39 protein-coding genes and 4 pseudogenes (2 of these 43 cut by a window edge) are annotated in these 57,671 nt (G+C 37.9%); 25 read left to right on the forward strand and 18 right to left on the reverse strand.

Annotated elements, in window-relative coordinates; translation table 11 throughout:
* The 4 genes and pseudogenes from pckA to IPO27_18845 all read left to right on the forward strand — a co-directional run.
* A protein-coding gene (gene pckA / locus IPO27_18830; GenBank protein MBK8848478.1) for a phosphoenolpyruvate carboxykinase (ATP) crosses the window boundary here: on the forward strand, positions 1–1,212 show its 3' portion. The gene continues 405 nt to the left of window position 1, outside the view; 1,212 of the gene's 1,617 nt are visible here — the last part of the coding sequence; its start codon lies beyond the left edge, outside the window; the stop codon is at positions 1,210–1,212.
* A gap of 442 nt (positions 1,213–1,654) precedes the next feature.
* Positions 1,655–2,932 carry a serine--tRNA ligase gene (gene serS, locus IPO27_18835; GenBank protein MBK8848479.1) on the forward strand — a complete coding sequence of 426 codons (1,278 nt, stop codon included), beginning with the start codon at positions 1,655–1,657 and terminating at the stop codon, positions 2,930–2,932.
* 15 nt (positions 2,933–2,947) lie between these two features.
* Positions 2,948–3,688 carry an ABC transporter permease gene (locus IPO27_18840; protein ID MBK8848480.1) on the forward strand — a complete coding sequence of 247 codons (741 nt, stop codon included), beginning with the start codon at positions 2,948–2,950 and terminating at the stop codon, positions 3,686–3,688.
* Positions 3,685–4,445: pseudogene (locus IPO27_18845) on the forward strand (ATP-binding cassette domain-containing protein). Before IPO27_18840 ends, IPO27_18845 begins: the two are co-directional and overlap by 4 nt.
* Positions 4,446–4,541: 96 nt before the next feature.
* Here the strand turns inward: IPO27_18845 and cysN are convergent.
* From cysN to cysC, 3 genes are all read right to left on the reverse strand, one after another.
* Complete coding sequence (cysN, locus tag IPO27_18850; GenBank protein MBK8848481.1) at positions 4,542–5,783, reverse strand: sulfate adenylyltransferase subunit CysN; 1,242 nt, start codon at positions 5,781–5,783, stop codon at positions 4,542–4,544.
* Positions 5,784–5,866: 83 nt separating this feature from the next.
* On the reverse strand, positions 5,867–6,772 hold the full coding sequence (cysD, locus tag IPO27_18855; protein ID MBK8848482.1) for a sulfate adenylyltransferase subunit CysD: 906 nt from the start codon (positions 6,770–6,772) through the stop codon (positions 5,867–5,869).
* An 18-nt stretch (positions 6,773–6,790) separates the two neighbouring features.
* Entirely contained in the window at positions 6,791–7,387 is a 597-nt protein-coding gene (gene cysC, locus IPO27_18860; protein ID MBK8848483.1) for an adenylyl-sulfate kinase, read from the reverse strand.
* Between the two features lie 305 nt (positions 7,388–7,692).
* Between cysC and IPO27_18865 the strand changes: the two genes are divergently transcribed.
* Positions 7,693–8,751, forward strand: a complete 1,059-nt coding sequence (locus IPO27_18865; GenBank protein MBK8848484.1) for a class I fructose-bisphosphate aldolase — start codon at positions 7,693–7,695, stop codon at positions 8,749–8,751.
* A gap of 74 nt (positions 8,752–8,825) precedes the next feature.
* Here IPO27_18865 and IPO27_18870 read toward each other — a convergent pair whose 3' ends face one another.
* A complete protein-coding gene (locus tag IPO27_18870) occupies positions 8,826–9,188 on the reverse strand; it encodes a CoA-binding protein (protein MBK8848485.1) in 363 nt (120 codons plus the stop codon).
* A gap of 249 nt (positions 9,189–9,437) precedes the next feature.
* On the opposite strand from IPO27_18870, the gene IPO27_18875 reads away from it, so the two are divergent.
* Entirely contained in the window at positions 9,438–14,738 is a 5,301-nt protein-coding gene (locus IPO27_18875) for an immune inhibitor A (GenBank protein MBK8848486.1), read from the forward strand.
* A 214-nt stretch (positions 14,739–14,952) separates the two neighbouring features.
* Entirely contained in the window at positions 14,953–17,067 is a 2,115-nt protein-coding gene (locus IPO27_18880; protein ID MBK8848487.1) for a hypothetical protein, read from the forward strand.
* Positions 17,068–17,095: 28 nt separating this feature from the next.
* On the opposite strand, the pseudogene IPO27_18885 reads toward IPO27_18880, so the two are convergent.
* The 6 genes and pseudogenes from IPO27_18885 to IPO27_18910 form a co-directional block, all read right to left on the reverse strand.
* Positions 17,096–19,773: pseudogene (locus tag IPO27_18885) on the reverse strand (D-alanine--D-alanine ligase).
* A 186-nt stretch (positions 19,774–19,959) separates the two neighbouring features.
* The gene (locus IPO27_18890; protein ID MBK8848488.1) at positions 19,960–20,805 is read right to left on the reverse strand and encodes a phytoene/squalene synthase family protein; all 846 of its coding nucleotides are present in this window, start codon (positions 20,803–20,805) and stop codon (positions 19,960–19,962) included.
* Positions 20,789–23,134 carry a T9SS type A sorting domain-containing protein gene (locus IPO27_18895; GenBank protein ID MBK8848489.1) on the reverse strand — a complete coding sequence of 782 codons (2,346 nt, stop codon included), beginning with the start codon at positions 23,132–23,134 and terminating at the stop codon, positions 20,789–20,791. Before IPO27_18895 ends, IPO27_18890 begins: the two co-directional genes overlap by 17 nt.
* A gap of 655 nt (positions 23,135–23,789) precedes the next feature.
* The gene (locus IPO27_18900; GenBank protein ID MBK8848490.1) at positions 23,790–24,386 is read right to left on the reverse strand and encodes a hypothetical protein; all 597 of its coding nucleotides are present in this window, start codon (positions 24,384–24,386) and stop codon (positions 23,790–23,792) included.
* A 122-nt stretch (positions 24,387–24,508) separates the two neighbouring features.
* Entirely contained in the window at positions 24,509–26,566 is a 2,058-nt protein-coding gene (locus IPO27_18905; GenBank protein MBK8848491.1) for a DNA gyrase/topoisomerase IV subunit A, read from the reverse strand.
* A 123-nt stretch (positions 26,567–26,689) separates the two neighbouring features.
* On the reverse strand, positions 26,690–28,567 hold the full coding sequence (locus tag IPO27_18910) for a type IIA DNA topoisomerase subunit B (protein MBK8848492.1): 1,878 nt from the start codon (positions 28,565–28,567) through the stop codon (positions 26,690–26,692).
* A 140-nt stretch (positions 28,568–28,707) separates the two neighbouring features.
* On the opposite strand from IPO27_18910, the gene IPO27_18915 reads away from it, so the two are divergent.
* The gene (locus tag IPO27_18915; GenBank protein ID MBK8848493.1) at positions 28,708–29,316 is read left to right on the forward strand and encodes a WbqC family protein; all 609 of its coding nucleotides are present in this window, start codon (positions 28,708–28,710) and stop codon (positions 29,314–29,316) included.
* 105 nt (positions 29,317–29,421) lie between these two features.
* Positions 29,422–31,014: a T9SS type A sorting domain-containing protein gene (locus IPO27_18920; GenBank protein ID MBK8848494.1), complete on the forward strand. Its 1,593-nt coding sequence runs from the start codon at positions 29,422–29,424 to the stop codon at positions 31,012–31,014.
* Positions 31,015–31,038: 24 nt separating this feature from the next.
* Here the strand turns inward: IPO27_18920 and IPO27_18925 are convergent, their stop codons facing one another.
* The 4 genes from IPO27_18925 to IPO27_18940 form a co-directional block, all read right to left on the reverse strand.
* Positions 31,039–32,547, reverse strand: a complete 1,509-nt coding sequence (locus IPO27_18925) for a DUF4843 domain-containing protein (GenBank protein ID MBK8848495.1) — start codon at positions 32,545–32,547, stop codon at positions 31,039–31,041.
* Positions 32,547–33,959 carry an MBOAT family protein gene (locus IPO27_18930; GenBank protein ID MBK8848496.1) on the reverse strand — a complete coding sequence of 471 codons (1,413 nt, stop codon included), beginning with the start codon at positions 33,957–33,959 and terminating at the stop codon, positions 32,547–32,549. Before IPO27_18930 ends, IPO27_18925 begins: the two co-directional genes overlap by 1 nt.
* 63 nt (positions 33,960–34,022) lie before the next feature.
* Positions 34,023–35,429, reverse strand: a complete 1,407-nt coding sequence (locus IPO27_18935) for a membrane dipeptidase (protein ID MBK8848497.1) — start codon at positions 35,427–35,429, stop codon at positions 34,023–34,025.
* A 28-nt stretch (positions 35,430–35,457) separates the two neighbouring features.
* Positions 35,458–36,213 carry a peptidoglycan-binding protein gene (locus IPO27_18940; GenBank protein ID MBK8848498.1) on the reverse strand — a complete coding sequence of 252 codons (756 nt, stop codon included), beginning with the start codon at positions 36,211–36,213 and terminating at the stop codon, positions 35,458–35,460.
* A gap of 309 nt (positions 36,214–36,522) precedes the next feature.
* Between IPO27_18940 and IPO27_18945 the strand changes: the two genes are divergently transcribed.
* The 3 genes from IPO27_18945 (at position 36,523) to IPO27_18955 (ending at position 39,521) form a co-directional block, all read left to right on the forward strand.
* Entirely contained in the window at positions 36,523–37,698 is a 1,176-nt protein-coding gene (locus IPO27_18945; protein MBK8848499.1) for a DUF4407 domain-containing protein, read from the forward strand.
* Between the two features lie 189 nt (positions 37,699–37,887).
* A complete protein-coding gene (locus IPO27_18950) occupies positions 37,888–38,478 on the forward strand; it encodes a hypothetical protein (protein ID MBK8848500.1) in 591 nt (196 codons plus the stop codon).
* A gap of 101 nt (positions 38,479–38,579) precedes the next feature.
* Positions 38,580–39,521 (forward strand): NAD-dependent epimerase/dehydratase family protein, encoded by a 942-nt coding sequence (locus IPO27_18955; protein MBK8848501.1) that lies wholly within the window; start codon positions 38,580–38,582, stop codon positions 39,519–39,521.
* A gap of 235 nt (positions 39,522–39,756) precedes the next feature.
* On the opposite strand, the gene IPO27_18960 is transcribed toward IPO27_18955, so the two are convergent.
* Positions 39,757–40,317, reverse strand: a complete 561-nt coding sequence (locus tag IPO27_18960; GenBank protein ID MBK8848502.1) for a hypothetical protein — start codon at positions 40,315–40,317, stop codon at positions 39,757–39,759.
* A 497-nt stretch (positions 40,318–40,814) separates the two neighbouring features.
* Here IPO27_18960 and IPO27_18965 point away from each other — a divergent pair, with 497 nt between their 5' ends.
* Positions 40,815–42,473, forward strand: a complete 1,659-nt coding sequence (locus IPO27_18965; protein MBK8848503.1) for a PQQ-binding-like beta-propeller repeat protein — start codon at positions 40,815–40,817, stop codon at positions 42,471–42,473.
* Positions 42,474–42,656: 183 nt separating this feature from the next.
* On the opposite strand, the gene IPO27_18970 is transcribed toward IPO27_18965, so the two are convergent.
* Positions 42,657–43,022, reverse strand: a complete 366-nt coding sequence (locus IPO27_18970; GenBank protein ID MBK8848504.1) for a hypothetical protein — start codon at positions 43,020–43,022, stop codon at positions 42,657–42,659.
* A gap of 219 nt (positions 43,023–43,241) precedes the next feature.
* On the opposite strand from IPO27_18970, the gene IPO27_18975 reads away from it, so the two are divergent.
* The 7 genes and pseudogenes from IPO27_18975 (at position 43,242) to IPO27_19005 (ending at position 48,223) form a co-directional block, all read left to right on the forward strand.
* Positions 43,242–43,400 (forward strand): hypothetical protein, encoded by a 159-nt coding sequence (locus IPO27_18975; GenBank protein MBK8848505.1) that lies wholly within the window; start codon positions 43,242–43,244, stop codon positions 43,398–43,400.
* A 184-nt stretch (positions 43,401–43,584) separates the two neighbouring features.
* A pseudogene (locus tag IPO27_18980) lies at positions 43,585–44,306 on the forward strand (nitroreductase family protein).
* 228 nt (positions 44,307–44,534) lie between these two features.
* Positions 44,535–45,317, forward strand: a complete 783-nt coding sequence (locus IPO27_18985) for a beta-lactamase family protein (GenBank protein MBK8848506.1) — start codon at positions 44,535–44,537, stop codon at positions 45,315–45,317.
* Between the two features lie 17 nt (positions 45,318–45,334).
* Positions 45,335–45,889: a hypothetical protein gene (locus IPO27_18990; protein ID MBK8848507.1), complete on the forward strand. Its 555-nt coding sequence runs from the start codon at positions 45,335–45,337 to the stop codon at positions 45,887–45,889.
* A 51-nt stretch (positions 45,890–45,940) separates the two neighbouring features.
* Positions 45,941–46,267, forward strand: a complete 327-nt coding sequence (locus IPO27_18995; GenBank protein ID MBK8848508.1) for a PKD domain-containing protein — start codon at positions 45,941–45,943, stop codon at positions 46,265–46,267.
* 121 nt (positions 46,268–46,388) lie between these two features.
* A complete protein-coding gene (locus IPO27_19000; GenBank protein MBK8848509.1) occupies positions 46,389–46,832 on the forward strand; it encodes a hypothetical protein in 444 nt (147 codons plus the stop codon).
* 80 nt (positions 46,833–46,912) lie between these two features.
* Positions 46,913–48,223 (forward strand): serine hydrolase, encoded by a 1,311-nt coding sequence (locus tag IPO27_19005; protein MBK8848510.1) that lies wholly within the window; start codon positions 46,913–46,915, stop codon positions 48,221–48,223.
* Between the two features lie 35 nt (positions 48,224–48,258).
* Here the strand turns inward: IPO27_19005 and IPO27_19010 are convergent, their stop codons facing one another.
* Positions 48,259–51,558: a glycoside hydrolase gene (locus tag IPO27_19010; GenBank protein ID MBK8848511.1), complete on the reverse strand. Its 3,300-nt coding sequence runs from the start codon at positions 51,556–51,558 to the stop codon at positions 48,259–48,261.
* A 183-nt stretch (positions 51,559–51,741) separates the two neighbouring features.
* Between IPO27_19010 and IPO27_19015 the strand changes: the two genes are divergently transcribed.
* The 5 genes and pseudogenes from IPO27_19015 (at position 51,742) to IPO27_19035 (ending at position 56,571) form a co-directional block, all read left to right on the forward strand.
* Positions 51,742–52,086: an MmcQ/YjbR family DNA-binding protein gene (locus IPO27_19015; protein MBK8848512.1), complete on the forward strand. Its 345-nt coding sequence runs from the start codon at positions 51,742–51,744 to the stop codon at positions 52,084–52,086.
* A 163-nt stretch (positions 52,087–52,249) separates the two neighbouring features.
* Positions 52,250–55,093: a hypothetical protein gene (locus tag IPO27_19020; protein MBK8848513.1), complete on the forward strand. Its 2,844-nt coding sequence runs from the start codon at positions 52,250–52,252 to the stop codon at positions 55,091–55,093.
* A gap of 209 nt (positions 55,094–55,302) precedes the next feature.
* Positions 55,303–55,674 (forward strand): VOC family protein, encoded by a 372-nt coding sequence (locus tag IPO27_19025; GenBank protein ID MBK8848514.1) that lies wholly within the window; start codon positions 55,303–55,305, stop codon positions 55,672–55,674.
* A 2-nt stretch (positions 55,675–55,676) separates the two neighbouring features.
* Positions 55,677–56,069: a DUF1801 domain-containing protein gene (locus IPO27_19030; protein MBK8848515.1), complete on the forward strand. Its 393-nt coding sequence runs from the start codon at positions 55,677–55,679 to the stop codon at positions 56,067–56,069.
* A gap of 1 nt (position 56,070) precedes the next feature.
* A pseudogene (locus tag IPO27_19035) lies at positions 56,071–56,571 on the forward strand (DUF2200 domain-containing protein).
* Here IPO27_19035 and IPO27_19040 read toward each other — a convergent pair.
* Positions 56,482–57,671 carry the 3' portion of a helix-hairpin-helix domain-containing protein gene (locus IPO27_19040; GenBank protein MBK8848516.1) on the reverse strand. 808 nt of this gene lie beyond the right edge of the window, so only the last 1,190 of its 1,998 coding nucleotides appear in the window; its start codon lies beyond the right edge, outside the window; it ends in the stop codon at positions 56,482–56,484. The pseudogene IPO27_19035 and the gene IPO27_19040 sit on opposite strands and share 90 nt — an antisense overlap.

The raw sequence follows: 57,671 nt of genomic DNA on the forward strand, positions 1-57,671 counted from the left end.
TTATTTGTAAATAATCTATTCCTAAGACCCACAAGCACTGAACTGCAAAACTTTGTCCCTGAATGGAATATTATTAATGCTCCGGGATTTAAAGCCGATCCAGCAGTTGATGGCACAAGGCAACATAACTTTGCCGTAATCAACTTCACCAAGAAGATGATTCTTATTGGCGGAACAGGCTATACAGGCGAAATAAAAAAAGGAATTTTCACGGTCTTAAATTACATTTTGCCACATCACAAAAATGTACTTAGCATGCACTGTAGTGCAAATATTGGCGCAAATAAAGATACAGCGCTATTTTTTGGCTTAAGCGGTACCGGCAAGACTACATTAAGTGCTGACCCTAATCGTGGATTAATTGGCGATGATGAGCATGGTTGGTCAGACGATTCAGTATTCAACTTTGAAGGAGGCTGCTATGCAAAATGTGTGAACCTAAGTAAAGAAAAAGAGCCCCAGATTTTTAGTGCCATTAAGTTTGGTGCATTACTTGAGAATATTGAATTTATAGAAGGCACAAGCATTGTTGACTATGACAATATCACAAAAACTGAAAATACTCGTGTAGCCTACCCTATTAATTATATCGATAATGCTGTAGAACCAAGTATTGGTAGCTCTCCAACTAATGTGTTCTTTCTTACATGCGATGCTTTTGGTGTATTGCCTCCTATTTCCAGATTAACGGTAGGACAAGCTATGTATCACTTCATTAGTGGTTACACCGCTAAAGTTGCCGGTACCGAAGTTGGCGTAAATGAACCAACAGCAACCTTCTCTGCTTGTTTTGGAAAAGCATTCCTTCCCTTACATCCTGCAAAGTATGCCGAATTATTAGGTAAAAAGCTTGCCAAAGGAGATGTTAATGTATGGCTTGTAAATACAGGCTGGAGCGGAGGCCGTTATGGAGTGGGCTCCCGCATGAAGCTAAGTTATACACGTGCTATGATAACTGCAGCAATGAATGGCGAACTTAAAAAAGTAAAATTTGAAACCTTGCCAGTGTTTGGTTTACAATATCCAACCGAATGTCCAAATGTTCCAGCAGAGATATTAAACCCACGCCAAACCTGGGCTGATAAATCAGCTTATGATAGCAAGGCAACAGAACTAGCCACTTTGTTTTTGAAAAACTTTGAACAATACGCTTCGCTTGCAAGCAAAGAAATAATGGATGCAGCACCAAAACTTGAACTGGTGCAACAATAGGCAAAGATGACCACATACCTGGCGGCTTTTAAAAAAGCCGCCTTTTTTTTTGCAAAAAATAGCCGTAGCTGATTGTAATAATTATGTTAACTAATGGATGCGATTTATTTTTTTCAATCATCATTTTGAACAATGTAGCAATCCGAATGTATAGGGTGATGGTTACAAATATGAATAAAAGGTTACCCAGCGAAAGATTTGTTCCGATGTAACAATGACAACAAAACTCATAGCAAATTTAATATGCATAATTAAGGTTTAGATTAAATGCCTTTTAGATTTTTAATGACGCGAGGGCTATAATTTGAAATTGACAAGCAAAATTCCAACTAATAAATAATACAGTTTGCAAACAGGCTACATAACTTAGGAAGTTTGTTTCTGCCAGGCTTGTAAATGCTTTATCAATATATACCTTTGCACAAAAGGGATAGGATAAGCAATGTTAGTAATACAAAACTTAAGAGAACGCACTGGCGAGTATATTCAGCGATTGCAAAAAAAATATGTAAAAGACGCAGATACGTTGATTGCAAAAATTATTTTGCTTGATGATGAACGCAAAGTGCTGCAAAAAAAAGCAGACGACAGACTTGCGCAACAAAAACAGATGCCTGCAAAAATTGGCGCCCTCATGAAATCGGGAGATCAGGAAGAGATAGCCAAAATTAAAAATGAAGTTGCCTTGTTGAAATCTCAATCGGATGAATTTCTTGCTCAAATGCAGAGTGTTGAAAAAGAAATAGAATCGATATTGGTAACAATACCTAACGCACCTTCGAGTCAGGTTCCTGATGGCCGTACTGCCGAAGAAAACGAAACCATATTTTCAAGCATCTCCATACTACCTGAGCTAGCCCCAAAGGCATTGCCGCACTGGGAGTTGGCAACCAAATATGATCTAATTGATTTTGAAATGGGCAATAAGGTTGCCGGTGCCGGATTCCCTTTTTATAAAGGCAAAGGTGCAAGGCTGCAACGTGCACTTATTAATTTCTTTTTAGATAATGCAACCAATGCAGGATACAGGGAAGTACAACCTCCCATAGTAATTAATTCAGATTCAGGTTTTGGAACCGGTCAATTGCCCGATAAAGAAGGGCAAATGTATCACATAGGCATAGATGACTTATACCTGATACCAACTGCTGAGGTGCCAGTAACTAACATGTATCGAGATGTAATGGTAAAAGCCGATCAACTTCCAATCCAGCTAACTGGCTACACGCCTTGCTTCAGACGCGAAGCCGGTTCTTATGGAAAAGATGTAAGAGGATTAAACAGACTACATCAGTTTGATAAAGTTGAAATTGTGCAAATTGCACATCCTGATAATTCGTACGACACGCTCGAAACCATGAAGGATTATGTAACCGGTTTACTAGTTGCATTGCAATTACCTTTTCGTATACTAAGATTATGTGGTGGCGATATGAGCTTTGCCTCTGCCCTAACTTATGACTTTGAAGTGTATAGTGCTGCACAAAAGCGCTGGTTGGAAGTAAGCAGCGTTAGTAATTTTGAAAGTTTCCAGGCGAACCGAATGAAATGCAGATTTAAGGATACCGATGGCAAAACAAAACTGGTACATACCTTAAACGGAAGCGCACTCGCATTGCCACGCATTGTGGCTGCATTGTTAGAAAACAATCAACTACCTGAGGGCATCAACATCCCCGAAGTACTGCATCCGTATACTGGTTTCAAGGTCATCAACTAAGAAAGTATAAGTAGTATGCATCATATTTTTGAAATTGGCCGTTACTGGATTTTTATGAAAGACTTGATAGGCAAGCCTGAAAAGTTTAGTGTCTATTGGCAACAAATACTTCGTGAACTGGAAAGTATCGGAGTGGATTCGCTACCTATAGTTGCCATCAATTCAATTTTTATGGGTGCAGTAATTACCATTCAAACTTCGTACAATCTGGTAAATCCTATGGTTCCACTATCAGCCATTGGTATAGTAACACGCGATAGTGTGATACTGGAATTTGCGCCCACCGTAATAATGATGGTACTGGCAGGAAAAATAGGATCGAGTATTGCCTCTGAAATAGGCACTATGAGGGTAACTGAGCAAATTGATGCCTTAGAAATAATGGGAATAAATAGTGCTACTTACCTGGTGCTACCCAAATTAATTGCAGGTATGTTTATTCTGCCCTTTGTAGTTTTGATTAGTATGTTTCTTGGAATATTAGGAGGTTGGTTTGCTGGCGATGCCACCGGCACTTGTCCATCTCCCGACTTTTTAAAGGGTTTACAGGATCAATTTCTTATGTTTAATGTGACCTTCGCAATGATTAAAACCCTCACTTTTGCTTATATTATTACCACCGTAAGTTCTTATCATGGATATTATACAAACGGTGGTGCGTTAGAAGTTGGTAAATCATCTACCAAGGCAGTGGTGTACAGCAATATTTTAATTCTGGTTTTCGATTATATACTAACTCAATTATTGCTTACATGATAGAAGTAAAAAATATTTCTAAATCATTCGGGCAAAAACAAATTTTGTTTGACATAAGTTGTGTATTCGAGCCTGGAAAAATAAACCTGATAATTGGCACTAGTGGTTCCGGTAAAACCGTATTGATGAAATCGTTAATAGGCTTGTTTGAACCAGATTCAGGAACTATAATTTACGATAATCGTGACTTTGTAAAGCTTGACAAAGATGGGCGCAAAGATTTACGACAAGACATTGGTATGGTGTTTCAAAGTGGTGCCTTATTCGACTCTTTAACGGTAGAACAAAATGTAATGTTTCCGCTAAACATGCTTACCGAACAATCATTAAGTGAGCGTAGAGACCGCGCCAATTTTGCTTGAAGCGTGTTAATCTTGACAATGCAAATAATTTATTCCCAAGCGAAATTAGTGGAGGCATGAAAAAACGTGTTGCTATTGCTCGAGCCATTGCTACCAATCCTAAGTACCTCTTTTGCGATGAGCCAAACTCCGGCCTCGACCCCTATACTTCGCTGGTAATTGATGCATTGATTCATGAAATTACTAAAGAATACAATATGACCACAGTAATAAATACCCATGATATGAATAGTGTTGCCGAAATGGGTGAGCACATTGTGTTTCTGCACAAAGGAAAAAAATGGTGCGAAGGACCTTTTGCAAAAATCATTCAGGAAAAAAACAAAGAACTCGATGAATTTATATTTGCTAGCCGTGTAATGAAGTCCTTCAGAAAAGAATTTAATATTACCTAATTGCCAACCCTGCAGGCAGTTCAAAATTTAGTAAATAAAAAATCCCTTACATTGCAAAATGCAAGGGACGTATATCATCACCGTAACAAGGAAAGATTAAATAATCATTCCCGCAGCCACCGTGTTATTTGTTGCTTCGTCTATCAAGATGACGCTTCCTGTAAGGCGATTTTTGCGATAGCTATCGTAAAACAAAGGAAGTTGTGTGCGCAGATTGATGCGGCATATATCATTCATCCCTATACTCTTATCATCTTCGTTACGATTGTAGGTGTTTACATCAACACGATAACGCACTTCTTTTATTATGCATTTTGTTTCGCGTGAAGTATGTCTTACTGTGTACTTCCCATTCAGTTGCATCGGAGTTTCGCTAAACCAACACATCATCATTTCAATATCCTGGCCTGAATTAGGAATATTATTTTCACGTACGATCATATCCCCTCTGCTAATGTCTATATCATCCTCAAGTGTTATGCTTACTGATTGTGGGGCAAATCCTTCATCCAATGACTTATCAAACAGATCAATAGACTTGATTGTAGACTTGAAGCCGCTAGGTAGCACTGACACCTTATCACCCTTGCGAAATATTCCGCTGGCAATGCGGCCGGCATAGCCACGGTAATCATGCCACTTATCTTCGCGAGGTCGGATTACGTATTGTACCGGAAAACGACAATCTATATGATTAATATCGCTGCTGATATGGATATGCTCAAGTAAATACATAAGTGTTGGACCTTGGTACCATTTCATTTTTTCAGAGCGGTCAACCACATTATCTCCTTTCAATGCACTTATTGGAATAAAGTTAACATCCTTGACATCTAACTTCGATGCAAGTACTTTATAATCCTCTACAATTTTGTTGAATGCATCCTCATTATAATCTACTAGGTCCATTTTATTAATACATACCACCAAGTGTGAAATATTTAATAAGGAAGCAATAAATGAGTGCCTGTTGGTTTGCTCAATTATGCCATGACGGGCATCCACTAATATAAGCGCCAGGTTAGCAGTAGAAGCCCCTGTTACCATGTTTCGGGTGTATTGTATGTGCCCTGGGGTGTCGGCAATTATAAACTTGCGTTTTGGCGTAGCGAAATATCGGTACGCTACATCAATCGTGATGCCTTGCTCTCGCTCTGCACGCAACCCATCAGTTAATAGCGACAAGTCAACATCAGCATGACCCCTGCGCTTACTGCTTTCTTCAAGTGCTTCTAGTTGATCTTCAAAAATAGATTTTGAATCGTATAGCAGGCGTCCTATCAATGTGCTCTTTCCATCATCAACGCTTCCTGCTGTGGTAAATCGGAGTAGTTCCATTTTAATCTTTTTTATTCTTTAGTATGAAATTTTAATTTATTAATCTTTAAACGTATAAGGTTATAGTAAACAATGACTGAGTTCTAAAAATAACCTGCCTTCTTACGGTCTTCCATTGCTGCTTCGGTACGTTTATCATCGGCACGTGTGCCGCGCTCTGTAGTTCTCGCTACGGTTACTTCAGCAATAATATCATCTATGGTGCTTGCACTAGAATAAACGGCACCTGTGCAAGTCATATCGCCTACGGTACGGTAACGAACTATTCTCTTTTCTGGTTTTTCGCCTTCAATCTGCGGAATGAATGGTGCAGTAGAAAGTACCATTCCATCGCGCTCAAACACTTCGCGCTCATGCGAAAAATAGATACTTGGTATAGGAATATTTTCTTTTTTAATATACATCCAAACATCCATTTCGGTCCAATTACTTATAGGAAACACCCTAAAATGTTCACCTATTGAATGCTTACCATTTAATAACATCCAAAGTTCCGGGCGTTGATTTTTAGGATCCCATTGTCCGAACTCGTCACGATGCGAAAAAATACGCTCCTTGGCACGCGCCTTCTCTTCATCTCTGCGGGCACCTCCCATCAAAGCATTGAACTTGTGCGCTGCAACGGTATCAAGCAAGGTAACCGTTTGCAACGCGTTACGCGATGCCCGAGGTCCTTTTTCTTCCTTTACTTTTCCTTGATTTATTGAATCCTGAACCAATCCAACAATGAGGTTGGCATTGATGAGCTTCATATACATGTCGCGATACTCAATGGCTTCAGGAAAATTGTGCCCCGTATCAACATGCACTAATGGAAAAGGAATAGGAGCCGGATAAAATGCTTTGCGCGCCATCCAACTCATTACAATTGAATCCTTACCACCTGAGAATAATAAGGCTGGTCGCTCAAACTGAGCGGCTGCCTCGCGAATGATGTAAATCGATTCCGATTCTAACTCATTCAATTGATCTAAATTATAATTGACCATTTTTAAAAAAATATATTATTAATTAATTATTGTCTTTATAGCGTCCATTAATTCATCAACACAAGAATCAATTGAACGATTGTGTGTTTTTATTTCTACCTCAGCATTTTCGGGAGCTTCATAAGGTGAACTTATTCCGGTAAAATCTTTTATCTCCCCTGCTCTAGCCTTTTTATATAATCCTTTTACATCGCGCTGCTCACATATTTCGATGGGAGTGTTCACAAAAATTTCGATAAAATCACCAGGTGGTAATAGCTCCCTCACCATTTGCCTGTCATCTTTAAATGGCGACACAAATGCGGTTAGCACAATCAGCCCGGCATCGGTAAAAAGTTTTGACACCTCTCCTATTCTTCTAATGTTCTCCTTTCTACCTTCATCACTAAAATCTAAATTCTTATTTAAGCCAAAACGAATGTTATCGCCATCTAACAAATAGGTCTTATAACCATTAGTATGCAAACGCGACTCCAGCGCATCGGCCAAAGAAGATTTGCCACTGCCGCTTAATCCTGTAAACCATAAAACACATGGCCTTTGCTTTAGTAACTGCAAGCGGTCGGCTTTCGTAATTTTATAATTATGCTGAACAATGTTGGTACTTTGCGCCATATGACTAATTAAAAGAAATGGTTGGTTAACGGCCTTAAATAGAGAGGCAATTATCCGAAAATTTTGCGCGAAGGTAAAATAAATTTATCAACACATTCTACCTAATCGATAGATTTAATAACAATTTGGGTGAAAACTACAATGAGCTGCGAATCGATAAACTTTCGGAAGTGCAGGTATTCTTTTAATGCTATGTATACATCACCTCATTAATATAAAGCATGGCCAATATATACTAAACAACTTAACGACACCATACACGTAAAACTTTTTCTATTTTCGCACCGCAAAAAAAACTGGAACAAATGTCAATCACAAAAATTACCGAATTGTTGGGCAATCAAGCCGAAAACCTTTTATTGCATACGTGCAAAACTATAGACAAATCTAATATACATATAGCAGGCCCTGATTTTGTTGACCGCATGTTTATTCATAGTAATCGCCATGCTAATGTGCTTCGCAATTTACAATCAATTTATGGTACAGGACGACTTGCTAATAGCGGTTACGTTAGCATATTGCCGGTAGATCAGGGGATAGAACACAGTGCTGGAGCCTCTTTTGCTCCAAATCCCATGTTTTTCGATCCTGAAAATATTGTAAAGCTCGCCTTAGAGGGTGGATGCAATGCAGTGGCTTCTACCTATGGTGTATTGGCTTCAGTATCTCGAAAATATGCACACAAAATTCCGTTTATAGTTAAAATCAATCATAACGAATTTCTTTCTTATCCAAATCGTTTCGACCAAATCATGTTTGGTACCGTTCGCGATGCTTACAATATGGGTGCAGCAGCTGTTGGTGCAACTATTTATTTTGGAAGTGACGAGTCGGCAAGGCAAATTGTTGAAGTAGCTGCAGCATTTGAAGAAGCTCATTCATTAGGGCTTGCAACTATATTATGGTGCTATACGCGAAACTCAGCTTTCAAGAAAGATGGTGTTGATTACCATACCTCTGCTGACTTGACTTCGCAAGCTAATCACTTGGGTGTTACTATCCAGGCTGATATTATTAAGCAAAAGCTACCTACTAACAACGGAGGTTATAACGCCATTCAGTTTGGAAAAACACATAAGGACGTTTATGATAAACTTACAACAGACCATCCAATAGATTTGTGCCGCTATCAGGTTGCCAATTGTTATATGGGCCGTATCGGCTTAATTAATTCGGGGGGCGAAAGTAAAGGGGCCACTGATATGGCCGAAGCCGTAACTACCGCAGTTATTAATAAAAGAGCTGGTGGGCAAGGATTAATAAGCGGACGAAAAGCATTTCAAAAACCATTTTCAGAAGGGATTGCAATGCTAAATGCTATTCAAGATGTTTACCTTTGTAAAGAAGTTACAGTAGCTTAACAAAAAATAACGTAGTTCACCATAAAGCCTGCTTCATGCAGTCTTCTTAATTTTTACCCGTTAAAATTAGACAATTAATATTGCCCTGTCATTAACATGACTATGGTACAAGCCTCCAGATATCCTATATTGTTTTGACTAAGCATATTTTGAAAAAAGGAATTCTCGGTGCCCGGATTAAAAATTACTCTGCGTGGTTTTAATGAAATTATCTTGTCATAATAATTCTCTTGCAATTTTGCATTAATGTATAAGGTAACCGTGTCAACCGGATAGTCATCTGGAATGTCGGTATTTATTTTGCAGTCAAATACTGTGCCCTCTCTAGCGCCTACGGCAATAACCTTATACTTAAACTTAGTAAGCAATTGCAATGCTTTATAACTATACCTTTCTGGGTTAGTGCTGGCGCCAATAATTAGCGTATAATCCTTTATCAAAACAATATTATTTATAGAATAGAGATGGTAAATGTATAAAATAAAACTCTGTACCGCTTAACATTCGTTGACTAATATTAAACAAGATTGTTATGCAGTGAAAAATATTGGTACATTTTAGCGTGTTCTTATGATATCAACAGGTTGTTGATTTTTATTTTATTTTGAAAATATTTCTTTTTAACTAATAAATATTTTTACTTTGACACTCGTATTTCCTATAGATAAAAAAACAAAATACAAATTATGAAAAAAATTTTACTGGTGATCGCATTGATAACCATCTATGCAATGAAAACCCAAGCACAGGGCTGCGTGCTTACCGAAGATTTTGAAATCAATGACAGTACCACAGTAATTAAGCCTACATGGGTCGACAATACTTTGTTATTTAATGGTGGAGCCCACAGTTTTCATGGCACTTATGTAGCTGCTGACTCAGCAACCTTGTCGACTAACGCTGTTGACCTTTCAGGATTAACATTCGTAAAACTTCGTTTTTGGCACATTTGCAAAATTGAATTTTTTGATGATGCTATTGTTGAAGTTTCGGCAGATAATGGACTAACATGGACGCGCTTAACTGTTGCCGAGTATCTTGGAAGTAGTGGAAATTTTGGTACTGGCAATAAATTTACAGAGGCCAGTTATAGTACCTGGCTACCAGGTCAATCTACAACACCAGACAACACCTGGTGGAAATACGAAGAATTTGATATTAGTGCACTTGTTGGCAATAGCTCGGCTGCATTAGTCCGTTTCAATGTAAAAGACAAAACTAATAACGGTATGAATGGTCGTTACGGTTGGGTGCTTGACGATATATGCATACAAGCCGCTCCTTGCGAATTAATTCCTCCGGTAATAGTGCCAATTACTATTTACCCTCCGGTAGTTTATAATGCTGGGCCATTTAATGTAACAGCAGATGTTACTGACCAAAGCGGGATACTTGCTGTGAATTTAAATTATACTATTAATGGAGGTGCACCCACAACGGTTAGTATGATTAATCAAGGAGGAAATATTTATGGAGGTTCCATACCTGCAGTAAATATAGGCGATACTGTTTGTTATAGCATTGAAGCAATTGACTTTACAGTATGCGGTGGCAACTTTGCTTACTGGCCTGGACCAACTATTACAGATTATACCTGCTTCCGCACCAAAGCGGGAATCATATTTCCTTATTGTGATAACTTTGATATTGATAGCCTTTGGACAGACAGCACCATTACCGGCTCTAGCTGGGAATTAGGCACACCTGCATTTGGAGCAACAAATAGTTCTTACTCTGCACCCAATTCATGGGATATTGATCTTACAAATGCCTATACAATTGGCACAGAAGCGTACCTTGTTAGTCCGGTATTTAATTTTGGTGGAGCATTCAATGCCGAATTAGACTTTTGGATTAATTACAATACGGAAAGTTTTGCTGATGGAACACGCATTCAATATTCAATTGATAACGGCACTACCTGGCAAGATTTTCAATTAAATGGCACCGAAGTCAATTGGTATGACAACTGGATGGGCTCTTGTAATTGTCCGGCATGGAATGGTAACAGTGGAGGCTGGAAACATGTGCAACGTGTGCTTACCGAATCCAATCTTCAGAATCAATTTAATCCGGTTCGCATTCGCTTTGTTTTTACCTCTGACCAGTTTCAATCATTTACCAGCGATGGGGTGAGCATCGACAATTTTTGCTTAAAGCTCCCACCTGATATAGACCTGGCAACTTTGCGTATAGAAAGCCCTCCCGGTGCAGTGCCTGCCGGTAATATTGTTCCAGTAGATGTTTGGATAGTAAACAAAGGCTTACAAGCAGTTAGCGCCTTTGATGTGTTCTATAGTGATGGTGGAGCTCCGGTTGGTCCATTTAATTATAGTGGTAGCCCTGTGCAACCCAACGACTCTGTTTTAGTTAACTGCGGTAATTATACTGTCAATTCTGGTACAGTTAATTTTTGTGCTTGGCCTACCATTGCAAATGACGGCAAATCATTTAACGACACCTTGTGTAAGGATGTAACCGGAGTACCTACCGTGCTTCTTACCTACTGCGATAATTTTGATGGCAATAATTTTTGGACAGCTATTCCAAGTCCGAATGGTCCATCTGTGTGGGAATTGGGAACACCTAATTTTGGCTCTACCAATTCGGCTCATTCGCCTCCTAATGCCTGGGATGTTGATTTAAATTCGGGATATGGGTCTAATTCTGAAACATATCTTGTAAGTCCATTCTTTGATATGACACTAGCAGTAAATGGTGAAATTGGTTTTTGGCACAATCGCAATTGTGAATCAAATTGGGATGGAACTCGTATAGATTATACCACCGATGGCGGTACAACATGGCTTGTACTAGGAACTGTGGGTGATCCAAACGCGACAAACTGGTATACCATCAGTTCTTTAATTAGTAGCGGATTACCCGGCTGGGATGGTAACTCAGGTGGATGGGTTTACAGTACCTACAACATGAATCAATTTAATGGTACACCAGCATTACAAATCAGATATTGCTTTACATCTGATGGAGCGGTTAACCTAGATGGCTACTCTATTGATGATTTTTGTTTTAAGCAACCTTTACCAGATGATGTTGCCGTAATAAGAATTGACCAACCTGGAACATTTGCTCCTATTGGCAATATTAGCCCGGTTGAAGTTATAATTAAGAATGTGGGTACCAACACCCAAACAAGTATAGATGTTGGTTACTCATACAATGGAGTTACCAACCCCAATGTAACCTGGACAGGCACCTTAGCACCAAATCAAACTGCTTCGGTAACTTTGTTACCAAATTCAACGGTGGTTGTGGGCACCAATCCATTATGTGCATATACTGCCCTTTCAATTGATATGGATAAAACCAACGATACCATTTGCAAACCAATTACCGGACTATCAACCTTTACTCCTACTTACTGCGATAATTTTGATGGTGTAAGCGAATGGTTACCTATTACCCAATCAACTACGGCATGGGAATTAGGAAGTCCAAACTTTGGGCAAACAAACTCTGCACATTCGCCACCAAATGCATGGGATGTAAATCTTAACTCTAGCTATGGTCAGGGTGACACGGCATACTTATTATCACCGTTTTTTGATATGAGTACTTCGCAAAATGCAACGCTACAATTTTGGCAAAATCGCAACTCGCAGCAGTTTTCGGATGGTACTCGTATCGATTACACTATTAATGGAGGTGCTACATGGAATATTTTAGGAACCTTTGGCAATGGTGTTAACTGGTACAATCAAACTTTTCTTAATAGTAGTTTTCAGGCCGGTTGGGATGGAACGTCAGGTGGATGGATAAAATCAGAATGGAACATGAGTGCATTTAATAACACACCTAACATTCAATTCAGATTTGTATTTACTTCCGATAATTTTGTTGGATTTGGTGAAGATGGCTTCTCGTTTGACGACTTCTGTTTACGTGTTCCTCCTCCTATCGATGCAGGATTAGAATCCATTGATCAGCCTGCAAGTGGTGCTCCTGCTAACACATCTGTTGGTGTTACAGTAACCTTGAGAAATTATGGTTCAAGTATTCTTACGAGTGTGCCTATCACATATGATTTTCTTGGAAATTTGGTGGTAACTACCTGGCAAGGAAATTTGAATCCAAATGCAACAACCTCAGTAGTATTAAATGGAACTATCACCTTACCTATAGGACAAAACTCTCTTTGCGCTTATACTGGAGTTGCTAATGATGGCGATCCATTAAACGATACTATTTGTAAAAACATTGTTGGTATACCTACTTTAATACCAACCTATACTGATGACTTTGATGGTGGTAATAACTATTGGACTACATCAAACGTTAACCCTGCAACTAAATGGGAGTTAGGTACACCAAACTTTGGATTGACTAACTCATCGCATTCAGCACCTAACAGTTGGGATGTTAACTTAAACTCAGGTTATCAGTCAAATGCAGAGTGTTACTTAATATCCCCCTATTTTGATTTCAATAATGCGGCACAAGCAGAAATCAGAATGTGGATTAATTACAATACAGAAGGAAGTTGGGATGGTTGTCGTGTAGATTATACAACTAATGGCACCTTATGGATTACCGCGGGCGCAATGGGTCAGGGAACCAACTGGTATAATTTTAGTTCCTTGTTTAGCAGCAATAAACCAGGTTGGGCAGGAAATAGCGGTGGTTGGAAATTGGCTACAAGCCCCTCTTTAACTATGCTTGATTATTCGCCAAATCCTGTGCAGTTCAGAATACCATTTACTGCAGATGGGGCGGTTAATCTCGATGGTTTTTCAGTAGATGATTTTCAATTGTATGTACCGATTCAGGTATCGGCTGCATCAACAAGTATTAAGCCCAACAATAATATTTTGGTACCAGGCACACAGTATATTAAAGGACGCATTACTAATAAAGGAACAACAAAACTTAATTATTGCTTTGCCACTTTATCTGTTGATGGAAATCTGATTGTTACCGATTCGGTGCACTTTGTAAATCCTTTGAAACTTGATAGCAGTGCATGGCATGTATTCAGTTTACCGTGGCCCAATGCTTCGCCCGGAGCTCATACATTATGCATGTACACCAGTTTGCCCAATGGACAAAACGATTTAAATAACCTGGATGATACTACTTGTAGTATATACACAGTGTTTGATAGCACCTCGGTTTATCCTTATTGCAATGATTTCGAAAGCGGTCCACTCTGGCCTCAATTAAATGCCTATACCTATGCATCGCCAACGTCATGGCAATTAGGAAATCCTGCCAAACCTAATGTAGCTGGCACACACTCAGGTGTAAAAGCTTGGGTAACCAAATTAAGTGGCAATTACAATTCTCCCGATTCAAGTGCCCTGTTTGCACCGGTACTAAACGTACAAGGAGGAAAATGCTATAAGGTTAAATTCTGGCATAACTTCTATACTGAGCAATGGCAAGATGGTGGTACGCTGGAATACTCTGCCGATAGCGGTGTTACTTGGAAAGCTCTTGGATTGCATATTGATCCTAACTGGTTTAATTCATACTTTATTACTGCATTTGGCGGGCCTCCACCTACTCCGGGATGGACAGGAAACAGTAATGGTTGGATAGAGTCAAGTCGCGAATTCCCATCATGGTTTACTGGTGGATTAATGTTGCGTTTCCGTTTTGGAAGTGATATAACCGTAAGCAGCGAAGGTTGGGCTATAGATGATTTCTGTTTCGAAGAACTACAAGGTCCTTGTACAATTGTTTCGCTTGAAGACAATTCAAACAACTACATGTTCTTATATCAAAACAAACCAAATCCGGCCAATGATTTCACCTCTATTGATTTTGTTATACCTAAAGCCGGAGAAGTTACTTTTGAATTTACTGATGTGTTAGGTAAGCAAGTATTATCGCCAGAAACTAGCTTCTATGGCGAAGGCATTAATACTATACAGGTTAATTGCAAGTCATTACAGGCAGGTATTTATTATTATACCATGTCTACCGAAGCAGGTAAGTTGACTCAAAAGATGCTTATAGTAGAATAAAGAATTATTTGATTCATTAAAGGAAATCCCATTGCTCAATGCAGTGGGATTCTCTTTTTTTAAGAAGATAGCATTGATAATAAAAATATCAATGCTATTTTTAAGAACCACTCTCAAACATCTTTTTCCACTATTATTCATTGCCTTTATCTAAAAATATCTTAAACCAAGTTGGAGCCAATTATTATATTTACAGCTATCAAAACTCTACCGCATGAATTTTATAATCAGGCTTATCATTTTATTTTTTGTAACGAACACTATATACCTTGTTGCCAACGGCCAACAAGGAATGTGGACGTGGGTGCATGGCAGCACCACAGTAAACTTATCGGGTACTAATGCTGTTCCAAATGCTTTTGATCCGGCCAATGAACCACCATCACTTTACGAGCCCATCTATTGGCGCGATGCCAACGGGTGGCTTTGGATATATGGAGGCTATCATCAAAATCCAGGCAAAGTAGAGTTTGCCGAAATGTGGTGTTATAATCCATATATAAATCAATGGAAAATGGTAAAGTCGTTTAGTTTGCTTCCAGATTATGGCACTAAGGGAGTTGCGGCATCAACCAATTCGCCCGGTGCTCGCACCTATTGCCCACCTACATGGGTTGATAACAATGGCATGTTTTGGGTTTTTGGTGGTCTTGATTTTTTATTTGGAGGATGGTGTGCCGACCTTTGGATGTACAATCCAGCAACAGGACTCTGGACATGGGTAAGTGGCAGTAATCTATTTGGAAGTGCAACTCCGGACTATGGTATAATGGGTGTTCCAAGCCCAAGTAATAATCCTGGTAACCGACTTGAATGCAACAGTTCCTTTGTTGATTTAAATAATGACTTATGGCTTTTTGGTGGTCAGACTTACAACACCGTTGTTAGTTCTCCCAACTATAACGACCTATGGCATTACAATCGGAACACTGATGAATGGACGTGGATGCATGGTTCAAGTGTGAGCGATGTGTATGGAAACTTTGGAACCTTAGGAGTAGCATCTATAAATAACGATCCACCATCACGATGGTGTTATGCAAGCAGCCGCGATCAAAATGGTTCATTTCGCATTTATGGTGGAAAACATTCTGATAACGGTACCATTGAAGTGTACAATGATGTTTGGCAATTTACACCAGCAACCAATGAATGGATGTGGGCCAGAGGCAGCAGCAATAGCAACAACAACGGTAACTACTCAGTTCCTTTTTGTCAGGTTGGTGGTACCGGTAATCCGGGAGGACGTTTCGAAAATAAAGCAATAGCAAACGATGCTTGTGGCAACATCTATAATTATGGAGGAATTAAACTGGGAGGCTTTTACTCTGATATGTGGGTATATATAGCTTCGCTAAATGAATGGCGGTTGTTGCATGGCAATCAGCAAATAAATCAAGGCGCTAATTATGGTATTAAAGGTGTGCCTAATGCTAACAATAAACCGCAAGGCCGCGCAGGTGGCGTTGGATTTCTGGATACCCTCGGTCGGTATTATATGTATGGTGGTAGCGTTACCGGAAACATACAAGCAGTAAACGATGTGTGGATGTTTGAACTAAACGCATCCTGTATTATACCACCTTGTGTTACGCAAGGCGCATTACCGGTGGCGGCCTTTAGCAGCAGCGATACCATTTTGTGCGAAAAAGGAAGTATCGATTTTTTTGATAACTCGCAAGGTAATCCTTCAGCGTGGAACTGGACTTTTACCGGTGCAGCACCTTCAAGTAGCACACTACAAAATCCTTCAGGCATTTATTTTCCCAATTATGGAACTTTCGCAATTTCGCTTACTGCAACCAATGCTAACGGACAAAGCACTAACTCCTATAACGTGACGGTTGCTCCCCTGCCTCCTGCTCCTACCCTAACCATTAACGGTACCAATATATGTAGCAGTCTTGCCTATGGCTATCAATGGTTTTTTAATGGAAATGTAATTCCTAATGCAACTCAACAATGTATAACTGCTGCACAACCAGGTAACTATTTTGTTATTATTACTGATTCGCTTGGATGTCAGGCACCGAGCAACACATTTGTCTATACATCCATAAGTGAAACGGTAAATGGCAGTTCGATAACGCTAATGCCAAATCCTGCTGCAGATGATGTAGCGGTTATTTTTGAAGATGCGTATATAGGAACTGTGACAATAACGATGGTAGACAACAAAGGTGCTATTGTATTAAATCAATTGAAAGAAAAGAAAAGTAAGAAATTGCTACATCGCATTTTGTTAGGGGAATATTCAAACGGCACCTATCACCTAATAATTGAATATGGAAACAAGGCTATTCGCAAGCAACTGGAAATATTAAAATAGTAAATAATATTCAGTTACTAAAACCATGTCAGTTGTGACTTAAAGCCATTCGCTTTTCACCAACTTCAAGTATCTTATCAATAAATTCATAAGGTTTATAATTCTCGATGGCAGCCTGATGAAATATACAAGTTGCAGGAGTCATACCCGGTAAGGAATTTACTTCTATAAATAAAACTTCCACTATATCAGGATATTTAATTCGCACAAAAGCATCGATGCGGCAATAGCCTTCAACCATGAGCAATTCAGCCGCTTTGCGAAATTCTTCCTTTACCTTCATGCTAATGCGGGCATTAACTTCTTTATCTTTCGCATATCGGGCCGGTGTAATGTTTTGCCCCTGCCCTGCTAAGAACTTTTCTTCGAGAGATAGCACTTCGCCTTCGCTTAATGCCTCACTTGCTTCAAAAATGGTAAATTGTTTTTTTCCATTTGCATCAATGTGCATGAGCATTCCACCGGTAATCTCCAGAAAATGATCGCAATTTCCTGCTACAATTAAACTCTCGATAAGCACTGCTTCTTTGACCGGAAATTCTTCTTTTGGTTTTAATTTCAATATGCGTGCTGCCTCTTCATCCCAATCCTCTTCCCTATTTCTAAATAACATGGTTAAATACGCACTCAATTGCTCTTTACGCGAAATTAGTTTAACAGCAGATGAGCAGCCATCATCAACAGGTTTTGCAATTAAAGGCAACGGAAATTCTTCGACCAGGTTATTTATAAATGTCACAGCATTTTCAGCATAGTCCTTTTATAGAACATCTTATGTTTAGCTGCATGCAATCCTGCATGTAAGAGAATCTCGTTTGTTTCAAATTTATTGATAGTAGTTTGCGAAGAATGAACATCACTACCATTATATGGTAAGTTAATTTTATTTAGCTCAGCTTGCACCTGCCCATCTTCTCCCGGGCGGCCATGTAAAGCTATAAATACAGCATCTGCTTTATTTTTTAAATCGGCATAACTTATCTCATAGGGAGCAGTTAAATTTTCGTTTGACGAAAAAGTTTGCGTAATATTTTGTAACCTGATTATGGTGTTATCAATAACCGGATGATGAATATAGTTATTCACCTTCTCAAGTATATCATCTGCATTATCTTTCAGCATTACGTTTATTGGAATGATATGCAAGTGATGCTTTTGTCGGTTACCACTTACAAAAACAGGAAAAGGCAAGTACTTAGTAGAACTGGCAAGTTTCTCGAAAATATTACGTCCACTTTCAACCGAGATGTGTCGTTCGCTACTATAACCACCTAACATAACTGCAACACGCAATTTATTTTCAGACTTTGATTTACCTGCAACAATAGCATCCATCAGTTGCTTATGCAACTGTAAGGAAGTATCTCCATCCTTAATATCCCCATACCTGCTGCTTAACGAAGTGGCAATAATATACGTGATAAACTGCGAAGGTGTTAATCCTATTTCCGAAGCTTGATGAAAGAAAAAACTTGAAGGAAGCATGCCCGAAGTAGTATTCGGGTCGTTCAAAAATATTTCTCCGCTATCAGTAATGAAACCATCAATGCGTGCATAAACTGAAAAATGCAATTCTGTAAATAATCGCTCGCATTCAGCCGAAATTCGTTCAATCTGCTCAAGTGGTAATTCAATTGGGGTAATTTTTCGCGAAAGACCTGGCAAATACTTGCTGCGATAATCAAATACCTCTTTGCCTTTGCGAATTTCGGTGGGAGGCAATGCAACAGACTTAGCATTTTCATCTTCTATTACAATGCAACTAAATTCTTTGCCTTTAATAAACGACTCTATAATCACATCTGACTCAAAGTTTAATGCTTCTAGTTGTATCCTCTGTTTCGATTGTAAACTGTGTTCAATAAAATCAAATAATTCATCAGGATGATAGATGACTTTTTTACCACACCTAATTGGCATGCCTATGCCATCTCGTATATCGGCCAACAATCGCACATAAGTTATGCGCGCATTATGATCGAGATCTTGCCATACAGTGGCTTCAATGGTTCGAATAAAAAAGGCTTTTTCAACTGCATCTGTAAACTTTTGTGCATCCTCACTTTCGCAAACACTTATGCCTATGCTGCTTCCTTGATTAGCTGCCTTTACCACTATTGGCAGCGAGCAGGTAGTAATTGCGTTTTTTAAAAACGCTGTTTTAGTATCCGTCCGTTGCCATTCGCTTCGCGGTATCAAATAATAGGCAGGTACATTGAAACCAGCATGATGCATTAGTTTTTTCTGAACTGCCTTATTCATTCCAATAGCAGAACTTAATATTCCACTTCCACTATAAGGAATACGATGATACTCAAAGAGTCCTTGCAAGCGCCCATCTTCGCCATCGCTACCATGAAGACATAAAAAGGCAAAATCAATATACTTGTCTAACTCATCTGCTTTAATTAATTTTCCTAACTGCCTTGTGTATTTAGCTTGCTGCGACTTGCTCTTAATACTTTCGGCATAAATCTGAAAATCGAATTTCGATTGTTCTATTTCTTCGGGATTTGGATAAAAATCGCGAATGGTACCCTTGTAGATATATTGCCATTGTATAAGGCAAAAATTTCCGGCACTATCTACAAAAAATGGCACTGGCTCAAACAAATCTTTACTAAGGTTGTCGTAAACAGTGCGACCTCCGGCAAAAGAAATTTCACGTTCGCGCGAAGCGCCACCAAAAAATATTCCTACTCTGATTTTTTTTGCTACTGCCATATATTGTTTCTAATTTGCTATTGGTTTGTAAGCAAGGCTATCTAGCTTGTATGTGCAGCCTCACACTCAAAACCTTCGTGGTTCAAAAAAAACCATGAAGCCGCAAACTTATGGTATAAGACAGAAACCCTGACTACTTAGCCTGCAATATTACTAACAGCAAAAGGTTTAAGAAATTCCCATTTTAAAACGAGCATGGGTGCGTAATAGCAAAAGGAATTTCATAGAATCGGCAATGCGAAAACGTTTTTTTAAGACTTCGGAAGCCGACACTCCTTTTATTTTTTTAAGTAACTCGAGGTAGTAAATGTAGGCCGTGTAAACACCTGGACGCACATCTTCGGGCAATTGCATAATGCCATGATAAGCTTCAGCAAAATCTGCATCTATATCGGCTTCAATGGCTTTTTTTGCATTATCATCAAATACTGCAAAGTCAACACTGGGGAAATAAACACGGCCTCTGTCTGCAAAATCTGATTTCATATCACGTAGGAAATTTACTTTTTGAAAAGCTGCGCCCAATTTACGCGCAGGTTCGCGCAGTCGTTGGTACTCGTTAACATTGCCACTTACAAATACATGAAGGCACATTAAACCTACCACTTCGGCACTACCATATATGTATTTAGTATAAAGTTCCTTGTTGTATACCTTCTTGTCAAGATCCATTTCCATACTTAATAAAAATGCATCGATAAGTTCTCGTTCAATATTATACTCATTAACGATCAGTTGAAAAGCATGAAGAACTGTATTGGTACTTATTTTATCTTCAATTGCTTTATACGTTTGGGCAACAAAATCTTTAAGCAACTCAGCTTTATTAAACTCATGAAAAGAATCTACTATTTCATCTGCAAGGCGTACAAAGCCATAAATAGCAAAAATGGGCATATGATACTTTTGTCCCAAAGTCTTAATTCCGTGAGTAAACGAAGTACTGTATGATTCAGTAATTTTCTTACTCAACTCAAAACAAATGTCATTGTATTGTTTAAGATTGGCATTCATAATTTGTGACAACAATATTAAGCATATAAAGTTTGTCTATTTTGAATAATCCTAAAATTAAAAAAGCATGCTTTTGTTTGCATGCTTTAATTGTCAAGATATTAACCTTTACATTTTTTTCGATGCGCTTTACATAAATACCAGATCCTTGCTTTAGTATCAATTGATAAACTCCTTTTGCTAGGTTATCCGTTTTAATGTTGATTTCCGATTGCAATTTTTGATTTTCTATATTTTGTAAAATTACCTTTCCATATAAATCACAAAGTTGATATTCAAAATCTTCTGCTTTAAATGCTTTAATAATTAACTGATTGGTAAAGGGATTAGGATTACAAGTAAAATTTGTCTCGAACAAATTTTCATTGATTGCAGCAGGCGCAATCGAAAAATTTTTGTCATTAATATCAAAAAAAACATTGCCTGCTCCTTCAATCATGATGCGGCATGTAGCTGCACTAACGTTGTTAGGAACGGTAAGTATATAACTGCCATTATTAGGAATGCCACTTGCAAGGGAAATGGGAAAATTATAACCACCATCGGTTGATAGCAATATATTTACCAGTGGCGTGCTAATAGGTGCAAGATCGCTTTGCGCAACATTCCACGTTATAGTTTCTTGCGAGTTGCCTGCCCAAACAATTCCTGAAACGTTGGGATAAGTAACCGCAAAACCCACACCTGTATTTATTGCTTCAACCGCAACGGCTGTAGAATTGCGAACCACACCACCACCACCTAAGCGGTTATCACGCAAGGTGCAACGAAAATGCATGGTACGAGCATAGCTCGGTTTTAATTCTCCTTTTCCAGTAGTATTGGTAAGTATATAATTTAATCGTGGAAATAAACGGGTTGGATTTGTATCCGGATTATAAGAGCGATAAATAGGTGCATTGCCACTTGGATTATTCCACGTTCCGGCAGGGCCAAGATCATATTGCTCCCAACTGTAGTAAACTGTATCGTTATCAGTATCGGTTCCTGAGGCAGTTAATCTGAAAGGTGTTTGAAAAGGGATTATCCAACTGCCTGTGGCTGTTAAAACGGGTTCGCTATTGCCGGTAACAGATTGTACAGCGCAACCATTTCCGTTTCCATTATGTGCAAAAGCAATCATCTCATCAAAGGTTTTGGTATGCATGGTCGGAATGCTGTTACTTGCCAAATCATCGCTACCACAAATACCTGCATAGCCCATAATGGTAACACCGCTGCCCGGCTCATAAGCTGCATTGGGCGCTCTGTTGCCGCTGCATGCTCCTGTAACCGAATTAAATGTATGATTACCTCCAAACTGATGTCCTACTTCGTGCGCCACATAATCAATATCAAATGGATCGCCCTGTGGATTGCCACTGCCGGTTACTCCCTGAGCCTTATTGCTTCCGCATACACAAGCAAGCGAAGCTATGCCTCCCCCACCGGTGCTAAACACATGGCCTATATCATAATTATTTGCTCCAATTACTGCGTTAATGTTTGCTTTGTTTTCGCCAAGCATGGCACCTCCATTATTGTTTGAATAAGGATCGGTATTGCTGTTGAAATAAATTAATAAAGTGTCATTGGGAATTAACTCAAACGAAATGCCTACTTCCTTTTCGTAAACGCCATCAATACGATTTACTGAAACAATCATTGCACCTAATACGACCGGAATCGTACTGCCAAAATAAGAAGCATATTCGCCTGTGCAGGCAAGTGCCAAACGATAAGTGCGCAATGTACCACCAATTTTTACCTGTGTTAACGATTGGGGTATTATCTGCTCTGTAAGTTCAAGTGTATTATCAACTCCACAAACGAAATCCTTACTACGCGTAATATCTTTACGATTAAATATGATATAACGCATATCGTCATTTACTGCCACAGGATCAATGTAATAACTTTGTTGTGGCGATTGAATAAACGCATGAAAACCCAAAGGAGAATAATCGATATAAATTGAAGTTGCAGGATTATTTATGTCAACACCGGCAAAGGTTTTTATTTGTGGATAGGCTGCTGCAAGGTCTGGATGCATAATTCGTGTTTGCCACACTTTAAATGTTTTAAAAGAACCATCAGGAGTTGGCAACTCAATTGTTGTAAAATTAATGCGAGCATCTTCGGTACGTTCCATGGGTGCTGATGCTAATTCCTGCTTCAACAAATCTATATTACAACTGGCAGTAATATATTTTGCGGGCATATGTGGGCGTGTTACTTTATGTGTTTGCTGCGACTCTAATTGCGACCAATGCGTGCGCGATACAAATTGCTTTGCGTTTATCGTGTTGCTTAAACAAAAGCAAGCGAGCATTAAACTAAATATTCTCATTGTTTTTCTTTATTTTTTTTGTGGTGCGCTAAGATAATTTATTCTTGAACAAACATAAAATTACTACATAAGTTTGGCTTGCTTAATAATATCTCTACTGAACTACTAACATATTTTGGCAATTCCATCAAAAAGAGGGAATTTTTGGATGGGTTTTGGAATGAGGGTTTTACCGCAAAGTTCGCAAAGAAAATGCGCGCAAAGAAATCAAAGAGTGTTGATTTATTTTCTACCGAAATGGCATTACTTGTGCAACACCTACCAACTCATTTGTAATGGTAAAAAAAATCATCTTGGCAACTGGTCGGCTAGTGCGAGTATTTGCAATCATATATAATTATGCTCATTTGTTAAATGCCTTTGGTTGGGAATACAATGTCAATTGAAGATTATCAAATGGTCTTTAATGATACTTTCAAGTGTTTCCAATAAACAAAAATGCATCCACGCCAACGCAAGCCCCTTAAGGGGTTTGGGGTGTATTAGTCTTGAAATACGTTTGCATGTTGCACATTTGAAAACTCAGCAAGAAATGCTCAGCAAGAAATTTGTAAAAGAGCAAAATGAAATATTTATTCGATTATATAAATCTAAGAATAATGCCACAAGCATCAACGCTTGTGGTATCGGTGGTAGGCTGTTATTGGCTGGCTTTCTATTTTTGTTTTCTAAAATGTCCATCCGCTTCAATTGTATATTTAGTCAATCCGATAGTTAATTTTATACTGGTTTTGTCAATGTCAGAACTGTCTGGTTTTAAAGTATAAATTGTTACTGAATCGCTTACCGATATCGTCTTGTCCTTGAATATTGTCAAGTATTCTATGGCTTTGTAACCCATATCTTCTCCAGTCTTTTTGTAAGGTCCTAACGAGTCAATTTTAATGCCTTGTCTGTCGTAAGTTGTCAGGAAAGGAACAAGTCCCAAGTCACCAATAGCAAAATCTATAAGAGTAACCGTTTTACTGTCGTTGAATAAAATGCCTAATGGTTGGGTTGTCCATACGTGTTTGTATTTTTCAAAAACTGTCTTGTTGTAATTCTTTGAAAGTGCTGGAAGTTGTTCAAACGGATTATGTGAAAACGGTAAGGGAATTTGTTCCAAAGTTTTCAAGTAGTTCTCAAAAATATTTTCCGAATTAATTTGTTTCTGATTTTCCGCTGATGTCATGTCAGTAAATGATTTACTGTCATTCGAACAATTTGTTAATGCTAACAAAATAAATGTCAAAATGCACATTGACTTTTTCATTACTGTCTTTTGTTTTAAACTTTGCTTAACATACGAAAATACAAGCTACACCCGCAGCCAAAAATTTGTTTACAAAATAAAAGCCTTTGCAAACCTGCTTAACATTCCATTTATGCGAAATATTAATTAAGCAAGTCCTTAAAATTCAAATCCATCTGTATGGCTTCTTTTGATTTTGGCCTTTCGGTTTGTGAAGGAAGTGTAACTTCCTTCATTTTGGACGCACCATTGCCGCTTCCTTTTTTTTGAACAAACACTTTGGTAATACTAGCTTTGGTAACAATGTTACCCATGGAATCGCGGCCTTTAATCAAGGTTTCATTCAGGTCTATGCTAATGGTAGTGTTTTTCATTTTTGGCTTCGGCCTAAGATTTATTTGAATTGTTTCGGCATTGTTCTCATCCGTAACACTCAAAAACAAAACGCGAGAACCTTCTGTTCCCTTTGTAAGATCATATGACTTATCGCGAGTAATCCCTCCCATTCTGAAACGTTTAACAAGTATTGACCCACCTTTGCCATCCATATAAATCATGTTGTATACTTTGCTATTGTCATCCTTATTAAAAATGTCAATTTCCAAAATATCCTTTCCAAAATATTTCTTTTCATCGATGCGTGATACCATAACTTTGCCTTCACTATTAAAAGCTATTACATCATCAAGGTCGCTACAATCTTTAACAAACTCGTCTTTTTTTAACCCATATCCGGCAAATCCTTCTTCACGATTTACGTATAACTTCGAATTATTGATTACTACTTTACGTGCCTCTATGGCCTCAAACTCTCCAACAATAAGGGTTTTGCGCTCTCTACCTTTACCATATTTTTTAATCAGCATTTTAAACCAATCAATTGTAAATCCTTTTATGTTGGCAAGATTCGCCTCTATTTCTTTTATCTGTTGCTCTAACGACTTCAAACGTTCATCAGCTTTAAATGCATCAAACTTTGAAATACGCTTAATCTTAATTTCGGTTAGTGCAACAATATCATCGGTTGTAATCTCGCGCAAGAACAACTTTTTGTAAGGCTTAAGTCCTTTATCAATCGTCTCAATAACAGCTTCCCATGTTTCGCATTCTTCAATATTGCGATAAATTCTTTTTTCGATAAATATTTTTTCTAACGAACTAAAGTGCCAGTCTTCGCGCAATTTGTGTCGCTCAAATTCTAACTCCGCTTTTAGAATAGCCAATGTATTGTCGGCAGAATATTTCAATATCTCAGTTACACCAATAAACTCAGGTCGCCCATCGCGAATAATACAAGCATTGGGGCTGATGCTAACCTCACAATCGGTAAAAGCATACAAGGCATTGATAGCATTGTCGCTATCGTCAGCACTATCAGGATGCAAGTGAACCAATATCTCTACTTTTTCTGCAGTGATATCTTCCACCTTTTTAATTTTTAATTTGCCCTTATCATTGGCAGCCAATATGCTTTCGGTCAAACTTGCAGTGTTGGTGCCAAAGGGTATTTCTTTTATTGCTAAAGTTTTTTTGTTTATTTTTTCAATAACAGCGCGCACCTTCACTTTACCACCACGAAGTCCATCGTTATACTTACTAAAATCGGCTTCGCCCGCGGTATTAAAATCAGGAACAAGCGTAAAAGGTTTTTTACGCAAATAGTCGATACTTGCTTCGCACAATTCAATAAAATTGTGTGGCAATATTTTGCATGCCAGGCCAACCGCAATACCCTCTACTCCAAGCGCAAGCAATAATGGAAACTTTGAAGGCAGTTGAATGGGCTCCTTATTGCGGCCATCGTACGATGGCTGCCAGTTGGTTATTTTCTGATTAAAAACTACTTCGAGTGCGAACTTGGTTAAGCGAGCCTCAATGTATCGGCTTGCTGCTGCGCTATCTCCGGTATAAATGTTTCCCCAGTTGCCTTGCTTATCAATGAGCAAATCTTTTTGCCCCAGTTGAATCAATGCATCCCCTATACTTGCATCGCCATGAGGATGGTACTTCATGGTATTGCCAATCACATTGGCAACTTTGTTAAATCGTCCGTCTTCCATTTCGTATAACGAATGGAGTATGCGCCTTTGCACGGGCTTAAGGCCATCTTCTATCAAGGGTACTGCTCGCTCAAGTATTACATAAGATGCATACTCAAGGAACCATTCCTTATACATCCCGTCTATATGTTGGTTTACCATTGGAGTATTTCTGGTTATTTAGTTGTTAGTATTGTTATTCAATGCGATTAAAAACTTTTTATCTGGTTTTTTATTTGATTGATGATACGGTTTTGCAAAATGAACTTTCTTACTTGAAAAGAATTACTCTCCCACTTCTAAAAAAGCCAAGGCTTCTTCCGGTTCTTCTTCCATCTTGAGATTTTCGATAATAAACTGCTGACGGTCGGGTGTGTTTTTGCCCATATAATAATCGAGTAATTGATGTGTTACTGTATCTTTACCAAACTCAACAGGATCGAGTTTTATTTTTTTTCCAATAAACTTTTTAAACTCATCAGGCGAAATTTCACCAAGACCTTTAAAGCGGGTAATTTCCGGCTTGGGACCTAACTTTTCAATCGCTTTAATTTTTTCATCGGGTGTGTAGCAATAAATTGTTTCCTTTTTATTGCGCACTCTAAACAAAGGAGTATCAAGAATATATACGTGACCGTTTTTTACAAGGTCAGGAAAAAACTGCAGGAAAAAAGTAAGTATGAGTAAACGTATGTGCATGCCATCCACATCAGCATCGGTAGAAATTACTACTTTGTTGTATCGCAAGCCTTCGAGTCCATCTTCTATATTAAGTGCTGCTTGCAGCAAATTAAACTCTTCGTTTTCGTAAACTATTTTCTTGGTAAGCCCAAAACAATTCAGGGGTTTGCCTCTTAAGCTAAAAACAGCCTGTGTGTTGACATCGCGTGCCGAAGTGATGCTACCACTTGCACTATCGCCCTCGGTTATAAAAACGGTTGTTTCAAATCGGTCGGGATGTTTGGTATCGAGATGAACGCGGCAATCGCGCAATTTTTTATTATGCAGGTTAGCTTTTTTGGCGCGCTCGTTGGCTAACTTACGCACTCCTGCTATTTCCTTGCGTTCGCGCTCGCTACTTTCAATTTTCTTTCTCCATGCTTCTGCAACTTCCGGATGCTTATGCAGGTAATTGTCTAACGAGTTTTTTACAAAATCTACAATCCAGTTTCGAAGCGAAGGTCCATTGGGTTCTGTATTTTGTGAGCCTAACTTTGTTTTTGTTTGCGACTCAAATACCGGTTCCTGTATACGTACACTTAATGCAGCCATAATACCACTGCGTACATCATTCGGGTCAAATTCTTTCTTATAAAATTCGCGGGCTGTTTTTACCAGCGCTTCGCGCAATGCTGCCTGATGTGTACCGCCTTGTGTAGTATGTTGCCCATTAACAAACGAGTAGTACTCTTCGCCATAGGCATTGGTATGCGTAAAGGCAAGTTCAATGTCCTTATCTCTAAGATGTACTAAAGGATAAATTTTCTCTTCGCTCATGTTACTTTCGAGCAAATCGCTTAATCCATTTTGCGATTGAAAAACGACCACATTGAAATTTATTTTCAACCCAACATTGAGGTAAGCATAATTATTAAGCATGCGCTCAATGTGCTCTGTATTGAAATTAAAATCGATAAAGACATCATTATCGGGAATAAAAGTTACGGTGGTACCGTTACTCAGATCAGTCTTAATTTCCTTTTGTGATTTAGTAAGATCTCCTCGTACAAACTCAGCAATGGTAGTCTTACCATCGCGCACAGATTGTACTTTAAAATATGCGCTAAGCGCATTTACAGCTTTGGTACCTACTCCATTTAATCCGACACTTTTCTGAAAAGCACCACTGTCGTACTTGGCACCGGTATTAATTTGCGACACACATTCAATAACTTTTCCTAATGGAATTCCGCGACCACGGTCGCGTATAGTTAGCGTATGATCATTTAAAATTACATCTATCTCCTTACCATGACCCATTACAAACTCATCAATGCAATTGTCAATTACTTCTTTGAGTAATACATAAATCCCATCGTCCTTAGCGGTACCATCTCCAAGCTTGCCAATATACATACCGGGGCGTAACCGGATATGTTCGCGCCAATCGAGCGATCTTACGCTATCATCATTATATTCAGCGTTTGTATTTTTCCTGGCCATTATATTTTGTATTAAAAGTAAATTAAGCGAAAGCCTACAAATGTAATGCGGCTGCAGTGACCAATGGGTAATGTTAAAACCTTTGCCACAATTGTTTTCAAAGGTCTTGTGTTGAAAACTTTTATGCACATTTGCGAGCTATGTTGTATCAATCACTTCAATTAGCTACTGCTGCATTTCCTACGCTCGAATATTTTTATTATCTGAAAAATGCGCAGGAAGTATTTATTGACGCAACCGAGCGATTTATAAAACAATCGAACCGCAATCGCTACCACGTGCTGGGAGCTAATGGAATATCCACATTAACTATACCTGTTAAACATCAGGATATTTTTAACACCACCACTAACAAAATTGAAATAGACTACCATCAGCCATGGCAAAGGCAACATTGGCAAACAATCAGGTCTGCATATAACAAATCGCCCTTCTTCGAATTCATGATGGATGATTTTGAAAAGCTTTTTTTTTCACAACCAGCATTCCTTTTAGAGTACAATCAACAATTTCTGGAATTTGTAATTAAAAAAAACAAGTTTACCACTACGTGGACTGACATGAAACAGGGACCCGAAACTCCAGATTTGAGCATTATTAGTAATGCGAAATCGAATAAACTTGTTACCGATATAGAATTAGAAAAATATCTACAGGTTTTTGGCTACAAAATGGATTTTGTGGGTAATCTTTCAGTTTTAGATTATTTATTTAATTGTGGAAACACTTTAGCCAACTACCTTACCTAATTTCGCCAAAGTCAAATTCCAAATATAGGGTGAATTTTTTTTTTCATAATAAAGTTGGTTACATTTTTGCATCGCATTCTATTCTTACTTTTTTATTATAAAAATATGCGCTCAATTTTATTAAGTCTTCTGATTATTGGTTGTCATTATATTGGTTTATCTCAAAATCAATCTATTTTTCCTCCTGCTACTTCGTGGAAAAATTGCTACGGAGGTAGCAATAATGATAAGGGCTATTCAATAAGGCAGACCCCTGATGGCGGTTTTATTGTTACCGGATCAACACTAAGCAACGACATTCAGGTAACTGGCAACTATGGTAGTTTCGATATATGGCTGGTAAAGCTAAATGCACTAGGTGTAATTGAATGGCAAAAAAACATAGGTGGTTCATCAGCCGATATAGGTAACGATGTGTGGCCTACGGCCGATGGCGGCTACATTCTAGGAGCAACTACTTCGAGCAACAATTATGATATTTCAGGGTCAAAAGGCTTATCGGATTATGTATTAATTAAAACAGACGCAAGCGGACAAATACAATGGTCTAAAAATTATGGAGGCACAGACAAAGAGCAACTAATAAATATCTATCCAACTATTGATGGGGGATATATACTTGGCGGTTATTCCAACTCAAACGATGTTGATGTAAGTAATAATAACGGCAGTAGCGATATTTGGCTTGTAAAAACCGACAGCACAGGAAATTTGCAATGGCAAAAATGTTATGGAGGATCGCAAGCTGAATTTAGTTCAGGCATTCAACAATCATCAAATGGGATGTATTTTGCAGGTGGAACTACCTATTCGAATGACAGTGATATTACCTTAAATAAAGGTGGAAGCGATTATTGGGTCTTGCGCTTATGGAATACAAGTGGCATTGCATGGCAATACACCTATGGTGGTAGCTATGACGAAATTATGCATGGCTTTACCCAAAACACGGCATTGGGATATGTAATGTGTGGCAGCTCGCTGAGTAATGATGGAGATGTTAGCGGACATGTAGGCCCGCATGGGCTGGCAGGCACAACCGATGCATGGATGTGTAAACTTACCAATACGGGTATGTTGCAGTGGCAAGATAGTTATGGTGGTGGAGATAATGAAACCGGTGCCAATGTTTCGCAAGATAGTGATAGTGGTTATGTATTCTGCGGCTGGAGCAATTCACCTTTGCCTAATACTGCACCTAATAAAGGTGGCTATGATAATTACCTACTCAAGTCTGCAAAAAATGGAAACCGACTATGGTCGCTTTCTTTAGGAGGCAGCGATAATGAAACAGCTAATGCCATTGAAGTAACCGCAGATTCTGGCTATGCACTGATAGGAAGCACGTACTCAAACGATTTAGATGTTACAGGAAATCATGGCTTGCAAGATATATGGATAGTACGATTTGGACAACAAATTCCTAATGCGATACCGGCTGAGGAAAAAATTAATCTGGCCATGACCTATCCTAACCCTGCTGTAGATTTTACACAGATAATGATAGGAGAACCCTTGCGTAAGCGCGTAGACGAAGTTCGTATTTATGACGTCAACGCAGTTTTAATAGAAACTATTTATACCGCAGGGGCACACGCAGCTATAGTTAACAGGTCAGGTAAAAAACCGGGGCTTTACTTTTATCAACTAATTGGAGGTGATACAAAAATTGCATCCGGCAAAATTATTTTTGAATAATAATTAGAAAGGATACGAGAAGATTTATTCAAACAAGACTTTGAATTCATCGATAAATATTTTACTCTTACTGTTGTTATAGACATACACCTTAAATGTATTCTTTGAATAAAAATCACTGGGTAAAGAAAATTTAAACTGAAGTTTTTGCCATTTATCAGTAATTGGTTTCAACTCTGAAATCAGTTTTGTTTCAGTTTTTTTGTTGCTTTCATTATCAAGATATTCAATTACTACCATCGAATAAACCTGATTTGTCTTTTGCAAATAATTGAATGATACGACTACGCTTGACATGCCCGGGGCTAAGAGGCTTACCGGTTTTTCAAGTGTAACGGTATAATTCTCCACGCTATTCGCGTACGAAGATTTAAGTCCTGCAAACTTTTCCTCCATGGTTACAGTTTGCATTTGCGACCAATTAATATTACCCTCGCAATTATTGTAAAATGTTGTAAGCTTTTCTATTGGCTTGGGTTGCGGTGTTGCGAACTGCCTGGGGTACTGCTTGCGTAAATGATTAGCAACATTAGCTGCAATAATTTGTCGACCTTGTTGAGCATAATGTTCTGTGGTCCAGTCTACGTCAATATATTCATCACTTGGCACCAACTCCAGATTATCAATAACTGTAACCCCATTGCAGTTATATCGCTGCATAAGCAAGTTGCGATTTTCCCTGATAATTTTTACCAGTTCATCTCCCACCAATGAATCTGCCATAAAAACATTTTCTGCCATAAGGTTAAAATATAAATTCCAGCCTCGCTCATTTGCAAGTTTAACAATTGCATCAAAATCTTTGATGCGAACATTGTTTGCGGTATCAATATTAAAAGCAAACGTCTTAATATAATTGCACGCCAGATCGGTTAACGCATTATTGCGGGTACTATCCGCATTTAGCACACCACGGTAGTTCATTAAACTGTCCCAATCATACGTATTAGTAGCAGGAATTGATGGAGGTAATTTTAATTTTTCATTACGCCAGCTATTTTTATAACTCCATACCAGCAAGCTATCGGAAAACGATGTATATCTATGCAAACCAAGCATAAGCCGATTGTAAAATGGTGGATTGGGCTGATAGAATACAAGACTTTTTTGAATATAATTTTCAAGGGGAGAATAAATCCAAAAGGCATCAAAGGAGCGGAGGTTCATTGTTACAATTACCGTTTTCACTTTTGAAGATGATGGAATATTTTTTAATAAGTGATAATAAACTTGCGCATGCGATGCTTCTTTTGTAAGTCCTGTTACTTTTACTCCGGTAAAATAATCAGCCAAAAAAGCACTGATAGGGCGTTTATCAATATCATCTTCTCGATAATTATTATTGCTCGACTCGCCAAGATATATTACCTCTGATTTTTGCTCCTGTGCGTATTCTATCAATTCAAAAGCATCTGCATATAACTTGATATCGTTTTTAAACGCTGTGTACTTATATACATAACTTAGGCAAACTATGAGAGCCGCCAAAGCAACAAGTTTAATCCACAGTTTTTTATCTAACAAAATTTGCATTAGAATTGAAAATAAATAAATGGTATAGCATGAACACCTGAATATGCAACTGCGACAAATATGAGCAATGAATACAAGCACCATCTTACAACCAAAGGCAATGCACCACACCAAGCATCAAACCTTTTGTTGCCCATAAGTAATTCAAGCACTACAAAGCCCAGTATATAAAACCAAACAGTCATAGGTATAGGTAAGCCCTCACCGGTATGCCAGTTATTTTTTAGCGAAGCAAATATTTGCCATGCCTCATCCATACTTACTGCTCTAAAAAATACCCATATGAGTGTAACCGTAATAAAGGTTTTAGCCATACGTAATCCTTTACCAATAATGCGAATGCTTGCAGATTGATTATTTGCCAACCCATACTTAAGTTTAACAAAGGATTCGATTAGATAACATGCGCCATGTGCCAGTCCCCATATAATAAATGTAGTGTTAGCTCCATGCCACAACCCACTTAAAGCAAAAACAAAAAGTATATTACGTATCCAAATCCAAATAGAAGTTTTGTTTCCACCAAGGGGAATATATACATAATCACGAAACCAGGAGCTGAGCGAAATGTGCCAACGCTGCCAGAACTCGCCAATGGATTGCGAAAAATATGGCTGCTTAAAATTATCCATCAAGTTATATCCCATGGCTAAGGCAGTGCCAAGAGCAATGGTGCTGTAGCCATAGAAATCACAATATATCTGCAAGGCATAAAGCATCAAGCAGGCAGCAACACTTAATGCATGGTAAGTACCGGGTTGCTCATATAACTGATCAACGTATATAGCCATGTTGTCAGCCACCACCATTTTGGTAACAAGTCCAAACAAGATTAAACGCAATCCATTAGCCAGATTATCGTAGTTATACGATATTTTTTTTCGAAGCTGATTCAATAAATTGTAAGGCCGCTCGATAGGGCCGGTTACCAATTGCGGATAAAACATTACATACAATGCATAGATTCCAAAATGCCGTTCGGCATTTTGCCGGCCACGATACACTTCAATAACATAACTCAAACTTTGAAATGTATGAAACGATAAACCAATTGGCAGCGCCAATGCTGAATACGGGGCATCGTACTTAATCGAAAAATTGCCTAACAGCTCAATAACTGTTTGAGTAAAAAAATTATAGTACTTAAAAATTATTAAGACCAGACAAGTAGCTACAACACTAATGACCAGCCAGGTCTTTCGGTAGCGCGTTGAACTTACTAAGAGTATTCCGGCCAAATAGTCGATGATAATAGTTGCAAATAATACGAGGATGTACTCCGGAATAAAAGACATATAAAAGTAACAGGAAGCGAAAAGCAACATGACCCATCTATAAGCATGAGGTAACAAGTAAAACAGCAGTGTTACAACCGGAAAGAAAATAAAAAACTCAAGCGAGTTAAACAGCATACTGATACTTCACATTAATTGGGTATGCAAATTAAGAAAAACACTTAACCTAAAAAACCACGTTTAATAATTTTTACGAATAAAACTTGAAGCGTTTTCATACATCACCAGATTAACAATCATTTCGGCAGAAAGTATATTGTAATCGTTACGTAATGAATTTGGATTGTTTATAAAATTATAAGCGTGCTTTAGCAGATAATCATCCAAAAACTGCATTTCCTCTTCGGTCCAGTACCCATTGATTGGATTTACTATTCCATCAAAATCACTGCCAATACATTGTATTCCCCAAGCAAACATATTGTTACGATCGAGTAATTCAGCAATATGCTGAATCTGTCGCCAAACAAGGCGTGCCCAGTTGTACAATATTTTTTTTCGAGAGATTTCGCCTCGCGTTTTTTTCAACTCCTGCTCACTGCCAATTCTACGCTCGTCCAGTTGTATGCCAAAGAGGCCATTGCTACGTGCTATTTCAAGCAAGTCTGTATCGTCAAAATTAATACTTTCATTTAAGAACCAATTGCTAGTATTAGACGGAATACCTGTTACGCCACCATGGCTTACCAGTATTGGAATGTTTTGGCCTGCATATTCCTGGCGCAGTAGCTGATAGTATTGATTGCGGGCAAGAATACTCATATGCTTAATATCAATAAGTATGCGTTGCTGATTCTTGTTATCAAGCAAGAGCGAAATTACCTCATATCCAAGTGGAGTAATTCCCTCATTCATACCAACGGATTGATCGCACACCTTGCCCAATATTCCTGTCAGGCTTTTCGGATGACCGCATAGCTCGTTATAAAAGTGATGGCCAATAGCAATAAACAGCGGCCTGTGTTGCCAACTCTTTACCTTGGCAACATTTGCCAGTACCACTTTCTTATTTGCATTCTTACCCGGAATACCGCAACCAAAAGCATGCCCACCTTCTATTGAAAGCAATACACAAACTGTAAATATATTATCAGTTTGTGCTTGAATGCTATTTAAATCATCATAACTGCTAATTAATTTGTACTGATAATCCTGGCTGTCAATGGTAAAAATTTGTCCATCCAATTGTTGCAGAAACTTATACTCCTGCTCCAAATCAGTAAAGTAATCGTTGGTTTTTATTACCTGTTCAACCCGGCTATCTCCTACTCCGGTTACAAAATTATTTACCTCTCTTCGCACTGCTCCTTGCGGCAATTTGTTTTTGAAGAATCCAATTTCGATTGGATAAAGGCTTGCGCATATGATGCCAACATTACCATAACATAAGGCTTGAAAATTGGCTTGCGAAAATCGTGTGAGTGTAGCTAAATAGTTTAGAAGCTTGTCGCTAACAGTGGGTGGGTCGTAATACCATACGCTGTTACGATCATTAATATCGCTGCTATTTCCCTTTTGCTTTTTAGTGAAACTTTGTCCATAAGGTTTCAGTGTTGGATGGCAATGCAAGTCAACAAAAGCATTCATAACTTAAGATTTTAAATAAATAATACGTTTACTTTTTGTACTCGATAAAACCAAGATTGATATCTGCAATCTTACGCTTACGCGCAAAAACACCCACGCCCTCGCGACTGCCGCCATCATTCGTATTGCCTTCAATACATTCAATAAATCCGCCACTAACAGCGGTTACAATTCCGGTATGCCCTGTCACTCTGCCCATCTTCATCATAAAAAACTGCCCCGGCTTTACTAAAGAAGGATTATTTTTTGCATCGGCAGCAAGTATTTTTTTTGCCTTGGTGGTATTCCAATGCGCGAGCACACCTGCTGTGCGAGGCATCTTGTTGGTAACTCCAATATTGGCGCATGCCTGATTAATACACCAATACGTAAAGCACACACACCAAGCATATCCCTGAGCTATATCTACGCTATCAAAATATTTTTTTATATCAGGGCCGCTGTTGCTTCCAGCTGGCTTTTCCATTTTACCTACCTCCTTTTTTGCTATCCGAACAATTTCTTCGCCCAGTTGGCTGTCGGCTGTAGTTGTTACCGGAGTTTTTTCTACACCAAACAAAACAGCCCAGGTAATTGCACCCACAGAGCCATCTGCTTTTAACGATACTCCTTGCTGATCTACGTGCTGCGCCTGAAACAGCTTAACTGCTGTGGATGTATTGTTGCCAAATACTCCATCGGCCGTGTCACTAAGATAACCCAACTCTTTTAAACGTAACTGAATTGCTTTAACTGCACTTTTAAGGGTACTGCCTTTTTTAATAATTTGATTTGGATAATTCATAATTTTTTTGATTTAAAGATTAATAGAAAACGTGTGGAATGGTGTTGACAAATGTAAATTATAATTTGACCTAATCAAGAAAAATAAAAAATGGAAAAAGTTCTCTCCCTTATTTACAATTAAAATAACTTCAATAAAAATGAAAAAGCTGCGTAACAAATTAGCCGGATAAACATCTTAACTTAACATTCTGATTCCATGGGCAACAGTTTAATAACCTTAGCGTTAAAGCAGTACAAGGCAATTAGCAACGGCATAAAGTTGGTTAAAAAAATTCACTTCTAATCTGCTGAAAATAATATGGATGCATTGAAAAAGTTTTTTTGGTTTTGTTCAGGAGCAAATATAGTCCTGCTACAACGTGCGCCCACCGAACACAACAAGTACCAAGGTATAGGTGCCACGGTTTTTTTTACGGGCTTGTTCGCAGTTATATCAGGAGGCTATGCATTGTATTATATTTTTAACGATGCCATATCTATTTGGCGCATTAGTGCCGGGTTAATCTTTGGACTTATTTGGGGCGCCATGATTTTCAATCTTGATCGATACATCGTATCAAGCATGAAAAAGAATAGCAATTTTTGGAACGAAATAAAATTAGCCCTCCCACGAATCATACTAGCCACCATTATCGCATTTGTAATATCGAAACCTTTAGAATTGCAGATTTTTCACACGTCCATAGAATATGAGTTGGAGTTAATGAAACAGCAGGAATTAAAAGCGCAGGAAGATGCGCTTACCAATCGCTTTCGATTGCAGATTGCCTCATTATCAAATGAAATTTCCGGATTAAAAAATGAAATAGACAGTAAGGCCAACTATCGAAACCAGCTGGATGAGGTGGCACGAAGAGAAGCTGATGGTAGTGGTGGAACCATGAAAAGAGGTGCAGCTACAATCTATAACTTAAAAAAAGGAGATGCTATAAAAGCCCAGGCTGAACTGGAAAATGCTTCTAACAAAAATCAACCGCTAATACTTAGTAAACAAAAAGAAAAAGACATCCTGCTAACTTTAGTTGACAGTTTAAAATCAACCGTAAAACGAGGTTCATTTGATGGATTTGATAAACGCCTTGCTGCCCTGGGCAACATTTCGGCTAAGAATAATACCATAGCCATGGCCAGCCTGATGGTGATGCTTTTATTTATCGCCATAGAACTAGCTCCTGTATTAGTTAAACTTCTATCGGGCAGAGGTCCATATGACGAACTGCTCGAAATGGAAGAGCATAAATTTGAAATGCTATGCATGGAGCAGATGGCAACGCTTAATCAAGCGACTTATGAAAAATTGCAAATCACTATTGAAACCGGTAATCAAGCCCTGCAAGACGAACTTGAAAGCAATAAAGAGCTGATGAAAGAAATACATGTAGCAAAAAAAGAGCTCACTAAAGAAATGGTCAATGCATGGAAACAGGAGGAACTAAGCAACATACGATTGAAACAACCTCGTAGAAAGGTAGCTGAAGTTTGACCTTAGCGCGGAGGTTAGGCGCAACGAGCTGACACAACAACGTTGGCAAGATATAAGAACATAACAATGTTTGTGGCCAAACAATAAAGCATACATTTGCACTTGCCTTAGAGAAACAGTGTTGAGCTCTCCCCTTTCCTTTACACAAAATTCCTGCTTATAAAAAGCTACTCAAATCCAAACCTGAAAATGACCTTACAAGAATTTATCAAACAGTTTGACAAGGAAAACAGTATAGTGCTACTTGAAGGGAAACGAAATGTTCTCGAACAGGACAAAGAAAAATTAATTTCGCTGGGCAAGCTGCTTGCATCAAAGACGAAAAAAATAACTTTCAGGAGTGGCAATGCCTCCGGTGCCGATCAATTATTTTCTGAAGGTGTTTGTAGCATTGATAAAAACAGATTAGAAGTTATTACGCCTTATACAGGCCATCGGCAAAAACAAAATCTTGCAACCAATACCATATCGCTTTCGCAACTTAATGTGACGGCAGATTCTGAATTGGTGCAGCAATCAAAAAGCAACCGCAAAATGGAAAAAATGATTGAGCAATTTGTTGAAGGCGATGTAAACCGATATACCATTAAAGCAGCATATATACTTAGGGATACAGCCAAGGTAATTGGCACTGATACAATTAAACCGGCCACTTTGGGCATTTTTTATGACGACTTAAAAAATCCCCGCGAAGGAGGTACGGGACATACCATGAATATTTGCATTAGAAACGATATTCCACTTATCGATCAAAATACCTGGTTCACATGGTTGCCGTAATAAGTTTGAAATTCAGTTGCAAAAAACAATATACCACAAATGTTTTTCATTCTAAAATAAGTAAATTAAAAACAGACATTAAATAAAAATACGAAAAAGCTATGCAAACTATAATAGGATCAGGAGGAGCTATTGGAATACCTCTGGCTAAGGAATTAAAAAAATACACAGATAAAATACGCCTTGTAAGTCGTAATCCAAAAAAGGTAAACGATACGGATGAACTTTTCCCGATTGATGTAAATGACTTAAAACAAATTGATAAAGCTGTTGCCGGTAGCGAAGTTGTTTATGTTGTTATTGGCTTTGAGTACAAACTAAGTGTGTGGCAAAAAATATGGCCTGCATTTATGCAGGCCGTGATTGATGCATGCAAAGCACATAAGGCCAAACTCGTATTTTTCGATAATGTATATATGTATGATGCAACCGCCATTCCGCATATGACCGAAGAGTCGCCTATGAATGCACCGAGTTTAAAAGGTGTGGTGCGCCAACAATTGCATCAAATGATTATGAACGAAGTAAACAATCATACACTTACAGCTCTTATTGCTCGGTCGGCCGATTTTTATGGCCCTGATAATAAGAACAGTGGTCTCACTATAATGGTGGTTGATAATTTGTTGAAAGGAAAAAAGGCGCAGGCATTTGGTAATGTAAACAAACTACATACCTATACCTATACTCCTGATGCAGGTAAGGCTACCGCATTGCTTGGCAATACTCCTGATGCCTACAATCAGGTGTGGCATGTACCTACTTCAAAAGAGAAACTGACAAACCTGCAATGGATAAAATCCATTGCAGAAGAACTAAAAGTTGAGCCTAAAATTCAAATATTGCCAACCTGGTTTATCAAAGTGCTTGGATGGTTTATTCCGGTAATGAAAGAATTTCCAGAGATGCTTTATCAATATGAGCAAGATTATATTTTCGATAGCAGCAAATTTGAAAAGCGGTTTGGTATTATGGCAACTCCACCTAAAGAGGGAATAAAAATGATGCTTGAAAGTGCAAGGAATGATGCTGGCGAGAAGTAGCTTATTATTTCATAGCTAAGGTAATTTTTATTTCAATTCCGCTCTTCGATATGTTCTGCAGGGCAGGTCGAAGCACATATACAAATCTCCGCTCGTACGCATTTGCAATGCGGATGTCTAATTGCATTGTAAAACAATTTTTTAATCTTTTATAAATCCACTCTTCGACATACCCTTTGGAACATTTAGAATAGCATTACTTTTCTTTTTGAACAAATGGAAAAAAAGAAGGATCCTAAAATCCCAATTTCAAATACACTCCTTGCGAAATAAAACTTTTTAGTCGTCCACCAGCTTGCCATTCGGTTTTTAAGCCCAAACCCAATCGGGTATTAATATTTCTTTCAATATTCAAATTTGCAATGGGGCAATTTGCACCGTATATTCTTTTCCTAAAGAATACATCATTTTCGGAGACAAATGTTCCGGGCTCAAAGTCTAGAACCCAGGTTTCTTCTCTTCTGCGTATTGCATAGCCTGCACCAATTTCTATTTTCCATTTTGCGGTTTGCGTAATTGCATAATCCAGTCTAAGTGCAGCTCCGGTTGTGAAGGTATTAGCTGATTTATTGTCCAATGAATAAGATTGTTTAGCATAGAATATTTGCGGGGTTATGTAAAATCTTTTGAATACATGAAATTGAACTTCATTGCTGACCATATATCCAGGCTCGCGCTCAGCATAAACATAAGAAGTGGAAATGCGAGATGAGTTTTTGTTTGTGGGTACAGAATTTTGTGATTTGCTTAACGTATATCCTAAGCATAACAATACTGCTAATTTCAACTTTTTCATTTGATTAATTTTTAACTTTGATTGTTTATACAAATACTTGGTTGCAGATTTTTTCTAATCAGATAAGAGGCTGACTAAAAATTCAAATTGGTTGCATAATATCTACGAAGGATTTTAAATATTATTGTGTAAACAAATACATTACAAATTGATGACAGGCATTGTTGCGTCAAGCGACATTGTTGATGACACTATGCAGTTGTGCATATGCCAGCTTTTGGCGTAGTCTCCGATTTCGTCATTGTGCAGTGCAATCTCCGATTGTTCCGTTGCTGAATTGCATAATTGGGTCAGGTGTGGTGAAGTGATTATTGGAATTTTTATCATGTATTATTTTTTCTTTTAGTAAAAATATAAATCAGAGATTTATTTACTCTGTGGTGTAGTCAGAGACTACGCCAAACAGGAGACTTCTCCAAACGGTAGTTAGTGAAAACTATAATATCAGAAAGTATAAAATAAAACCTACATTCGTATTCAGTTTAAATCTATCACAGATGAGCAGAATTCGGATTATAATATTGTTTATTGCAATCATATTGATAGCAAACAAAATAAGTGCACAAAACTTTCCAACCTTGCAATGGAGTTACGACATTGGGGCACCAGCTTTTGGCTCAGCTGCGGCTGCTGATTTAGATGGTGATGGCAAACTCGAGATTGTTTTTACAACCTACACCAATGACGGACGGGCACATTGCCTCAATGCCGAAGACGGTTCGGTTAATTGGATTTACGATATTAATGGTTGTGGCGATGTGGCTCCGGTAATTTATGATATGGATGGTGATAGTGTATTAGATGTATTTATTAATGGCTCATGTAACCCGACAGCCTTTTGTATTGATGGAAAAACAGGAACGTTAAAGTGGAGCAAACCTTCGGGAGGTGGCGACTCCCCTCCTACTGTGGCCGATATTGATAACGATAACAAACCTGAAATTCTATTTGGCAATTTTAGCGGACAAATAAGAATATTAAATGGCGAAGATGGTAGTCTGGCCAAGCAAATACAAGTAACCACCGGCCCTGTGCAAACAGAACCTACACTTTGCGATGTGAATGGAGATAGCATGCTTGATATTATTGTGGCTAATCATTTTAATAATTCAGGTTACTATACCTATTGCTACGATTATGCAACGGCAGATACCCTTTGGGTAAATTATCATTTTGACACAAGCAGCACATATTACTCCTATCATGGTGGTGCTATTGCTGATATAGACCTTGACGGAAAAAATGAATATGTGATTGGTGATAACAGTGGAATGATACGTGCCTTGAATGTTGAAGATGGCAGTGTGCTTTGGACTAAGACAGGTTTAACAAATGTAATGAGTGCAATCTCAATTGCGGACTTGGATAATGATGATACGCTCGAAGTAATTTATAATAACAACGATTACATTAACTTTAATGATCATATAGGCATACTGGATGGTCCCTCAGGAAATCTTGAGTGGATGTATCCCCTTACATTCAGCTCATTTAGAGGGATGGCTGTAGGCGATGTTAATGGCAATGGTAAACTGGACCTTGTGTCAGGGCATTTTATGGGTGAATTTATCGCTATAGAACCTTATACAGGATTGCTTTGGAATATAGACCTTGATACCTTCTTCCAGCAAGGTTTACCGTGGTTTAATGTGGACCATGGTGCATTGATAGCCGATTTTGATGATGATGATACCATGGAAGTATTCACTGTTGCAGGATACGGAACCTATGTACCCGATAGCCTAAATTGTGGAAAGGCATTTATGTTTAATGCCGGTGTTGGAAACTGCACATCGTGGTTAATGTTCAGACACGATATTCATCGCACTGCGTATTTATCAAATGCTGAAGTTGCAGCTGCATGTGATACAACTGCCAGTTTATACGCTTCACAAAACTTTTCCAATGCGTTACAGATTATGCCTAATCCATTTGGTGATCATCTTAAATTTGTTTTTGAAAATAAGCCCAAGTCACCAATTGAAATAACACTTTTTAATATACATGGACAAGTAACCGGCTACAAGTACTTTGAAACATCTATCGTTAGCAATGAAATTAATTTTAACACAGAAAATCTCGCACCAGGAGTTTACTTTTACGTTTGTCAACTAGGTGATAAGCGAGTAACCGGGAAAGTTGTGAAAATCAAATAATGATAAATGTATAAGTTAAATTTTTCAGAAACGATAGCAGAAGTACTTTAGTGAATAAGAAAGCAGAAATAATAATTACACACGCAAACCTGTCTACTCCTGCAAGGGTTTTATAGTGCAATTACAAATCCTTTTCGGTGCTGTGCATGCTTTGATGAATGAACAGTAGCCCGCAGCAATTCATTAAGGCTTGTAATACATGCGAACCAAAACTTTTTTTAATTCGCGAACTATTATCTGATGAGCTATTATTTGTGAATGATTGTAATTTGTCATCTCAATTTTTGCTCTTTCCAATTCCTTCTCCGAAACATCTATCCGATATAAAATCGAAAACAATTTTGAGTAACTGTTTTCAATTACCTTATCAATTTGCCGGGTTAGTTGCTCATGCAATTCATTATACGCTGTATCAACGTTTCCTGTGTAGGTGATATCAATGCCAAACATGGCAAAGTCCTTCATAATCTGATTGGCAGTAGCTTGTATAATTTCTACCTTATTAAAATAACTTGCTATTTTACTATTCTCTATCGAAGGAAACTCCATATTATAAAAATTAAAGATTCGCTATTAATAATTGCACAGCAAGGCCTGCATTAAAACACAAGTGCGATTTACAAAAAAAAAGCAAATTCAATGCTTACGTTTATTTTCTATTTTCATATTTAAACTTGTTATCAACAACTCTTCTCTTCGACATGTTCCGAAGGCAATGTCGAAGCACTGATAGTGAGGCATTTGTAATGTTTTAGAGAAGCTATATATTTGAGCATTAAGGGATATGCCTCTGTTGTTATGAAACAGTTTACTTGCACAAATCCTGTTCGTGCCGGGATAGTAGACAAAGAACAAGATTATATTTATAATGGTGCAGGAGATTATTATGGATGTAAAAAAGAATTCCTTGAACTTGCATCCTCGTGAGAAAGCATTGTAAATGCTTTTTAATCTTAACTTTGACATGCCCTTCGGACTATGTCGAAGAGCGAGACTGAAATGCGGCTGTAGATTATACAGAATTTTTTAAGAAGCAGGTTCTAACATTCTGAATAAAAATAATCTTTAAGGCCTTAAAGAGAGACAAAGAGAAAAAAATAATAATACAAGTATGACATTTGAAGAAACGGTTCATCATCGCAGGTCCATCCGCAATTACAAGAAACAATCAATCGATTCAGAAAAAGTAAAAAAATGTATTGAGATAGCTACACTGTCGCCTAATAGCTCAAACATGCAGTTGTGGGAATTTTATCATATCACGGATTCTAAGACGCTTACAAGTTTATCAACTTACTGCTTCAATCAAAATGCTGCTAAAACTGCCCAGCAAATGGTTGTATTTGTAACAAGGCAGGATCTTTACAAGCAAAGGTCAAGAAAGATGCTGGAGTTCGAAACGCAAAATATTTTAAAGAACAGCCCCACAGAAAGGCACGCAAGCAGGATTAAGCAAAGAAAATTGTATTACGGAAAAGCTATGCCATTTATTTATTCCCGATGTTTTGGATTTTTTGGACTTATACGAATGATCCTAGTAATATCATTGGCCTTTTCAGGCCAATTTACTATCAGGTAAGTGAAGGCGATATGCGTGTAGTAGTGCATAAAACTTGCGCGCTTGCTGCACAAACATTTATGCTTGCAATGTCAAATGAAGGATATGACACCTGCCCTATGGAAGGTTTTGACAGCAGACGGGTTAAACGTATTTTACAATTGCCATTTGGTGCAGAAGTCAATATGATTATTTCTTGTGGAATAAGAGAAGCGAATGGAGTTTGGGGCGACCGCATGCGGATTCCGTTTAGCGAGGTTTATAAAAATATTTGAAACAACTGACCAGTTCGTATTTCATATAGCAACATGTTTTTAGAGCCTAGACATGCCGATATATTGTGCCTTTTTTTTAGCATTAAAATTACATCTTCGGTTTCAACTAATCATTTTAGATGTTAAATCAAGCCTAAATACCTTTGCTTTGGCCCTTAGCTAAAATCAAAGATTTTATCTTCGCTCTATCCAATCAAATTACTTATCATAAAATTTAATTTAATAACAATGAAAAGATTTCTTTCAATCACACATACACTTGTATTTTTATTTGGCACTCTGTTACAAGCACAGCCTGATGATAAAGGCATTGTACAAAAAGTTGATTCGCTATTGAATGATGCAAACGCAAAAGGTATTTTTTCTGGACAGGTAACTATTACACACAATGGGGAAAATATTTACTACCGACAATTAGGCTATGCTGATTGGAAAACAAAAAGAGCAATAGACAAAAACACCATCTTCAATATAGGTTCACTAAACAAGCAATTTACAGAAGAAATCATACACCAACTATCTAATGAAAGTAAACTTGCATATACTGACAAACTGAGCAAGTACCTTGATATTTATCCAACAGAAATTGGAAACAAAATTACCATTCAGCAATTGCTGAATATGGAAGCAGGCCTGGGCGATTATTTGGAGAATCCAAAATTTGAAGAAATACGCTTCAAAGAATTTACAATGAACGAATTGCTTAATATCATAAAGACGGAGCCTTTGCTTTTTGAACCTGGTACATCTAAGAGATATTCCAATTCGGGATATGTTGTGTTGGGAGCTGTAATCGAAAAAATTACGAACAAGAGTTATGAAAAAATCTACAGGCAAGAATTGCAACTCCCTTGGCACTTAACATGTACTATACCAAAGCAGAAAAAGCCGCACAAGCAAATCGTGCATTTGGCACCGATATTACTTTTGAAGGTAACAAAATCAGCTTTGATGATATATCCAATAGCACGCCTGCAGGTGGCATATATACTACCATTAGTGATTTACTAAAATTTACTGAAGCTAAAATGAAAGGTGCATTACCTTCACATACCTCAAGTGGCAAAGCAATGGTTGCCGGTGGAACACCATTTTGGAATTCAGTTATTTACTACAATCAAGATAATGGCTATGCCTTTGTTATCATGGCAAATACATGCACTATTGCAGATGAACTTGCATTCAGGATTAAATCAATTATTAAAAATGAGCCCTGCCCTGCTCTGCAGTTTCCTTTTGCTATGACTTTATATAAATCTATAAATGAGCAAGGAATAGATTATGTAAAATCTAATCTAGAGCAAATGGCCAATGCAGCAGGTCTGCCCCTGGATGAGCGATTTTTAAATTTTTTCGGATATCAATATTTAAATGCAGGAGCAAAAGAAGTAGCTTTGAAATTATTTAAACTAAACGTAGATTTATATCCCAAAGTAGCAAATGTTTATGATAGCCTTGGTGAAGCATACCTACTTTCCGATGATAAAACGAATGCATTGAAAAATTATAAAATTGCTTTAGAACTAGATCCTGAAAACGAACGAATAAAGAGCACGATTGCAAAAATTGAAAAGGAACAGTAACATTATAATTGACCTTAACTTTGGTCACAACTTTTTTATAAAACTAATAAGATGCGCAAAGCGAATACCCTCATACTTATAATAACACTAATTTCAAGCTCATGCACTAAGCCTACCAATGCTTGCTTTACTTATACTGCTGATACGCTTGCTATAAACACGCCAATCACATTTAATTCGGGGTGCTCTCAAAATGCGTCTTACTTCCTTTGGAATTTTGTTGATAACACTCTTGACACTACGACCACTAACATTAACATTACACATGCATTTTCGAAGAGCGGGCTTTATCTTATTACCTTAGAGGCAAAACGAAAAGATGGTGCATCATCAGGAAAGGATAATTACTACACCCAGAAAACAATTATAGTTCAGTAATAAAAGCAGACGGCATCAAATGTTCTTTTTTAGATTGCTGCACTTTGGTACTTTTGCATCTAAATAAAAAACAGATTGACCAAGTGTCAATTGATAATATGCTTCGGATAAAATTTATGATATGAATAAATCCACTATTTCGATTCTCTCGTTGTGCATGCTTGCTGCTTGCACTTCGTCTTCAATAAAGGAAAAAATTAATAAAGCCGGTGATGTGGCCGGGCAAACTGCCGGTGAATTTATTGAAGGCGCAACGCAAGGGGTGCAAAAAGCTTTTGATGTAGATATTGCCCTACCCGATGCACTAAAAGATAAAGGAATACAATTTGGAAAGGCCACCGTTTCGAGTGACAGCATAGGCACCGATAATCTATTACATCTTTATGTGATATTTACAAAAGACTTTGACGGAGGCCTGATGGCCAAAGTATTTGATTCGAAGGGAAAAGAAATGGGACGTTCTACTGTTACCTTGAATGGCAAAAAAGATGCGGCTCAGTTTGTAGAATTTCGTTTCGATAAACTCACCAATATTGATAGCTCGAGTGAACTAACGATCGAATAAATAGTAATCATAATTAATCGGACATCTTATTAAACCTTTTATGGTAAGCTTATCTAATCAAAAACTAATCAGTTAATAATATGAGACATCTATTTGCTATTTCTGCGCTTAGCCTTTTCTGTGTATATAACACAACAAGAGCTCAAAGCAATTATTTTCCACCATTAAGCGGAACGGCACTCTGGGATACTGTTTCGCCTGCTTCGTTAGGTTGGTGCTTAAACGAGATTGACACGTTGTACGATTTTTTGCAAAAGGAAGACACCAAAGGCTTCATGGTTTTAAAAGATGGTAAAATTGTTTTAGAAAAATATTTCGGCACGTTCACTGCAGATAGCTTATGGTACTGGGCTTCTGCAGGAAAAACCATAACAGCTTTTCTGGTAGGCAAAGCGCAGGAAGAAAATTTTTTAGATATCACCGATACAACCTCCACTTATTTAGGAACCGGCTGGACAAGTTGCTTACCAAGTCAGGAAGAAAAAATATCCATTCAGCATCAGCTGACAATGACCACAGGACTAGATGATGGTGTGCCCGACAATCACTGCACTTATGATACATGCCTGACTTACTTAGCAGACCCTGGCGCACGTTGGGCATATCATAACGCACCATACACGCTGCTCGAAGGTGTCATTAATAATGCTACCGGAACTCCTATTAATACGTACACGCAAACACGCTTAAAAAACCAAACAGGCATGACTGGTTTTTGGGCATTTAGCGGATTTAATAATGTGTTCTATAGTAAAGTTAGAAGCATGGCCCGCTTTGGATTATTAATTCAAAACAACTGCATCTGGGATGGCGACACGTTGCTTCATGATGCAAACTATGTTCAGGCAATGACCAGCACTTCGCAAAATTTAAACCTTTCATACGGCTATCTTTGGTGGCTTAATGGCAAGGCTTCGTTCATGGTGCCAACATCGCAAATTGTTTTCCCTGGTTCATATGCACCGGATGCTCCAGCCGATATGTTTGCCGCTTTAGGCAAAGATGGTCAGATATTGAGTATATCGAAAAGTACCGGACTGGTAGTGGTAAGAATGGGAATGCAGGCGGGAAGTAACCCAGTTACAATAACCTTGTGTAACGATATTTGGAAAAAACTTAATGCTGCTATGTGTGGTTCATCATCGATAATCGATGATGATTTGAACAATAACCATTTTTCAATTTACCCCAATCCGGCAACTAACGAAATTTCGCTTGACTTCTCACCTAAAGAAAACACTACCATAGTGATTACAAATTCAGTTGGAAAAGTAGTTCTAGAAAAACAAAATCAAAACAAGATTGATATTTCAGAATTAACCGGTGGTTTCTATATCGTTACGGTTATACATGGAGCAAAATCTTACACCTCCAAACTTATTAAGCAGTAGCATTATTGTCCGCTAGAAGTAATCCTTCAAAAGAACTACCACCCTGCCTTCAACTCCACTTCAACTAATTCAAATGGAGCAAACTCCATTTGATTTGATGGGTTGTTTTGCGCTACATACTTTTTGCTGTTTGATATAAAAGTGAAATTAAATTTTTGTTGGCTTGGCTCGGGATTATACAAGCGCATTTTATAACCCATGTTAATGGGCTCAAGGCATCGCACAATTATTTTATCATTACTACTTTCAAAAACTGTTGAAGGAAGTTTCTCATCATTGCTTATGCTAAAAACAACAATTGGTTGCAGCACTTCTAAGGCTGACTTTTCTTGTTCGGCATGCGCTAATTTAGCATGAGGGTTAATCACATAACGAAAACGCATGTAACCTCCCTGACTTGCTTTATAGTTGGTGTGCCAATAATTATTCATAAGGTAGCTATGCCAGGTACTTGTTGGTTGCGCATGCTCCTTCCATTTCTTATGCGCCTGGTCTATCACCAACCGCTCGTCCATCAAACTATCGGGGCAAAGCATGGCGGATTCTATTGTTATTAATTGCACTCCGGCATTCTCGCCTGAAGCATCAAGCCATCTTTTATTACAAACAAAATCAAGATTAGAACCAGGCAGTTGATCCTTCAAATAATGAAGTGTACCATATCCCGCATCAGCAGTCACACTATTAAATCCATTCGCAAAAGGAAAACTGAAATAAGCAGCTTCTTTAGTCATCACTTCTTTTTTTTCTAAATAATTTTCTACATACACTTTATCATCTCCGCTGTATATAGTGATATAGGCGGTAAGTTTAGTAACCACATCATGCTCACCGGTAATGCATAGTGTAGCTTTAATTGGTCCATCATCCATTATTTCAACTTTCACATTGCGCAAGTTTGTTGCCATAGCAGGGTCAAGGCCGGGCACGTAACAAAAATTATTTATACCTGCATTATTAAACTTGCCGGTATAGTTGCTCAAGTCCTTTCCTAGTATGGCTATACTTCCATTAACTTTATCTGCACGTACAGTAATCAATCCATTCGAAATACTATTATCATCTACCACTATCGCATTCCTTTCTTGAATACGCGATTCGGCTAATGTAAAATACTTTGTTTCGAAAGGAAGTAGTTTATCAATAACAAATACCTTCTGATTGTTTGCAAGCGATTGAACAGGTAATATTTTTCCATTCTCATCCATAACTGAGTTTACATTTAAGCTTGAGGCAAATGTAACAGCCCCATTACGTTGCCAGTTAAGTGTATTTACTATTGCTATTTTTTTGCTTGTAGAAATTGACGCTTCGGGAGCAATGGCATTCCACAATACTGCAATTTTTGCATCACCATTTGTTTGAAACTCCTTCTTTATTCGCCATTGCTCCTTTACAAAATCAATTCCCGGTTCGCTAATGCTATTATGCGCACCCCATGTATGTTCATGAAACATTAGTACATCACGCCATGCCTCATAAAATTTTTGCTCCTCAAATTTTTCAGGAGCTAGTAACGAATACATATTTGTTAACTGCTGTAGCTTCAAACTATTCACTCTATTCACACCTTCTTCGTGCGCAGTAGATGTAGCACCATCTTCCCAATAGGGTGTTATATCCCCTTTTACAACAGGTAAGTTTTTACCATACATACTTTCAAATTTTTGAAAAAGCTTATCGGTAGTATTTAAAATAATAATTGGCGATTGATATTTTTCGTTCCACTGTTTTACAAAATCACTAATGGTAGAATCAATAGGTGCATTGTCGGCAACACAGTTGTAGCGCCATTGAATAAGTTGATAGGGATATTTTTTTTCTGTTAATTCGTTGAGGTAGGCAGCAATTCTTTTGCTGCCCCGATTAAAAATAGCTCCGGGCGCAAACCCATGCCACGATGAATAACCACGACCTGCCGTCCAGAATAATAATTTTTCATTTCCGCCAGGTGATTGCCACCACACCGGTTTATCGCCCCATGTTTTTGCAAAGTGCCCTACCCTATCTCCCATATATGGATGATTTGCTCCCATATAATTTGGTCCACTCGAAAAATATTTTATCCCTCGCTTGGCAAAGCCAGTCACTATATCCCATGTATGTCCGGGAATATCAGAAATCATAGCGCTATTTATTTCAACTCCATAGTCCTTTTCGAGTTGTTGTGCATAATCGGTGTAATGAAAAACTTCATCACCTACACTTAGTCCGGTTAATATATTAGCATACATAGCCGAGAGTCCAATGCTCCCCGATTTTACGGCAGAAATAAATTCTTCCTTTTCTTGTGCGGTTGCTTTTTGCATAAAGTTTTCTACAGCCCACAGCGATTCAATGTTCCAACGGAACCTGGCAGCATCGGGATAGTTTGCCGTTTGTTTAATCATACGCAATGCATCGTAAATATTTTTGGTATGTATACGTTCAACCTCCGGTTGCAAATGCGAATAGCCAATGTCGGTATGGGAGTGATGTATAAAATGTATCTCACGCTTTACCACCGGCTCAATCGTAATGCTATCGTTTTTTAGAATGGTTATCCCGCACTTTATTAATAGATGTACGCTGGTTTTTTTGTTTACAGCATCCACTGGTATGTCATAAGCAGTAATACCATCATTAAGTTGATGCTCATATTTATTTTTTCCATTTACAATTATCTGCAATTGCTCTTTGTTACCAAAATGCAACACAGTAAGCATTAATACCTGCTGTCCGCTTTTAAGTAAAAAAGGCATGGGCATTATATCAGCTTTTTCTTCAAATGCATATTTGAAGGTCATGTACCAATCGTTGCTTTGTTGCGCCTGCCCTATTACCTTTAGTGCAAGCGGTTTTCCTGTTGTAACTCGGTTGCTGGGAACACGCAAGTAACAAATGCCATGTGCATCATTTACCGCATCGGATAGCGACTGCTCAAATATTAAACTCGTGCTATCGTTAGCAGTGAATTGCCAAACAGGATTCTTATTACCTGCCTGGGTGCTGAAAGTAAGAACCTTTATATTATCAATATACAAATCGAAAAAGCGTTGGCCTTTACTTGTCCCTGTTGAGTGTGCTGCCACCCAACGGAAATATACATACTCATCTTTTTGTTGTTGAGCAACAGAAGCCGTAAGCCATTCTATTTCCTTCTTACCATCGGTGCATCTTGTAAGCAACGATTGATTCACATAATCGGGATAGGCTGAAGTGTAAGTAAGCACTTCGCCAGTTACCGATGTTTGGTAACCACTTAACCAGTTGATATTTTTCTTAAAAAATAATTGGGCATTTAAATCATAATTAAATACACCTACCAACACTAACAATAAATAAAATGCTCTCATCAAAATAAATATTTCTTTCCAAATATAGAAAAGAAATGTGCAAGCAGGTTTTTATTTGATTTTACTTTTTGACTTCTTGCAGGTATAAATAAAAAAGTGCATAAAACTTAATGAGAAGAATCATTGCATCCTGTATTTATGATTTTTACTTTTACATGCTTTAGCAAAAATAATAATCAGCAAATGGTTTCTATTGATAACCTCCGAAAGTTGGCGCTTTCGTTTCCGGAAGTGACCGAAGAACCGCACTTTGATAAAACCTCCTTCAGGGTAAAGAAAAAAATATTTGCTACATACGATGCACAAAATAACTGCGCATGTATTAAACTGAATATGAATGATCAACATGTTTTTTCAATAGCTGGAACTCATATCGCTCCGGTTGACAATAAATGGGGTAAGCAAGGCTGGACATTAATTGAAATGCGCAAGGTGCATAAGGACTTATTTAAAGATGCGCTAACTACAGCTTATTGTGAGGTTGCACCAGCTAAGTTGGCCTTATTAGTGCGAGCAAATAACAAATAATAATAATGCAGAAATGATTAAACAAATTGGTTGTGTTTCGTTTTACAACTTCCAATAGACTCAATTAAACAAGACGCATTTAAATTGGACAAAAACAAATTTCATCTTCTTCGCTTATGACATACAAAACAATCGAAAGCCCAACCACTAAATATTTTCCACTATGAGTGACACACAATCATCGTCAACCATCAAAAACAAGTACACAGGAATAAAGGCTGAACTTAAAACGTTGATCGAAGAAACAACATCATCATTAAGCAACACTGTAAATGATAAAAACATACTGAAAGATTCTTTCAGCAAATTGACTTCGTTTGAAATTATAACATGGGAAGACAGGCTTGAAGTATTAAGTGCTTATGTTAAACTTTGCGATTTATACGCAACCTATTTGCCTCAAGACGAGGATGTGCAATCAATTGCGGATCTACGAAATAAATTTGCACAAACCATACAAGTCTTGTTTGGTGAAGATTCATTGCACTTAAAGGTGTTGGTAATTGTGGCCGAAGTAACAGATCAAATAAAACAACAACTAAATCCTGATCAGGTATTTGATTCGGCTTTTGATAAGCTTTCGAATTTGGAACTAAACGAGAATGAAGTAAGCGCTACAATAGTTTCTAAAGGAATAATACAATTACTTGCAATTAAAATTGCTATAGATTGGTTTAAAACGCTTGCATCAACCGATAAGATTGAAGACCCAATTACAAATCTATTTTTAGGATTAGTGCAACACCTTAATGCAAATGGATTTGATAAGAAAGAAATACTACATGTGTTTGATGAAGTAGAGCAACTAAACGAAAAACATGCGTACGACTTTAAAGTATACTCGGAAACACTAATAAAAATATATGGCTGGAGCATACTTTATGATCCTCATTCCGCTCCATCGTTAGAAAAAATAGAAGCAAAAGTATTTGAACTTATAACACCTTACCTGCAACAAAAAAAGAATGAACTATCTGCCAAGGCAACATCAACCGGCTTGAGCAAAAGTCCGGATAAAATTCTATTGGACTTTAAAGAAATTGTTGCCCGCGATGGGTTTAGCGAATATGCCCTAAACGAAGCAATCACAGCCATTAAGCAATTGCCTCAAAAAACGTTGGAGGAGATAGAAACGCTAATGCTTACTATGAACGCATTGATTGATGCTGCTATCCCCATTGCACCGCAAAATGTTGTGGACATGTTGAATATACTAAAAACCAATTTTGCCAACATGTTTAATGCAAGTGACAGCGAATACTCTTCACTTACGGTGTCTGAATTTAAAAATGCTTGCGAAACCATTGTAAAAAATCATAATAAAAGTATTGCTGACGGAGTTGCTGCAGAAGCTGCCTTTATAGACTCATTAATGAAGTTACAGTTTCTTGCACCACGATTACCAAAAGAAAATTCTACTGAAAAAGAAGATGAGGAAATCATTGCCATCTTTCTTCGTTCTATGCTAACTATCGTAAAATCATTAAAAGAACTTGTTCCGCCTGAACGACTAGAACTATGGGCTGGCCTTCAACCAATGTTTAAGATACTGGACGAGGCTCCCGAAATTATGCATAATAGTGAATTGGAAAATGACATACTTATACAGCGGCTAGGAGAACAAACAAAGCGATTGATCTATAGCAGCGCTTATATACCGGTGGCTCCCGAAGGCCATAGCATTCCTCAGGTAAAGCAATTTAACGAATTGCTTCCTGCCCTTGCCAGTAGGTTTGGAAAACTACAAATCGAAAATGACAGTGAAGATAAAATTGAATTTGACAGATTAAGTGAGCACTTAAGTGATGTAGGCAGATTGCTTGGCTCAGCCTACACGCTAGATCAACTTTTACAACATCAGAAAATGAGTTTTCGCAGAATGGCAATTGAGTTAGGCCAATTTGAACGAAGGTATATGCTCATGTTGATAAAACCCATATTTCCGGCTAATGAAGTTACCTTTAATGCAAATGCAGTTTTCTTTTCAGGCTCTGGCGAAGTGTCCGCCTTAGTAGCGGAAGCATGCAATGAGTTGCAGATGATCGTTTCGCAACGAAATATAACCGACAATTATGTAAACGCACGTTGGCAACAACTACGCGAAAGTGCACTTGCCATTTTTGATTACTCCAATTATAATCCGGCCGTTGCTGATCCAAGTGAACAGGATAATGTAAATATACCTGAGCAAGATGAAATTCTTGCTGCTGCAGGCCCCATTGCAAATGTTGCTTACGAAAATGGTTGGGCTTATGTATTCGGCAAGCCATTGGTAATTATCATGCAACGAGATCAAACGCTACCGTTCGATGTTGACATAGAGCCGGTAGTATTGCAACATGATGGCAACGATGCCAGTCGCATACTGGCAGCTATACAAATTGCTTTGTATAGCGTAAGCAGAGCAACACAAAACTCCTGCATTCCGGAAACGATTAATTTTTTGAAAGTAAAATATGCTGGTATAAAAGACAAAAAAATAAGCTCAATGCTGAACGGGCTCGAAGATTCGCTTGATGCAACGCATGTAAGGCTGACCATTTCAGTCATGCTTGAGAAAATGCAAAATCATAATCACATGATTATACTACCAGCTTTTCCCGGTGCTTATCCCGATGAAAAAAGTAAACTGGTATTCCATATAACGGCTTTTCGAAAGTGGAGTATAAACACTCAAGAAATTGCAAAAGCAATTTGCACAAAACGAAACCTTGAATATAAAATTGGTTATGAGCGTCTTAATCCGAATATACTTGCCTCCATTTGGAAAGACATATGTCAATCATCATTTGTTATAGCCGACTTAACAAACTTAAACCCTAATGCAACACTAGAATTGGCAATGGCGCAGGCAGTAGGATGTCCTACACTTATCATATCGCAACACAAAGAGTTGCATAAATACTTTTTGCCTGTACAAAAAATGCGTACGCATTTTTACGATTCCACAAAATCAAATCAAGAGCTATCGCTGTTGTTGGAAAATTTTTTTGATGGGATTGAATAATAATTAGACTGCTCTTTCATTTGAAGAGTCTTTGAAATCATAAATAATTACAACGTGCACTAAGCATCTTCATTTCTAAGATGAGATGCCAATTAACCCAATGTAGCACAAAACCAATTAGCATGAGATTCAATGGAACTTTAAAATAACTTAATTATCACAACTATATTTCATACTATTGCTTACGAAACTTTAAAAATCGAAAAGGTATGAAACTAGGAGCGTTTTCAATTAGTCTTGCTGTAAAAGACATTCATAAATCAAAAACATTTTATGAGGCATTGGGATTTACAGTGCTTGGCGGCAACATTGATCAGAAGTGGATTATACTAAAGAATGAAAATTCAATCATTGGTTTGTTTGAAGGGATGTTTGACAAAAACATAATCACTTTTAATCCGGGCTGGGACGAAAACGCCCAGAATCTTGAAACCTTTGATGATGTGCGCAGCATACAAAAGCATCTGAAAGAATGTGGTATTGCACTCACTGCCGAGACCGATGAAAGCACCGTTGGGCCTGCTCATTTAACGCTAACCGATCCGGATGGTAATCAAATTTTAATAGACCAACATCGCTAACAATGAATGCTGACATTAACGAATATAACTTGCGGCAGTCGGTTACTGATCAGTTAATCTGCACTAAGCTTGCCGAAATAATTGACAATGCACTTAAGAAAGCTACATGTAAAATATGGCATGCACACCCTGTATGGTTTATCGATGACAACCCAATTGTTGGATATAGCAAACAGAAAGCAGGAATCAGACTAATGTTTTGGAGTGGTGTCGACTTTGAAGAGGATGGACTAAATGTTACAGGAGGAAAATTTAAAGATGCATCTGTTTTTTATAATGAGGTAAATGAAATTAAAATAACCACGCTAAAACGATGGTTGAAAAAGTCGGAAAACATACAATGGGATTATAAAAACATTGTAAAGCGCAAAGGAAAACTTGAACGACTTAAATAAAATGACTACTTCAACTGAACATAACGCACGCATTGCAAAAATGACATTTGCATCTGTTTACCCGCACTATGTAACTAAAGTAGTTAGCAAGGGCAGAACGATAGAAGAATTGCATCAAGTTATTTTTTGGCTAACCTGATTCGACACAAATACACTACAAAAACAAATAGCTGAATAGGTGACATTCGAAATTTTTTTCGCCAGAGCGAAAATAAATCCAAATGCGCATCTCATAACCGGAATGATCTGTGGCTACCGTATTGAAAAAATAGAAAATCCACTTACCAGACAAGCAAGGTATTTAGATAAGCTTGTTGACGAACTGGCAAAAGGAAAAAATGGAAAATATTTCAAGAACAAATTAAAACTAAAAATATATTTCGAATATTGCTTGCAACCCCTGATTAAATTATCAAAACTCCCACGTCAAGGCAATTCGCAAGTCATTGCGTATGTTGCCATCAATGGCATCATTGCCGCTGCCAATGGCAGTAATGTTTGAATAGGTTGTGTTAGAATAACGTACAAATAAATCAATGGCCTTATTTACTTTATACCTAACGTTGACATAGTATCTTGAGCCTCGGTTATAATATGCCGGAATAGAAAATGTTCCGTAAATATCGCTTTCATAGGCATAGATGCGAGCGTTGTAACTTCTCGAATCAAACAATATATAACGTGCTGTAAATGATAGAGGAAACGAAAATGGTTTGAAAGTAATATCCTGCATAATGGCAAAACCGGTTTCCTCATTCTTATCTAGTATAACCTTTATCCACTCAGCACGTGTATGCACCGAAAAGGATTGTGTAATTTTATATGTTACATTAAAGCGATAATTATGCTGATCAAAATTTACAAGGTAAGGTTGATACTCGCTAACTCCTGAAACGGTATTCTGTTGTTTCAATTGATTGCGATACCTGAAATAGAAATCAAGCTTACGTGAAGGTGTATAATTTACCTGACCCAGCATTTCATAACCTGACGAAGGAGCATCAACACTAAAGCGCAACCATGGGAATTGAAAAATATCAATATAGCCACTGAAAGTAAACGCTCTTACGGGCCTTGCATTTATGCCGATGTAGAATCCCTTTTCGTTAAAAGTACTGCTCTCGCGAATCGGGTTACTTGCAACCGGAATAAACTTCAATCCATAATCGCGATAAACGATAGCTGCCGATAATTTTGGATCAAGACTAACCATCAATCCATGCAGCATCGCTGAGGCTTGGGCAGTAAACGAGTAAGCCATTTCGCCAAAAAATAATTTATTGCCTGCAACCATTTTATAATCAATAGCAGCATTAGTTGCTTTACTACCAGTAAACTGAAACTGATTATACAAATCAACATTGCGTCTAAACTCTTTATCGTACTGTATGCTACTAAGGGTACCTCCTATTTCTCCACTTTTATTTTTATAGGTAATGTGTGTGCCATATAAAGTTTGCTCAAGTGCATTCTTATCATCCAATTCGCTTTGCGTACGATGCAAACCAGAGGTCAATAAACTTGAAAAAGCAACTTCATTGTCGGCAGAATCATTGGGAACAATAAGATTTGCATCCACCTTTCGTCTGCTTGCAAAAAAAT

The organism is Bacteroidota bacterium, from assembly GCA_016714535.1.
Lineage (GTDB): Bacteria > Bacteroidota > Bacteroidia > AKYH767-A > OLB10 > JADKFV01.

What these genes read in the sequence shown, in the direction of transcription:
- IPO27_18915 (MBK8848493.1), top strand. Translation starts at nt 28,708, where the DNA reads ATGTTGTATCAATCACTTCAATTAGCTACTGCTGCATTTCCTACGCTC.
- IPO27_19030 (MBK8848515.1), top strand. Translation starts at nt 55,677, where the DNA reads ATGAATGCTGACATTAACGAATATAACTTGCGGCAGTCGGTTACTGAT.
- IPO27_18905 (MBK8848491.1), bottom strand. Translation starts at nt 26,566, where the DNA reads ATGGTAAACCAACATATAGACGGGATGTATAAGGAATGGTTCCTTGAG.
- IPO27_18985 (MBK8848506.1), top strand. Translation starts at nt 44,535, where the DNA reads ATGAAAAGATTTCTTTCAATCACACATACACTTGTATTTTTATTTGGC.
- cysC (MBK8848483.1), bottom strand. Translation starts at nt 7,387, where the DNA reads ATGGCGCAAAGTACCAACATTGTTCAGCATAATTATAAAATTACGAAA.
- IPO27_18965 (MBK8848503.1), top strand. Translation starts at nt 40,815, where the DNA reads ATGAGCAGAATTCGGATTATAATATTGTTTATTGCAATCATATTGATA.
- IPO27_18940 (MBK8848498.1), bottom strand. Translation starts at nt 36,213, where the DNA reads ATGAATTATCCAAATCAAATTATTAAAAAAGGCAGTACCCTTAAAAGT.
- IPO27_18955 (MBK8848501.1), top strand. Translation starts at nt 38,580, where the DNA reads ATGCAAACTATAATAGGATCAGGAGGAGCTATTGGAATACCTCTGGCT.
- IPO27_18950 (MBK8848500.1), top strand. Translation starts at nt 37,888, where the DNA reads ATGACCTTACAAGAATTTATCAAACAGTTTGACAAGGAAAACAGTATA.
- IPO27_18935 (MBK8848497.1), bottom strand. Translation starts at nt 35,429, where the DNA reads ATGAATGCTTTTGTTGACTTGCATTGCCATCCAACACTGAAACCTTAT.
- IPO27_19025 (MBK8848514.1), top strand. Translation starts at nt 55,303, where the DNA reads ATGAAACTAGGAGCGTTTTCAATTAGTCTTGCTGTAAAAGACATTCAT.
- IPO27_18990 (MBK8848507.1), top strand. Translation starts at nt 45,335, where the DNA reads ATGAAAGGTGCATTACCTTCACATACCTCAAGTGGCAAAGCAATGGTT.
- IPO27_19000 (MBK8848509.1), top strand. Translation starts at nt 46,389, where the DNA reads ATGAATAAATCCACTATTTCGATTCTCTCGTTGTGCATGCTTGCTGCT.
- IPO27_18900 (MBK8848490.1), bottom strand. Translation starts at nt 24,386, where the DNA reads ATGAAAAAGTCAATGTGCATTTTGACATTTATTTTGTTAGCATTAACA.
- IPO27_19005 (MBK8848510.1), top strand. Translation starts at nt 46,913, where the DNA reads ATGAGACATCTATTTGCTATTTCTGCGCTTAGCCTTTTCTGTGTATAT.
- IPO27_19010 (MBK8848511.1), bottom strand. Translation starts at nt 51,558, where the DNA reads ATGAGAGCATTTTATTTATTGTTAGTGTTGGTAGGTGTATTTAATTAT.
- serS (MBK8848479.1), top strand. Translation starts at nt 1,655, where the DNA reads ATGTTAGTAATACAAAACTTAAGAGAACGCACTGGCGAGTATATTCAG.
- IPO27_18840 (MBK8848480.1), top strand. Translation starts at nt 2,948, where the DNA reads ATGCATCATATTTTTGAAATTGGCCGTTACTGGATTTTTATGAAAGAC.
- IPO27_19015 (MBK8848512.1), top strand. Translation starts at nt 51,742, where the DNA reads ATGGTTTCTATTGATAACCTCCGAAAGTTGGCGCTTTCGTTTCCGGAA.
- IPO27_18890 (MBK8848488.1), bottom strand. Translation starts at nt 20,805, where the DNA reads ATGAATGCCAATCTTAAACAATACAATGACATTTGTTTTGAGTTGAGT.
- IPO27_18910 (MBK8848492.1), bottom strand. Translation starts at nt 28,567, where the DNA reads ATGGCCAGGAAAAATACAAACGCTGAATATAATGATGATAGCGTAAGA.
- IPO27_19020 (MBK8848513.1), top strand. Translation starts at nt 52,250, where the DNA reads ATGAGTGACACACAATCATCGTCAACCATCAAAAACAAGTACACAGGA.
- IPO27_18880 (MBK8848487.1), top strand. Translation starts at nt 14,953, where the DNA reads ATGAATTTTATAATCAGGCTTATCATTTTATTTTTTGTAACGAACACT.
- IPO27_18930 (MBK8848496.1), bottom strand. Translation starts at nt 33,959, where the DNA reads ATGCTGTTTAACTCGCTTGAGTTTTTTATTTTCTTTCCGGTTGTAACA.
- IPO27_18920 (MBK8848494.1), top strand. Translation starts at nt 29,422, where the DNA reads ATGCGCTCAATTTTATTAAGTCTTCTGATTATTGGTTGTCATTATATT.
- IPO27_18875 (MBK8848486.1), top strand. Translation starts at nt 9,438, where the DNA reads ATGAAAAAAATTTTACTGGTGATCGCATTGATAACCATCTATGCAATG.
- cysN (MBK8848481.1), bottom strand. Translation starts at nt 5,783, where the DNA reads ATGGAACTACTCCGATTTACCACAGCAGGAAGCGTTGATGATGGAAAG.
- IPO27_18995 (MBK8848508.1), top strand. Translation starts at nt 45,941, where the DNA reads ATGCGCAAAGCGAATACCCTCATACTTATAATAACACTAATTTCAAGC.
- IPO27_18970 (MBK8848504.1), bottom strand. Translation starts at nt 43,022, where the DNA reads ATGGAGTTTCCTTCGATAGAGAATAGTAAAATAGCAAGTTATTTTAAT.
- IPO27_18865 (MBK8848484.1), top strand. Translation starts at nt 7,693, where the DNA reads ATGTCAATCACAAAAATTACCGAATTGTTGGGCAATCAAGCCGAAAAC.
- IPO27_18925 (MBK8848495.1), bottom strand. Translation starts at nt 32,547, where the DNA reads ATGCAAATTTTGTTAGATAAAAAACTGTGGATTAAACTTGTTGCTTTG.
- IPO27_18960 (MBK8848502.1), bottom strand. Translation starts at nt 40,317, where the DNA reads ATGAAAAAGTTGAAATTAGCAGTATTGTTATGCTTAGGATATACGTTA.
- cysD (MBK8848482.1), bottom strand. Translation starts at nt 6,772, where the DNA reads ATGGTCAATTATAATTTAGATCAATTGAATGAGTTAGAATCGGAATCG.
- IPO27_18895 (MBK8848489.1), bottom strand. Translation starts at nt 23,134, where the DNA reads ATGAGAATATTTAGTTTAATGCTCGCTTGCTTTTGTTTAAGCAACACG.